Genomic DNA, 57,671 nt, shown 5'->3' on the forward strand with positions numbered 1-57,671 from the left:
GTTTAACGGTTGGCAATCACCAATCGATAAGCTCAAGCCATGAGCGACAAGCGGATAATATTTCGCAATGTCTTGCAGCTGTTCACGTTTTAAGCCGCCAATATTCATCCAGTTTTCCGGCGCTAATTCGAGGAAATCGATATCTGGGTGCTCGGGCAACTGACACAGCAAATCAACGTGTTCGCTGCGCAGCCCAATCCCTTTTGATGTATCGGTTATTGTCCGCATACGCCACCTGTTACTTTGCTTTTGGTGAGTTTGATGGTTTCTTCTGAAGGGTTAATACCTTCGCCAGTCACGCCACATTTGCCGTCACGAGCGCGTACCAAGCGACCTTGTGGATCGTTCTTTAGTTCTTGTTTCTCAAAGCGTTTCTCTGTACCACATTTACCAGCCGCACACTTACCGCCATGTTGAGAGCTGGATTGAGCCTCTACGGGAGCTTCTGTGGGTGCATCGGCAAACGCCATGCCTGAGTTCAAAGTAATGACAGATGTCATCGCGATAGATAGAGCAAGTTTATTGTTCATGAGACATCTCCTTCGCTGCGCTCATTGGGTAGCTAGATAAATCGTGACCAGCAATAACTTGACCGTGGTAGTACTCTTTAACGATCTTGATGGAAGCTGGTTTAAGTTTTAGACCTAAGCCCATCCAGTGGTTAAGCACCAAGAGTTTTGGATTCACTTCTGCGGCGATCTTGCCGACAACTGATGGCTTAGCGTGCATAAATGACGAAACTTCGTCGGCTTCTTCATGAATGGCTAATGGCATCAATAAAATGTCGGCACCTTTAGCAAAGTCGATGAAGTCAGGGTTACTGCCGTTTTGGTCGGCGGAAATCACCATCACGCCTTCGGCACTTTCGATTCGAAAAGCGAGACAAGGAACGTCGCCGTGTGGGATACCCAGTGCGTAAATGGTTAACCCATCTTGCTCGTACACCTTGGTGCCTTGGGAAGTTTTGTATGGCACATCGGTAATGGTGACAGGGAACAAGCCATCGCTGCCATCAAACAAACCGTTCAAATATGCGTACGCGCCTTCATCACCGTCGAAAAGCGCTTCCATGTAACCAGTCAAGCTAGGAAATGCAGAGCCCGCTTCTGGACCCGCGATATCGAGAGGATCTTCACGATCAAAGAAGTACCCCCCTTTTAGCAGGGCTGGAACGTCGGCAACGTGGTCGGTGTGAAAGTGACTTAAACCAAGGAAATCTAAGTCTTCCAGTTTGCCGCCCGCCTGCCCAAAACGCAGATAGACACCACCACCGGCATCGATCATCACGCGTGATTTTCCTTTCCACCAAACCAGTTCACCAGACGAGGCACGAAGGTCATCAGAGATTGGTCCGCCAGAACCAAGAAGTTGCAAAGTAAAATCTTTGTCTAGCGGTTCGAGAGAGAGTGCGTAACTGTTGGCGGCTCCGAGAGATAACCCCAGAGCCAGCACTAACGCTTTTAAAGGCTGTTTCATATCAAATACCTATGAGTTTGATTTTTCTTATTTATTTCCTTTGGGTGAGCATCCAAAGAAGTGTTGAAGAGGCAGGAAAAACGATTTGTTTTTGATGTCCGTCAAAGCACGGGAATAAGATATCCAATATGAATGGTTAATTATATCTAGTAATTTTAAAGTTTCGTTCAGGTAAATTGAACGTTATTAGTTTGAGCTGAACAAGCATCAGAATGTAAAAAGGCACCGTGAAAGGTGCCTTTTATTTGTGTTTTGCAAGAACAATCAGGGCATGCATTGTCGCTTTACCATGAAACCGATAAGCTGTTTGGCACCTTGCCAAAATCGCAATGTTAGGAAGCGCATCATGGATCTCGATATCTACCAAGTGGACTCTTTCACCACTGAACCTTTTAAAGGAAACCCTGCCGGAGTTTGCCTTTCACAAGAACCTTTACCAGAAGCATTGATGTTCTCTATCGCTGAAGAAATGGCGGTATCAGAAACCGCTTTTCTCTGTTTGAAAGACATGCGATTGCGCTGGTTCACACCTAAGGTAGAAGTGGCGCTATGCGGTCATGGCACATTAGCTACAGCGCAAATCTTAAAAGAACAAGGATTAGCAAAGGTTGGCGATACCATTGCCTTTCAAACCCTCTCAGGTGAGTTACATGCAAAAGTAAACCAGTCGACGATTGAGCTCGATTTTCCTGCTACTCAGTTTGAAATGGATGTTGAACAAGACATCGCATTGCTAGCAGGACTTGGATTGAAAGCGGAGCAGGTGGTTTCTTATGCTCAATTTGACAGCAAAGGCTTTATTGAAGTCGACAATGAAAAAACCGTGTTGGAACTCGAGCCTAACTTTGACGCATTAAAGAACATTCAAGGGCGTGGCGTGGTGGTAACTGCTCAATCGAATTCTCCGGATCTCGACTTTATCTCGCGCTACTTCGCCCCCTGGGTGGGTGTGAATGAAGATCCTGTCACAGGCTCAGCCCACTGCGCACTGACTCAGTTTTGGTCGCAAAAACTCGGTCAAAATCAGTTCCGCGCTTATCAAGCCTCAGCCCGCGGTGGACATTTACAAACCGAACTGTTAGAGAACGGACGCATTAAACTGATTGGCTCCGCAAAGACGGTAATCAGCGGAAAACTAAAGGTATAACGCGATGAAACAATCCATTATCCATATTGCTTTGGTCGTAAAAGATTACGATGAAGCGATAGACTTTTATGTGAATAAGCTGAAGTTTGAGCTGGTGGAAGATACGTACCAACCAGAGCAAGATAAGCGCTGGGTTGTGGTTTCTCCACCGGGTTCTAATGGTGTGACATTATTGCTAGCCAAAGCGTCTAAGCCAGAGCAGCATGACTTCATCGGTAATCAAACTGGTGGACGGGTATTCCTATTCTTGAACACCGATGACTTCTGGCGCGACTACAACCGAATGGTAGAGCTGGGCATTCAGTTTGTTCGCCCGCCAACGGAGCAGGACTACGGCACAGTCGCTGTATTTGAAGATCTCTATGGCAACCTGTGGGACTTACTAGAGATGAGTCCAAGCCACCCAATGGCTTCGCGTTCATAGATTCATACTAATTGATATTAACAGCGTCTTTCGGGACGCTTTTTTGTTTTGGGCATTTGCCCCTTCCGTTTCTTCCCAATGTGCTTCACTTTGCTTATCAGCTTAATTCTCAAATTGATAATGGCATTTCAGTCGATATAACTTGTTGTTTTTAAATAAGGTGTTTTCGGCATCATATTTGCGTTAACCCTCTACGACCAACGATTCAGTTGATGAGGGGAATAATATGAAAGCAGGGAAACTTATTGCGCTAACCAGTTGTTGCGTATCGATGTCCGGATACGCACTCACTACCAGTGATTTATCGTTCGAATCAGGCAGCGACAATGCAAACTACACCATCAAAGGAAAACCATTAGAGACCACTTCTATTGCGGAAACCTTACCTCAGGATACGCTGACGAATGTGTACTCGATGCTTCCTGAAGGGACTTACGTTAACAGTGCGTTTATTGCACCGGAACGCTATTCAAATATTGATATCGATGACGAGCTTGATGGCGCTGAGTACGCGACGGCCTCAGTGACGTTTCTTAATGAGGGGGCTGGCTATCGAAATTCGCTAGGCTATTTTGTCTACGACACTAACAATCCACCAACTAGCAAAGACGATATCGAAACGCACATGGTGATCTTCCCAAATGCTTCGAAAGCGCCAGATGGTGACATGCAGGAAGGTGACACTATCGATCTCGATGTGCAGTTAACCGCCGGTCAGACGCTTGCGTTTTTCGTCATCCCGAATGGTTGGTATGTCAGTACCTATAACAACATTCCTTACCTTGGCCCTTGGAACACACCTTTTTACAGCTTATCCAGTTTGAATCCAGAGACGACCGCTAATTACCGCCGCCATAACGTTGCGTTCTTGGATACCGAGAATGAATTTTTGGTACTTGGTTTTGAAGACATTCGCCGTCCGAGTGGCGATAACGATTTCAACGATTTGATTTTTACCGTGGATATTTCACCTTTCTCGGCGGTAGATGGTGTGAACACCGATGGCACTACCGATTCGAAATACGAAGTGTTGGTCCAAGAGAACAACCCAGAGGTGACTGTGACGTCGGTTTACCCAAGTTCTGATACGTATGCGACGATGGCATTCGAAGATCGCTGGCCGTTAATGGGTGACTACGACTTTAACGATGTGGTGTGGCGCTATCGTGTGACCGAACTTTTGAATGGCCAACGTGAATTGAAGACCATTACTGTCGATTACACCCTACAAGCAATGGGGGCGGGTTATTCTAATGGTTTTGCCGTGAAGCTGCCTAATGTGGATTCGTCCAACGTGGCATCGGTAACGGTGACCAAAAATGGTCAAGCAGTGGAACATACGGTGCTTCAATCTGGCAGCGAAACCGTGTTGGTGGTATCGGAGGATTTAAGAGCTGAACTGGATGCGCTTGGTGTTCTGACTTCAGGTTGTACTTATTACCGTACTCAGAGCAATTGTTTGAATCAGCAAGCGACCGATATTCTCAGCTACCAGATGGTCGTCGAACTAACCATGCCAGTCGCACGAGATCAAATCGGTTACCCGCCATATGACTCATTCATCTTTGCGGCAGAAGGTACGTACCACGGGGACTTTGTTGCGACCTTCCCGGGTATGACATGGCAAACGCACTTTAAGACATTCTCAGGCACTGGGGACATGAATAACGCATTGTTCAACCTGCATGATGATGACACAGGCGGCTCGGAATACTTCCTAACCAGCAACAACATGCCTTGGGCAATCAACATTCGTGATGAATGGGATCACCCAACCGAGAACACAGACATCAGCCATGCCTACACAGGATTCCCAACTTGGGTAACCAGCAGTGGCGAAACGGACACCAGTTGGTACAACGCGCCAGCGAGTGGCAAAGTTATCTCAGCAACGGAATAGCAAGGAGCATCACATGAATACTTCGACAAAACTTCTCACCATCATGTTTGCTTCAACCTTAGTCGCTGCTTGTGGAGGCGGGGGCGGTGGCGGTTCTTCTACGCCAGCACCAACACCTGTTGCTGACGAGGTTGATGATACGCAAGACATTGTGGCGCAGCGCGACTTTTCTTTTGATATTGGTGAGACGATTACTCTGTCCATGAACTACCAAGGCTCTGCTGATGGTGCATTACACCTCTATACTAAAGCGGCATTTACGGCGGAAAACGGCGATGTGATTGCAGACCCAATGTCACGCATCACCACTATTTATCCGACCCGAACCAATCAGGTTGAGTTAGAGGTGAATGGCAATTGGACCAAGTTGTACGCGCAATGGGTCCCAATGAATGCTGGTGAATCTGAGAAGAACTGGGTGATTTCGTTGAATCAATCCAACAACAATTACCATCTCGATTTTTAATCCAAGATGTTGTTAATAAGCAAAGCGTGGTTAAAGCCACGCTTTATTTTTGATAAAAATCCTTCGCAACATTAGCGTGATCTATATCACCTATTGAGCGAATCAGATAGAATGGCGGCCACTTTCAATATGCCCTTTTCTAACCGTATCTCGAAAGTGAGTTAACAACTTGTTATTTAAAAGAAATTTCCTTCGAGGACGCCGCTATCATTAGTACAAACAATATCACCATGCAATTTGGTGCCGAGCCACTGTTCGAAAATATCTCTGCTAAGTTTGGCAACGGCAACCGTTATGGTCTGATTGGCGCAAACGGCTGTGGTAAGTCGACATTTATGAAAATCCTGAGCGGAGCACTCGCGCCAAGCTCGGGCAACGTTTCCATTACTCCGGGGCTGAAACTGGGCGTATTGAGCCAAGATCAGTTTGCGTTCGAGCAATACAGCGTGATTGATGCTGTGATCATGGGCGATCGCAAGCTTTGGGAAGTGAAGCAGGAACGTGACCGCATCTATTCATTACCTGAAATGAGCGAAGAAGACGGCATGAAAGTCGCTGAGCTTGAAAGCGAATTCGCAGAAATGGACGGCTACACAGCAGAAAGCCGTGCTGGCGATATTTTGCTTCAAGCGGGTATTGAAGAAGAGCTGCATTTTGGTTTGATGCAGCAAGTTGCTCCGGGCTGGAAACTGCGTGTACTTTTGGCGCAAGCTCTGTTTGCTAATCCAGATATTTTGCTGCTCGACGAACCAACCAACAACTTGGACATTCACACCATCAACTGGTTGGCGGAAGAGTTGAATCAACGTAAGTGTACGATGATCATTATCTCGCACGACCGTCACTTCTTAAACTCTGTGTGTACGCACATGGCAGATATCGATTATGGCGAACTGCGTATTTACCCTGGCAACTATGAATACTTCCTTGAAGCATCTGGTCTTCGTCGTGAGCAGTTATTGGCTTCCAACGCGAAAAAAACCGCTGAAATCAACGAACTTCAAGAATTCGTAAACCGTTTTGGTGCGAATGCATCGAAAGCAAAACAAGCCAGCTCTCGCGCTAAGAAGATGGAAAAAATCCAACTCGACGAAGTGAAAGCAAGTAGCCGTGTTAGCCCATCGATTGATTTCGGTGAGGGCAAAAAACTGCATCGTTTAGCATTGGAACTGCAAGACCTTGGGCACTCGTTTGGTGATGAGTTGTTGTTTGAAAAAGGCAACTTGTTACTTGAAGCGGGCACTCGCCTTGCGATCATCGGTGAAAACGGTGTGGGTAAAACGACCTTGCTGCGTTGCCTAGTGAACGAGTTAGAGCAAACTCAGGGCGTAGTAAAGTGGTCTGAAAACGCTTCGATTGGTTACTGTCCACAGGACAGCAGCGCGGACTTCGATAATGATCTGACCATCTTTGAGTGGATCTCTCAGTGGCGTACCGTGAAGCACAATGACCTAATGGTCCGTGGCATTCTAGGTCGCTTGTTGTTTACCGCTGATGATGCCAACAAAAAAGCGAAAAACTGCTCGGGTGGTGAGAAGAACCGCCTGCTGTTTGGTAAGCTAATGATGCAAGACATCAACGTTTTGGTAATGGATGAGCCAACCAACCACATGGATATGGAAGCGATTGAAGCGTTAAACAGCGCGTTAAAAGACTACACTGGCACTTTGATCTTTGTTAGTCATGACCGTGAGTTCGTATCGTCATTGGCGACTTCAATCATTGATGTAAAAGACAAACAGTTGGTGAGTTTCCAAGGTACATTTGAAGAGTACATGGCACACCAACAAAAGGTGCTTAGCGCTGCGTAACCAAGCGCCGATCATCGTGAATAATTGGACGTAAAGTTCGTCTTTGAGACGACGAATACAACAGATTATTCGCAATAGTGATTTAATCTAAACCTAATAGAGGTAAGGTGGTGAGTACAATGCTCGCCACCCACAATTAAGGAGCCGTTCATGAGCCATGAATTTATGACCGACGAAGAACGTATTGAACTGCAGAAGAACAATCCTCTGCACGGTCTTAAATTAGAAGACATGTTGCAGCAGCTTGTTGACCATTACGGTTGGGAAATCCTCGACACAGCAATGCGTATGAACTGTTTCAACACCAAGCCAAGCATTGCAAGCAGTGTTAAATACCTGAAGAAAACAGAATGGGCTCGTGAGCGTGTAGAGAACTTCTACCTATACCGCTACAAGCGCATGCCAAAGGCATCTGAATACGAGTACAACCTGCCACCACGCGCACGTACCTTCCGTCATGGATTGGAGCCGCGTGAGCCAATGGAGCTGACGGTTGAATCGATTCTGGCTTCACAAGCTAAGGCTGCGTCTGCGCACAAAGAGCGTTCAGCTAAGCAACGCTCAGATCGTGCTCGTTTTAACAACCGCCGTCGATAAACTTTCAGTTTTCTTGTTCTTGTAGGCTCGATGTCTAAGAGCAGGATGATTTTGATGAAAAGCCAAACTACCCAGTTTGGCTTTTTTATTATCTTTTTTTCAGCTAAACCTTGCTATCAAGACCCTAGCTTAATAATCGAAGAGTACATCTGCTGCGGATCTGACTGACGACTGAATCGCGCTTGAAAGCTCTCCACCACATAATCAATAAAGGCACGTAACTTTTGCGATAGCTCTTTGTGGTAGGGGTAAACGATATACAGCGCGTGCTTCTCCATCTGCCATTCAGGGGTAATCTCAACCAATTCACCGGATGCTAATTGAGGCTCAACAAAAAAGTCTGGCAACAACGCAACCCCATGTCCGGCACATGCCGCTTGGGTGAGCGCCAAACCACTGTTGACAGTGTAAACACTCGCAGGCAGATCAACTTCCAGTACCTCGCTGCCATTTTGAAATGTCCAGCGGCGAGACGTTGAAGAGAGGCTATAGCTAAGTAGGCGATGGTGTATAACGTCACGTGGAGATTTAAACGGCTGCGACTCTTCAAGGTATTGAGGGGAAGCGCAAAGTACACGGCGGATATCCAATAGTTTGCGCGAACGTAGGCTAGAGTTACCCAATTCGCCTCCGCCACGAATGGCAATATCGAGCCCTTGCTCAATCAAATCAATATGTTCATCACTCATCACCACTTCGATGGCAAGCTCTGGATGCAGCTTCATAAATTCACAGATGATGGGGTTTAGCTCAATCAACCCTAATGACATCGGCATGCTGATTTTGAGTGTGCCCTTTAATGTGTGGGAAGACTCAATCACTGAGCGGTCTGCGTTGTTGAGTGCATCGAGAACCTGACACACTTGTTGATAATAGAGCTGACCATTATCGGTAATGTGCAAATTGCGGGTAGTACGGTTAATCAAAGGGCTTTTCAAATAGCTCTCTAATTCATTGATGTTCTTACTTATTGCGGCTTTTGAGAGGTTTAAATCTTCTGCAGCCGCGACGAAGCTACCTAGCTCCACCACTCGACGAAATACGGTTAATGCTCTGATCTTATCCACGCATTAGTTTCCTCATGTTTTTATTGTTCACTTTTGGTGAACTATATAGCCACTATTATAGTGTTTATACACTGGTGGGAGTTAATTAATATCACCTCATTCACTGAGTGCCCGACATAAGTAGGGGCAAACGTAATTAGGATTCCAATATGAAAAAGATCGTCGCATTTACTGGTAGCAATAACAGCCAATCAATCCACAGCCTATTGGTTCAAGCGTTGGCAAACAAAGCTACACAAACAGAAGTAAACACCATTGACCTAAACGACTTTGAATTGCCAATGTACGGTTTGGACGTTGAAGGTCAGGGCATCCCAGAAAACGCACACAAACTGCGTGCAACGTTAAACGAGTACGATGCGATCATCATTGCATCACCAGAGCACAACGGCTCAATGCCAGCATTCCTGAAAAATGCGATTGATTGGCTATCACGTGTCGCACCTCAAGGTACGTCTTTCTTTGGTGACACTAAGAAACCAGTTCTGCTAGTGAGCACATCTCCGGGTGCAAACGGCGGCGCAACTAACATCAAAACCATGGCTGAATTGATGCCTTGGTGGGGTGGCGATGTAAAAGGCACATATAGCCTAGGCGGCTTCTACGACAAGTTCCAAGATGGCAAATTTGATGCTGCGACCTCAGCGGAACTGAGTGAGCTAATGATGTCTTTCGAGAAGTCTCTGTAAGTTATCTATACTCGCATGAGTAGTGATTCATCAGGGTAGCTAATCAAGAAAGGTAGGTAAGGTATGGCGGTATTAGAACAAGGCGTTTGGTATCCAAACAAAGACGCAAGTGAGCTGACAGCAGAAGATCAATTCGCGTTACCAAGTCAGATCGAAGCGGATCGCTATCACTTGTATATGTCGTTGGCTTGTCCATTTGCCCATCGCCCTTACCTAGTGATCAAGTACCTTGGTTTGGACGAGGTCATTTCCGTCTCTTCCGTTGCAGCAAAGCGTTACAGCAATGGTTGGGAGTTTGATGGTGCACATCCTGATCCTTTATACAACGCGGATAATCTAGCGGCGTTGTATGTGAAAGCGAAAAGCGACTACACCGGACGCGTAACTGTCCCTCTACTGTGGGATAAGCAAAACCATGCGATTGTGGGCAATGATTCAGCCGCAATGGCAATGGACCTCGCTACGAATTGGCTACCTTTGGCAAAACATCCGGTGGAGTTGGTACCAGCCGCATTGCGTGAAGAGATCGAAAGCCTAAATCGATGGCTTCACAGCAATGTGAATGGCAAGGTGTATCAAGTCGGCTTTGCAACCACGCAGGCGCAATATGACCAAGCGAGTGAAACCTTGTTTGATGCGCTGGAGCAACTGGATCAGCGTTTGGTGCAGTCGCGCTACTTGCATGGCGACGACGTTACCCTGTCTGACTTGTTCTTGCTGCCAACATTAGTGCGTTTCGAGGCGGTGTATGAAGTGCACTTTAAAGCCAACAAAAAGCCCCTAAAGGCGTACCAAAACTTGTATCGCTACATGCTGGATTTGGTTGCCGATGAGCGCATTCGCAGCACCATCGATATTGATTACATGAAGCTGCATTATTTCTTCTCGCACAAGCACATCAACCCAAATGGGATTGTGCCAGCGGGACCTGAGATTGAGTGGATCTAATTCGAAGCCAATAAAGAAAGCCGGAGATTACCTCCGGCTTTGTTTTTATAGCTGCGCCGTAATTTCCTCTATCTCTTGCTGCCACTGCTTTTGCATCGCTGGTTTTTGATGTTTGGGTTTTCGCCCCAAATCGGCTTCCAGCAAGCTTTCCAGCTCCAACAGTCTTTCTAGCATTTGCTCTTCGGATTGCTCATCAGATGCGGTGTTTGTTTCCATCGACATTACTTCATTGCAATGATGCGATATGGCAGATTTGGGAGCAGTATCAGTTACGCGCTGATAAACCTCTTCTGCGCTTAAATACTCCGTCAGTAAGCCATTTTCAATAAACCAGAATCGATTACAGCTTTGCTCTATCAGGCTTCGGTCGTGACTCACCAATAAGGCGGCACCTTCGAAGTTTTGCAGAGTTTCAATCAGCTCTTCTTTGCCTTCCATATCCAAATGGTTGGTCGGTTCGTCTAAAAACAACATGTGATAACGAGCGAGGGTTAAGCTAACAAACAGCAGCCTTGCTCGCTCTCCACCACTTAGACTGACGACTTTCTGTTCGTGTCTTGCGTACTCAAATCCTGCACCAATTAGCGAACGTTTTGCCTGTTCACTGCTGATGCTGGCAAACGACTGCAACGCATCCGTGATGGATTGATGATCGTCGAGTTGCTTTAGGGATTGATCGTAGTAACCCAAGCGACAGCGATCGTGGAAAGTTACACTCTCATGTTGGTTGCTTAGGTCGGTTTGGATGGCATCATACTGACGATAAAGCAGGTTTAATAAAGTCGATTTACCGCAACCATTACTGCCTAGAACGGCAACCCGGTCGCCACTTTTGACGCGCATTTCTGCCATATCAAACAAGTGATAATCACTGTCTGGTGGCGTTACCGAGAAAGGCAAAACCTCTAACAGTCGATTTGCTGGCATTGACTCACCTTGAAGTTGTAGCGCCCACGGTGTGCCTTCTGTCAGTTCGGTTTGTTCTTCCTCTAAACGTTCTTTGCGCGCAAACATCGTCTTGGCTTTTCGAGCAAGATCTTCGTTGTCGTAGACTTTGCCCCAAGTGGCTAAACGCTTGGCGCTTTTTTCGATTCGGTCGATCTCTTTCTGCTCGCTGGCATGGCGAAGTTGATCGGTTTCATCTTTCTCTTTCAATGCTTGTCTTGCTTGAGAACAAGGCAGAGAGAAATGATGCAGAGATCGATCTCGCATGACCCAAGTGGTGTTGGTGACGCGATCGAGTAAGGTTTGATCGTGAGATACCAAAACGAATGAGCCTTTCCAGTTTGATAGGAATTGCTCTAACCAAAGGAGCGATGGCAAGTCCAAGTGGTTGCTTGGTTCATCCAGAAGCAGTAAGTCAGGTTGATGGATAATCGCACGAGCAAGCAGGAGTCGCATTTGCTGACCTCCGCTGCAATTCTCAACCGGCATGTGTCGTTCTGTGTTTGAAAATCCGAGTTCATCCAATAAGAGTTCGGCGCGCCAAATCTCATCATCGGATAAGGATTCCGCTAACGCGTCCAATACGGAATGTGTGCTTAAAGACTCAGGTAAATGCTGCTCAACATAACGCATCAAACATGAACTGGCTTTGGCAACCGTGCCTTGGCTTGGTTCAAATTGACCGCTAAGCAGTTTGAGTAGGGAGCTTTTACCACAGCCGTTATGACCGATAAGACCAATTTTGTCGCCACGATGAATCGTAAACGTTAGATCTTTGAAGATTGGTGTTGCTGTGTGAGAAAGGGTTAATGATTGTGCAGTTAAAAAAGTACTCATAGTGTTCTCAAGAATTTTGGGCGTAAGACGCCGTTGTCATAGCTGACAATAATTCTTCGAGCTTGAGGGAAAGTACTCGGGTGACGTGTTTTCGTCGAAAGGTAATTATTCGCTCAAGTCGAGATTATCGCAGCGCGAAATCTGAAACTCTTGAGCGGTCCTTCATGCCATAAAAACGTGGGTTGATTGAACACCACAAAGACATAAATTCCTCCTTAATTTCGTTGTAAGTGTTGCCACTTTTGGTTGATAGATGCGCTAGATTCTAACCCTAAAAGTGGCAATGTACAGATAGCTTGATGAAAAAATGATGAGAGGATCACTGAGCTATCACGCGCTTTTAGCGATATAAGCTGAACTTCTTGGTCAACTCTCGAAGAGTTTCAGTCTCGCCGAACAAACAAATGCCCAAATACTCTAATTCAGCTTCCGGCGTGTTTTTGGTGGTTTGTTGTTGTACTTCAGAGCCACCTTCTACCATGGTGTGAGTAAAATCGGAGAAGAGGATGCCTTTATCGAGTGCTTCTTGGCGAAGCTTTCTGATTTTGTTGGAGTTGTCCGCTCTCAAGACGATAAACGGATAGTGGGAGATATTGGGATGAACATTGCCGTCGAGATCGTGATAGTCGGTGTAGACTGCGTCTCCATCAGAAAGTTGATTGGCAAGGCTTACACTCAAGTGTCCTAATACGTTAACGGCACGTCCCACCTCGACTTTTTTACTGATTACGGCAACAAATCGTTTTTGGTTTTCGTCGGGAAGTTGATTCATGGAGGACCTCGTTTCTCTAATAATCTGGCTATTGTTTAACTGTCTCCATTGTATTTCCTCGCACGCGCAATTTTGTTTCTAACATTGTTGTCGGAAAGCCAAGTTTGCAATAAACGAATGATTTAATCGTTTTTCATGCAATAAGATTCCCCAGAGTTTGCAAATAGACAAGGCACCAACGGAAGGTCGGTGCCTTAGGTCGAGGCTGAACCAAGTTCTATTGTTTGTTTAGCTCAGCCGCGGCATCCACAAAGATACCTTGGATGTCTTTCGCTTCACGCTCTGTTTGACCACCATGTTTTAGGAATGCGTCGATGATCGCTGCTGTTTTTTGCTCTTTTGCGCGCTCTAGGAAGTAACGCAACTCTAGCTCTGCACCTGCGTCTTCATCTTTGATAGAGGTTGCGATGATCTCTTTGTACATTACGATGTCACGCACTTCTAATTGGCTAATCACGCCCAATGTTGCCGCTAAGAACCCATCCAGTTCTGCTTTAGGAACAAACTGAGTAATGATGTTTAACTGCTCTGCTTGTTGTGCCGTAAAGTCGTTACCAAGTAGCAGTGCTTGAAGCGCTTTGTTTTTGCCCATGCGACGAGCGAACTGCACCGCACCTTGACCACCCGTTGGGATGTTTACGTGAATCTCTGGCTGAGCAAATGCTGCGTTTTCAGTGCCGTATGCCAAGTCACACGCCATCACAAACTCATTACCGCCGCCACGAGCTACACCATCAACCACAGCAACCGATACTTGTTTCATCGCTTTGATGTTGGCAATCATGTGGTTGAATTCAATTGATGCTGCCTGACCACCTTGTGTGCCGTTGATAACGTTCAAATCTAAATGCGCCAAGAAGAAAGACTCATGAAGTGATTTGAATACCACCACTTTCGTATCGCGGTCATCTTTAAGTGATAGGACAAATTCGTTGATTTCGTTAATCAAATCGATAGTCAGTACGTTCACTGGCGGGTTGTTGATTTCAACAGTAGCGATGCCATTTTGTTGTGTGATTGATAGAGTTTTCATAGCTGTTTCCTCAGCGTTAGTAAGATCAGCAGACCTCGGTCACGCGAATTTATTGGTTTGGTATTGAGGAGGTTTGTCTCTCTCCCGTTGTGTGCAGCTACTATAGATTTGTTATAAGATGAGAAAAATAAGCTAAATGGCATATAATTGGTGCCATAAAAGCAACAATAGTTTTTTAGGTATGACGTTATGGATTTCTCTAGTCGTTTATTGCTGCTACTTGAAGTGGTCGAGCTTGGTTCGTTCACTAAGGTATCAGAACAGAAGAATGTGGATCGTTCGGTGATCTCAAAGCAGATCAGCCGTTTGGAAGAGGAGTTGGGTGTTCGATTGCTCAACCGAACCACGCGCTCTTTATCGTTAACGGCTGCTGGGAATGAAATGGTCAACCAAGCCAAATCCCTTCGGTCACTTCTCAGTGATACTCACCGTTTGGCGCAGAATTATCACGAGGAGCCTCGTGGTGTCTTGCGCATTACCAGCTCGACCATGTTCGGGCGTCAATATGTTCAAGATGCGATTTCGGTGTTTCAACAACAATACCCAGATGTGGAGTTTGAATTGCGCTTAGAAGATCGCATGGTGGATATGGTGCAAGAGGGCTTTGATATTGGTTTTCGCATCGGACGACCTAAAAACTCAAGCTTGATTACCCGTAAGATTGCGCGAAGTCGTCTGTTGATTGTTGCTGCCCCAGCGTTTTTAGAAAAACATGGTGAGGTGAACAGTCTTGAGAAATTGGAATCTTTACCCGCCACTATTTACGCCGCCCCAGGTTTATTATTCGATAAATTCGGCTATCAAGATGAGCAAGGTAAACAACAGCACTTTCAGCTTAATGTCGCTTATAAAGTGAATGATGTGGAAATGTTGGCAAGAAGCGCAGCTGGAGGAAATACGCTTGCTGTGGTGACTGCACAAATGGTTCAAGATGAGATCAAGCAAGGCAAGCTAGTGCCGATCATGACGCACTTGAACATTGATGATTTCGGTACCTTTTACGCCGTATATCCGCACCGAGATGCACCGATCAAAACCAAGTTATTTATCGACACACTCAAATCCATTGTGGGAGAAGAGACGCCCATTTGGGAGAAGAACATTCCAAACTTCGACAAGATGTATGGACGAGGGAAGTAGAGCTATTAAGCGACTAGGCTTCACCATATTAATCTAGACAAAAGAGGCTCGACGGAGCCTCTTTTACGTTGATTTTAAATGCGAGTTTGAATCTAAATTAAAATGCGCTCAACTTGCTCAATAATAAACGCTTCTTCTAGTGCTTTACCTAACATCAACTGATGGTTTAGCAGTCCAAGCATTAGGGTATAAAGTGATTCTTTGTGTTGTGCTGAAACGTAGTTTTCTAGCATCGTCATGTACTTTTGATTCGCTAGTAACATGCATGGATCGGTAGCTACGTTTTCTTGCCCAATCACATCAATATAATCAGACACTAACTTCATCTCTTGGAAGAAACGCGGTGCCATCTGTTGGAAAATTAATACAAAGTTCTCTGCTTGTTGTTCAGGGCTAGCGCTTGTTGCGCTCGGTCTTCCTGCCAATATTTCTGCATCGAAGTTAACCATTGCCTCGGTAGCGGCTTTGAACAGCTCATCTTTACTTTTGTAGTAGTGATAGACCGCACTTTTACTCATGCCAAGCTGTTCACAAAGCTGTCTCATCCCAAGATTTTTGTAGCCAAATTCAAGAAATATACCTGTTGCTTTTAGCGCTATTTCTTCTCGTTTTTTATCGTGATCGACGATTTTAGGCATATTTTTCTCTTTTCGATGGTTAGCGTAATCACGGCAGTATATCACAAGATTCTTTTTTTTAGACCAAGTGGGCAAGAAAGATCTTTACCTTGTGTTTGAATCGTACTAACTTAAAAAGACCGTTTGGTCTAAATAAAGACTAAGGGACTCTTTGTCTTGTTCCTCTACCAAGAATAGGAAACATCGATATGAAAACGCAGCCTCGAATTTTAATTGTCGGTTCAACGGGTTATTTAGGATCGAATATTGTTGAATTTCTCATGGCGCAGCACGCCGAGTTTAAAGCGTTGGCGAGAAACAAAACCAAGCTCCTTGCGATGGGCTTACAAGAGTCGCAGGCAGTAGAAGCTCAGGTGACTCACCCCGATGAGCTAAAAGGAGTTTGCGAGGGTGTGGACGTTGTTATCTCATGCTTGGGCATTACTCGTCAGCAAGATGGATTAGGTTATTTGGATGTCGACTACCAAGCAAACTTGAACTTACTCGAAGAAGCAGAGCGAGCAGGTGTTGGTAAATTCATTTACATCTCTGCGTTCAATGCTCAGAAATATCCTCAAGTTCGTCTGCTAGAGGCGAAAGAGCGCTTTGCGAGTCGGCTTCTGCAATCAACAAAATTAACCCCTTGTGTGATTCGTCCGAATGGTTTTTTCTCTGATATTACCGAGGTGTACAACATGGCGAAATCGGGTCGAGTGTTTACTTTTGGCGATGGTGAAAACTTGCTTAACCCCATTCACGGAAAAGATTTGGCGAGATTTTGTGTTGAGGCTATCGATAGCACTGAAACGGAGATTAACGTAGGCGGACCGAATGTGTTTTCAGTGAACCAAATTGCTCAGCTTGCATTCAAATCTCAGAATAAGCAGGAGAAAAATACGCATTTGCCGGATTTGTTGCGCAGAGCTGCTCTCGTAATGGTCAGCCACCTACCAGAGAAGTGGGGCGGTCCTGCTGAGTTCTTCCTGACCATGTTAGGCGGTGACAATATCGCACCGACTTATGGTCATCATCGACTGGAAGACTACTTTCGCAAGCTCTCTGAAGAAGACAACATCTGAATCAATTCATCGATTTAAACGGGACTCCACCCAAGTACTCAACCATGACTTTGGTTAGAAAGGGGGAGGTCATGTGCTTCATTGTCGATAAAGTAAACAATATCTGAATCGTTAGCAGGGAGCACTTCATGAACCAACGCCAATTACAGCAGCAAGCATTTGACTTAAGTGATCAAAACTTAATTGTCGGCAATGTGGATCAATGTCCATTGCCACCAGAAATCTTGGCGTTTACGACAGCGAACTCAGAGTATGTTGTCGAAACGTTTGAAAGTGGTTTGACGGCGCAGGTATTTCATATTCGTGTCGGCGGACGAGACTATACGCTCAAGAAAAAACGCCCACAGCCGAAAGTGCAAAACCCTGATGGTCAGTACTCCTTTCTGAATGAAGTTCAACGCCGTCTTGATTTTCAAACTCAAAAAGACAATCCGAATTTAACTGAGGATTTTAAACATATTGTTGAGACTGTTTATGCTGATTATCGTTTAGGAATCATTGTTTCAGATTGGATTGAAGGTTCGCCAATTCAAGCCCTAACTGAGGACTTATTAGGGCAGCTATTCTCGACTCTATTTGTCTGTGAGCGAAGTGGGTTGTTTGAGTGGGATTTGTGTTCAGGGAACTTGCTGGTGGATAAACAAGGTCAGCTAAAGTTGTTCGATTTTGGTTATATGTATCGGTTTGACCCGTTAAGAGAGTTCAACAGCAATGGTATGCATGACCCTATGTTTGATGCTTGTGAGCGATTTGAAACGCGCTTCTTCTCTGGTTGGTTATTGGAGCAAAATTATTCCCGAAAAGAGGCAATGCAGCTATTCAAAAACGTGAAACAACAAGGCGTTAAGATGCTTGAATACAAGCGGGACTGGTTAGTTCAAAACTATGCCGTGCCAGAAATCGTAGAGCGAGTGCAAACGTCGATGGAAAAGATACAAACAGCGCTAAAATCTGATGCTGAGTTGGAACATCTTTTTACGCTTGAGATGTTTCGTTCGCATGTGCTCGATATTGAAGATGATTTGGATGGTAAGAGTTGCACGCCAACCACAATTAAACGTGTGCAGTTTGTTTTAGATATGCTGCAGCAACATTATGATTTGTTGGTTGAAGGAGGTGCATTGTTTTATCAAAATGCCGCTAAGAGTAAAGCCGAACTGATTCAAACCTACCAAGAGAAACACGAATTGGTGCTGCAGTACCAGCTTTAGCTTTCGGCGTCGAGAAAACAAAAAAAGCACACGAGAGGTGTGCTTTTCCATGCCATTGTCTAGGCAGGTGCTAAGTGGCATTACTTCGCTTGTTGCATCTCAACTAAACCACCTGCGTTATGAAGGTTGGTAAACCCTTGTGATTGCAGGTACTGATACGCTTGCCCTGAGCGATTGCCGCTGCGGCAGTAGAGCACGATCTGCGTGTCTTTATCGACATTAGCAAAGTGTTTATCTAACTCTGAAAGCGGGAAGTTAACCGCATTGTCTAAGTGACCATCCGCGAACTCTTGTGGCGTGCGTACATCGACAACCATTGCGCCTTGCTCAATCCATTGCCAACCCTGCTCTGCACGTTCAGAAGCCAATACCGGTGGAGCGGTGAAAGCTAAGCTTAAACAAGTGAATACAATCGGTAGTAGTTTTTTCATTGAGTTCCTTTCCTCAAGGTCAATTACCCTAAACAGTATTGATGAGAATTATACGTGTGATTATTAAACTTCGATGTGGCGCCAGTCGAAATGTCGTAACTCAGCGTGTTATGACTTCAATCCTAACATGGCACCAAACACCAGTAAGCCAGCGCCACAAGCTTGGTTCAACCTGCGTTTCACGCGCAGTAATAAGCTCTGTAATCGCGGTGAGGTAAACAAGATGGCAACCATAGAAAACCAAATCCCGTGCAGCGCAATCATGTAGACACCGTAACCTAAAGCTAGGTGCTGTGATTCTGCATTCGGGTCGATGACTTGGCTAAAGATACTTAAGAAAAACAACATGGTTTTTGGGTTAAGTACGTTGCACAAAAAGCCTTGGAAAAAGAACTGCCAAATGGAGATGCTTTCTTGTGTTTCCCCCTCTATCTTCTGCTGAGAATCAGCCCCAAAAATCCCTTTCAATCCGAGATAGATCAGATAAGCCGCACCTAAGTAGCGAATCAAGCTGAACAACCATTCGTTCTGTGAAATTAAGTAACTGATGCCAAGCAATGAATAGGTAATGTGCACCGAAATCGCAAGACTGATGCCCACGGCGCTCCAAATTCCGGCTTGTCTGCCCCTGTTGAGGCTGTTTCTAAGAACCAAGACAAAATCGGCTCCGGGACTGATGACAATGAGTATGCCTAATAAGGCAAGGCTGAAAAGCTCCATGGTGTTTCCTGTTTCTTTGTTGTTATGAATGGGGCAATTGTAGGTCGAGAGTTCGGAGACTATAATTGAAACAAATTCCGCTAAGTGTGAGAAAAAGTCACAGATGAGGCATCTTAAATCCTTCCATGTTTTCCATGTCGCAGCATCGTCTGCGAGTTTTAGTGAGGCAGCAAATAAGCTCAGTATTACGCATGGCGCAGTGAGTAAGCAGATCAAAGTGTTGGAAACCTATCTGGCTCAGCCTCTGTTCTACAAACAGGGGCGCAATATGCTGCTCACTAAAGAGGGTGAGATGCTGAAAAGCTATACCGAGCAAGCATTCCAAGCGTTGGAAACTGGCGTGAACAAGCTGGTGCAGGAGAAGCATCAATACCTTGAAGTCTCTTGTGAGCCAACGTTAACCATGCGTTGGTTGATGCCAAGGCTTTCCGCGTTTAATGATGGTTGTGACGCAGACGTTCGACTTTCGACTGCGGGAGGACCTGTAACGCTTGGCTCGACGGGGCTTGTTATGGCAATTCGTCGAGATGACTTTGAGCCTTTGTATCACTATCCAAAAACCAAGTTAGTGGAAGAGTGGGTGGGTCCTGTGTTTTCACCTGACTATTGGCAGCAAGTGAAAAGTGATTTGAACTCTGTGAAGCTATTACACAGCCAAACTAGACCTGAAGCATGGCAAGAATGGATGCAGCGCTCTGGTGAAGCGTCGATGAATGGCAAAGCAGAACAGTCTTTCGCACATTTCTATTTCTGCATTCAAGCTGCAGTCGACGGCTTAGGAGCGGCGATGGGCTCTTATCCTTTGGTGATGGACGATCTCAAACGCGGCAATCTCGTTGCACCATTTGGTTTTGTGCCGTCAGGGCATGACTATGTCTTATTGACTCAAGACAAAGCACGTTCTGAACTGGAACAAAAATTTGTCCATTGGCTGCAAAACCAAATGGCGGAGTGTGTGCCTTGCACCTAAGAAACAGAGAGAGACCCTAGTCAGGGCGCGCTGAGTTACCTAGAGTGGTTGAATACGTGCTACATAATGGAAATTTAGGAAATGGAAAACCTCAATATTGTTGAAATTAAATCTTTTGTTCCGGCGAAAAATTATGAGCTATCAAAGCGTTTTTATCAGGCGTTGGGTTTTGAGATGCCTTCGGATTTTGGTGGTGTGGCGTACTTCTTCAAGGGCAGTTGCTCATTCTTGCTGCAAGATTTTTATGAGCCGAAACATTGCAATAATTTCATGATGCATTTGTTGGTGGAAGATGTTGTCAGCTGGCATGAACATGTTTCAAGTGTAGATTTGGAATCATTCGGAGCCAAGATGACGGAACTGATTGATCAACCTTGGAAGATGCGAGAGTTCTGTTTGCACGATCCTAGTGGCGTGTTGTGGCGTATTGGTCAGAACATCGATTGATTTGTTTATGAAAAAAGGTCAGCGCTTGCGAACTGACCTTTGAAGAGGGAAGAGTGATAGAGGTTTATTGAGGCGCTTTCATCGCTTCTGATTGATCGCCCGTCATCACGAAGTGCAACTCACCACCCGGTTTGAACTCGGAATGGTCGAAGAAGAAACCGTTATCCAAAGCTTTGCCATTGATGGTGACAGACTTGATGTACATGTTGTCATCGGCGTTGTTCTCTGTGGTGATGGTGAACGTGCCGCCTTTCACCGGAATCACCGCTTTGTCGAATAGCGGACGACCCACAGTGTAAATAGGTTCTGCTGCGTTCACTTGGTAGAAGCCTAATGCAGACATCACATACCAAGCGGACATGGCGCCCACGTCTTCGTTACCAACTACGCCTTCTGGGGCAGCGAAATACATGTCATCAAGAATGTGGTCGACGACTTGTTGCGTCTTCCATGGTTCTGCGGTCCAGTTGAATAGGTAAGGAATGTGGTGTGAAGGCTCGTTACCAAACGCAACTTGACCAATCAAACCAGACATATCCGGTGTTTCAGTGCCTTGGCTTTCGGCGGTGAAGGTTGCTTCTAGGTTTTTCTGGAACTCAGCATCGCCACCCATGATGGTTTTTAAGCCCGCGATGTCATGCGGTACAAACCAAGTCCACTGCCACGCGTTACCTTCGGTGTAGTTGCCTGTTTCGTGTTCTGTGCCGTATGGGTCGAATGGCGTCATGAAGGTTTCATCAATCATCACTGGGCGCATAAAGCCCGTCACGCCATGTTCTGCGTATTCTGTTGGGTTGTAATCGAAGTATTTTTTGTAGCCTTTTGAGCGTTCAAGGTATTGCTCTTCCGCTTTAGTATCACCGGCTGCTTTGGCAATTTGTGCGATAGCCCAATCGTAGAACGCGTTTTCCAGACCGTAAGAAACAGACTCAACCGTATAGTCTTCAAAGACTGGTTCACCATCGACACGTTGGATGGCAGGCGTGAAGCCGTTTTTCTCAATGTAATCGATGTGCTTGGTTAAAGTGCGATCCAATACGCCTTGATCCCAATCGGCTTGCAGTGCCGGGTAGTTGTCGTAAGTCGAAGAGTCGATCGCGGCTTTCAGCGCCAGCTCTTTCTCTTGTTGAGTAAACTCTTCTGGGAATTTGGTCATCGCATCCGCAATCACTGCTACCGCTGGGTAGCCAACCATGGTGCCTGTTTCGTCACCTAAGTGCTCCCACTTCGGCAGCAAGCCGCTTTCAGTGTACTTCTGAACTAGGTTCTTCGCGTATTGCACCGCGCGAGTTGGCTCTGTGATGGTTTTTAGTGGGTGTAACGCGCGTTGGGTATCCCATAGAGAGTAAACCGAGAAGTTTGGCTGTTCTTCTGTTGCTTGACCGTAAGCGATGGAGTATTCCCCTTCGCCTTCACGAATTGAGCCTTTGCCCATGCCACGGAATCGACCATCCACGTCTTGATGCACCATAGGCGCAATCTTGGTGTGGTAAAGCGCAGTGTAGAAGATCTCTTTCTGATCTTCCGTGCCCCCTTCAATTGAGAAGTTGAGTGCTTTAGCCCATTTCTCGCGTGCATTGTTACGCGCAGTATCGAAAGAGACATTCGCTTCGGCATCGTAGTTGTTTTCTGCGCCTTGTGGGTCAACCGCAGATAATGCCACTTGCGCATTCAACTCTTGTGAGCCTTCATCTTCAAATTCGATGTAGGCAGTGACGTCCGCTTTGACACGCTTAACTGGATTACCTTGGTCATCATAAATCAATTCAGAAACGTGCTCTGCCGTTAGGCCGTCAACAGGCTTACCATTGGCAAGGATGTAGACGTCTTTGATCTTCTTATCGAAAGTCGCATAGAAGAAGACTTTTTGGTTTTTCGCCCAACCAGAGAAGTGTGCTGCATCGCGCTCGCCCGTGATGGTATGACCGTCTTCGCTCACCGTCAGTTTGTTGCGCAGAGAGGTCGAACCCCAGTCACTGTTAAGGATGGAGTTGAGGTCTATCTTCAAACGTTGTGGTTGACCTTGCGGGTAGGTGTAACGATGGAAGCCGACACGTTCAGACGCCGTAAGCTCAGCTTTGATACCGTTCTCTGCAATCTTCACAGAGTAGTAACCCGCTTCTGCCACTTCTGAGGTTTTGTCCATCTTGACCGAAATCGCTTCGCGGTAGTCGTCGCTGTCTTCGATGTATTTAGCTTTATCTTCGGTAAACGGCAGGAACAGAATGTCACCTAAACCGCCCATCCCCGTGCCAGATAGGTGAGTGTGGGAGAAGCCAAATAGAGTCTTTTTATCGAAGTGGTAACCTGATGAAGAGTGCCAGCCGATCAGCTCGGTATCTGGAGAAAGTTGCACCATGCCTTCTGGCACAACAGGACCCGGGAATGTGTGTCCGTTAAAGCCGGTACCAATGAATGGGTCGACGTATTTTAGGTTGGAAGTATCGACGCTTGGTGAGGTGTTATCGTCGTCATCGTTGCAGCCAGCCAAACCAATAACACTCGCAATCACAGCGGTGGCGATAGCGGTTTTCGTAAAGTTCATAATCTTGATTCCTTAGGCAGGAAGCGAGTCACTTCCTGCCACTGAGTTAATCTATCTGTTTATTCTTTAAACACGAATTACATAAAACGTTACTGAGCTTGAAGCGCTTCTTGCTTGTCACCCGTCATGACGAAGTGAAGCTCGCCGCCCGCTTTGATTTCGCTGTGCTTGAAGGTGAAGTTGGCATCCAGCGGCTTGCCGTTGATGGTTACGGACTTCACGTACTTGTTGTGTGGGCTGTTGTTGTCTGCGATGACTGTGAACTCGCCGCCTTCCACTGGAATGGTGATTTCATCAAACATAGGACGACCGATGGTGTAGACCGGATCCGCAGGCGTCACTTGGTAGAAGCCCATTGCCGACATCAAGTACCAAGAGCTCATCTGACCCACGTCTTCGTTACCAATCAAACCAGTTGGCTCGCTGGTGTACATCTCTGACATGATGCGGTCTAGGTACTCCTGCGCTTTCCATGGCTCATCCGTTAGCGCATATAGGTAAGGAATGTGGTGCGATGGCTCGTTACCGTGCATGTACTGACCGATATAACCCGTTAGGTCGGGCAGCTCTTCACCTGTGTTTGAAGAACGCGCGTTGAATAGTTCGTCCAAGTCTTCACGGAACGCTTTCTCTGGTGTGGTGTCTTTGCCTTGCGCCAAGTCTGCTTGGTAGATTTCTTGTTTCAGACGGTTGAAATCGTGCATTGGTTGGAACTTCCATTGCCACGCGTTCCCTTCGGTGTAGGCAAACTCGTCCACGTAGTAAGGGTCGAATGGTAGCAATGGGCATTTCTCTTTCATCACACCTGAGCCTTCTGGCCACTCAACCATTTCACACTCATCCAAACGCTCTTCATCAATCGGTTGGTTGAACTCCAAAGGCGGTTTGTTTGGTGATGAGCTTAGCGGGTGGTTTTTCGGACGTAAGAAGCCTGTCTCTGCATCCCAATGGTTAAGCCAGTTGTCGGCACGAGTCATAAACTCTTCTTGCAGTTTTACATCGCCAGCCATGCGCGCGATTTCTGCCATTGCCCAGTCGCCATATGCAAACTCAAGCGTGTAAGACGCACTGTTCCAGTAACCGTGATGAACAAAGCCGTTTTCTTCGTACACCTTCACTTGCACAACGTTTGCTGCGCCGATGTTGTTGTCTTCCGTCCAATCTGGGAATTCAGATGCCTCGTGGTAACGCACCGTAAACTCAGCCGCTTCTTTGGCCAGTTGTGGGTCGATGTCTAAGCCTTTCGCCATCGCGTCAGCAATGATAGAAACCGCAGGGAAGCCGATCATAGTGCCCGTGTAATGGCTGTGCAGTTCCCATTTCGGCAAGATGCCACCGTCTTCGTATTTACGAATCAGGTCGTTGGCAAACTCTTCAGCACGTTCTGGGTCGATAATGGTTTTCAGTGGGTGCGCTGCACGGAAGGTATCCCACATGGAGTACACGGAGTAGTTTGGTGTGTCGCCCGCGTCTTTTTGAATGCGAGTACGCATCGCAGGGTATTGGCCGTCGACATCTTGGAAAATCATTGGCGCGATAGAAGCGTGGTAAAGCGCGGTGTAGAAGATCTCTTTCTGATCTTCCGTGCCGCCAGATACCATCATGCGGCTAAGCTCTTGGTGCCATGCATCGTTGGCTTGAGCGCGCGCAGTATCAAATGACACGTCTTTCGCTTCTGCTTCTAGGTTTTTCTCTGCACCTTCTGTGCCTGTTGGTGACAAGCCTACTTGGATTTCTAGCGGTGTTGATGATGGTGCGAATTCTAGGTAAGCGATGGTTTTCACTGCGTCGATGTTGTCGTTGTTTACATCGATTTCCGTTTCTGCGCCGTCAACTAGAGCAATGGCTTTGACGATAGGTTGGTTGAAGGTGGCGTAGAAGTAGACGTGTTGGTTGTTCGCCCAGCCGTTCGAGCTACGTAAACCGCGGATGGTGTACGCGTCGATGAACTCTAAGTCACCCTTCATGGTGCGGTTGTTGAAGTGACCTTTGTTGAGGGTGTGGTCTAAATCGAACTTGATGTGTGGCGTAGTGCCTTCTTTGAAGGTGTAGCGGTGGAAGCCAACACGTTGCGTGGTGGTTAGCTCAGCTTTGATTTCGCCTTTGTTCAGTTCAACCGCGTAGTAGCCCGCTTCTGCGGTTTCGTTGTCTTTATCGAAGGTGTTGAAAACGGCGTTTTCTTTCTTGGTGAAAGGCAGAACTAAGATGTCACCAAGGTCGGTAATGCCTGTGCCAGAAAGGTGAGTGTGGGAAAAACCATACACTGGGATTTCAGTCAGCTTGCCGTGGTCGAAGTAACCGGCAGCAGAGCCCCAGCCTTCCATTTCGGTATCAGGAGAAAGTTGTACCAAACCGTAAGGCACAACCGCCCCAGGGAAGGTGTGACCATCTGCGCCTGTACCAATCAATGGATTGACGTATTGGGTTAGCGTGGTGTCGAGGGATGGTGTTCCAGATTTGCTGTTGTCGTCATCACTGTTACAACCAGCAAGACCAAACATGGCAGCGAGTATAGCGGTAGAGATAAGGGTTCTTTTTAGTTTCATTTTTATGGTTCCACAGAAGTGAAGTTTTTTAGGGGGCTAGATGCCCCCTTTCGTTATTTGGATGGGTATCAGCTACTGCGCTTTCATCGCTTCAGATTTGTCTGAAGTCATGACGAAATGCAGCTCACCACCGTCTTTCAAATCGCTGTGCGCGAAGCTGAAGTTGTCACTCAATTGTTTGCCGTTGATGGTCACCGACTTCACGTAGATGCTCTCTTGGCTGTTATTTTCTGAGGTGATGGTGAATTTACCGTCCGCGACTGGAATCACGGCTTTGTCGAACAGAGGACGACCGATCGTGTAACTTGCTTCGCCCGGCGTGACTTGGTAGAAGCCCAATGCAGACATCACATACCACGCCGACATTTGACCGACGTCTTCGTTACCAATCAGACCTTCATGCGTTGGGTGGTAGAACTCGTTCATCGCTTGATCGACGATTTCTTGTGTCTTCCAAGGTTCTGCCGTCCAGTTGTATAGGTAAGGCACGTGATGATCAGGCTCGTTACCCATCACGAACTGTCCGATGTAGCCAGACATGTCGTGTGATTGGCTCGTATCGGCGTTGGAGTCCGCATTAAACAGCGCATTCAGGTTAGCGAGGAATGCCGCTTTGCCTTGTTCGGTTACGTCTTCAGGAAGAGAGAAGTCAGTGCGGTCGATGTGCTCGCCACCCATCACGTTAGCCAGACCGTTCAAGTTGTGCGGTGCAAACCATGTCCATTGCCATGTGTTGCCTTCGGTAAGGTCTTCACCTCGGTGCTCGGCGCGGTAAGGCCAGAACACGTCACTTTCGTTGAGTGCTTTGCGGTCTTTACACGCGTTGTAGTCCATACCGTCTGGGATAGACAGCGCCATGTTGCCGTCCAAACATTCGGCTTTCAGGTTATTTGCCCAAACCTTACTGCCACTGTTCATGTAAGCCGGACGCATAAAGCCCGTCGCACCCAATGCGTTGCCTTTAGTGTCTTGCAGTTTGCCGTATTGCTCTGGGTTGTAATCGAAGTAGTTCTTGAACGATTCAGAGCGCGCCATGTAGCGGTCGTACTGCTGGTCGTTGCCTGCAAGTTTAGCGATCTGAGCGATACACCAGTCGTAGTAAGCATTCTCAAGACCGTAAGACACCGACTCGTTCACAAGCTCGTCGTACTTGTCGACTTTCAAACCTTCCACGTAACCCGGTTTGTCACCAGAATCCGGCGCCCATTTGGTGTTAGCTGGAATAAAGCCGACGTCTTCTTGGTAGTCGTTGTGACGCGTCATGACCGTGAAGCGTTTGTCACCGTTCCAAGCATCTTGATAAGGCACCCAGCTTTCAGTTTTATCAAGGTTGAAGTTGACGGTTTCGTCAGCGGCTTTCAGTGCCAAATCAAACTCAGCAGTGGTAAAGGCTTCTGGGTGTTTGACCATGATATCGGCAATTACCGAGACCGCAGGGTGACCGACCATTTCACCGGTGTAATCCGAGTGCAGTTCCCATTTTGGCAGCACGCCGCCCGTTTGGTATTTGTTCAATAGATCGCGTGCGTGTTCAATCGCGCGGTCTTTATCGATGATGGTTTTCAATGGGTGTGCAGCGCGGAAGGTATCCCACATTGAGTACACTGAATAGTTCACTAAGCCATCTTCTGCTTGGTGCACTTTGCCATCCATGCCACGGTATTTGCCATCCACATCTTGGTATAGGAATGGAGCAACAAACGTACGGTAGAGCGAGGTGTAGAACATGGTTTTGTCGGCTTTGTTGCCACCTTCCAGTTCAAACTCGCCAAGGATGTTTTCCCAAGCCACGCGGTTTTGTTGTACGACGTTGTCGAAGTCCCAGCCGTTAGTGTCTGCTTCTAGGTTTTTCAGCGCGCCGTCAACGCCAGTGCCAGAAATCGCTACTTTGACCACCAATGGCTCATCGCTCTTGCCAAAGTTCAAATGCGTTAGGACATCGTTTGCGCGTTTTGCCAAACGTTCTGGATCAGGTTCTGGTTCGCCCGGCATTGGTTTGTGCTCAGCGTAGCCACGGTAATCTTCCAAGCCGACTTCAGTAGCGTCAGTTGGAGTCAGTTTGCTTTCAGAAGCCAGCTTGGTGTACAAGTTCTCTTCAATGATTGGATCAGAGAATTCTGCCGCGAAGAACACGGTTTGCCATTGACCCCATTCGTTTGAGGTACGCGCGCCTACGACGGTGGTGTCATTAACGCGTTTGTAGTAGATGCTGCGAGAGTGGTTGCCGTATTGTTCCAACAGTTCGTGTTGCAGGTCGATACGTACTTTGCGATCTTCACCCGGTTTGAAGGTGTAACGCTGGAACGCCACGCGGTCGGTTGCCGACAGTTCAGCTTTTACGCCAGTTTCTACAAGGTCAACCGAGTAGTAACCAACCTCCGCTACTTCCGAGCTTTTATCCATGGTCACGGCGTCGGTATTAAAGCCTGTGTATGGCAAGAAAGCGAAGTCGTTTAGGTCGCCTTTACCAGCGCCGGAGATATGGGTCATTGAGAAGCCAGAAAGCAGGCTGTGCACAGGATCGTATTCAACAGGCGAGCCTTTGCCATTCCAACCGTTTGGATCGAAGTTATCTGGTGAAGGTTGAATCATACCTTCTGGCATAACTGGAGACGGGTTAACGTTGCCAAGACCTTTAGTGCCGATCAAGGTATCAACGAATTCCAAAGTAGGGGTAGAGATAACTGGAGTTTCCGGATCAGAGTCGCTGCCACAACCAGCAAGACCAAGCATGGCGGTTAACACTGCGGTAGAGAGTAGGGTTCTTTTTAGTTTCATTGTTTTTATTCCACGAGAAAAGGGGACACGAGGTCCCCTCAAAATCATTATTCGCCTAGGTTGGCTTGCATTGCTTCAGACTTGTCAGCTGTCATCACGAAGTGCAGTTCGCCGCCTGCTTTGAATTCGCTGTGCTGGAAGGTGTTGTAAACATCCAGAGGCTTACCGTTGATGGTCACTTCTTTGATGTACATGTTGTCTGGACCGTTGTTCTCAGCCGTTACCGTGAAGGTGCCAGAGCCAATATCTACCGTCGCTTTGTCGAAGATTGGGCGACCGATGCTGTAGGTTGGATCGGTTGGCGAGATTTGGTAGAAGCCCAGTGCCGACATCAAGTACCACGCCGACATTTGACCTACGTCTTCGTTACCGATGATGCCGTCTGGTGTCGGTTTGTAGAACTGGTCGTAAACTTGGTCTAGGTATTCCTGCGCCTTGTAAGATTCTTCAGTACGGTTGTACAAGTAGATGACGTGGTGCGAAGGTTCGTTACCGTGAATGTACTGACCGATGTAGCCTGTCATGTCTTGGTGCGCTTCGCCGCCATTTGGATCGGCAGTAAATAGGTTATTCAGCTTGTCGTTCAAACCTTGCGTGCCGCCCATGATTTCAGTCAGCTTGTCTAAGTCTTGCATGAACGCCCATTGCCACTGCCACGCGTTACCTTCTGTGTAGTAGAACGCGTCAGACTTGTAAGGGTCGAAGTCAGTTGAAGCGTATTTCAGCGCACATGGGTCGCCTTCTTTCAGCTCTGTCGGTACAAAGAAGCCCGTGCCGCCTGCGTTACCTGCTTCTGCATCCCAGTGTTTCAAAGAGTTGTAAGAACGAGCTTTGAACTCTTCATATGCGTCCATATCGCCAGCGGCTTTTGCCATTTCTGCGATCGTCCAATCGTAGAATGAGAATTCCAACGAGTACGACACTGAGTTCCAGTTCGGGTAACGAACACACTGTTCTTTCTCGTGGTAGTTCAACTGACCTGCCATGAGTGAGCTTAGGATGTCGTCATGAATCTGTGGGTACTCATGCGGTGTGTAGCGAGCTGATTTCACTGATGCGGTGTAAGCTTGCTCTGCATCAATCAAGCCTTTGGTTACAGCATCGCCTAAAATCGCTGCCGATGGGTAGCCGATCATGGTGCCGGTTTCTGAGCCGTGACCTTCCCATTTCGGCAATAGACCAAACTCGTCGTTGGATTTACGAATCAAGTCTTTCACGTATAGCGTTGCTTGGTCTGGGTCGATGATAGTCCACATTGGGTGAACCGCGCGGAACGTATCCCACGTTGAGTAAATCGAGTAGTTTGGTGTGTCGCCATCTTTCAGCGTGCGCACTGTGCCAAGCATATCCACGTATTGACCATCCACATCGTAGAACTCGATTGGTGCGATCATCATGTGGTACATGCCAGTGTAGAAGTTGGTTTTCTCTGCGTCAGTGCCGCCTTCTACTTTGATTTTCGCTAGCTTCTCAGCCCACGCGTATTCTGCGTCTTCTTTCACTTTTGCTAGGTCGAAACTTGGTGCTTCTGCTTCTAAGTTTTTCTGTGCGCCTTGCCAGTTAACTGGAGAGATACCGACGCGGATTTCAATTGGCTCTTCGCCTGTGCCGAAGTTTAGGTAAGCGGTCAGATCATCGCCTGAGTAAACCGCGCCATTGCGCATTTCGCGCGTTGGTTCAAGGTCTTGTTCGCCTAACAGTGCTTTGGCGATTGGTTGGTTAAATTTCGCGTAGAAGAAGATGTCCTGACCTTGGTGATCTTGCCCTTGGAACCAGCCTGTTGATGTTTTACGACCGCGAATGGTGTATTCGTCCACCACTTCTACTTTGTTCTTCAAAGACTTGCCGTTGTTGTTCATTAGGGTATGACCTAAATCGAACTTCACGTTACGGTCAGCGCCATCAGCAAAGGTGTATTTGTGCAAACCAACGCGTTTGGTTGCGCTCAGTTCTACTTCGATTTGACCTTGGTTTAGCTTGGTTTTGTAGTAGCCTGCGCTTGCTTCTTCATTGGCTTTGTCGAAAGAGTTCAGCTGTGTGTTCGCCATGTCTGCGTATGGCAGAACCAAGATGTCGCCTAAGTCCGTTGCGCCTGTACCTGAAAGGTGAGTATGGGAGAAGCCGTACAGCGGAACGTCAGTGTTAACTACTTCGCCAGTTTCGTAGTTGGATGAATCCCAGTAGCCAGATGCCGAGTGCCAAGGGTTAAGTCCTGACTCGTGATCAGTGTTAGAGCCGATGAAAGTATCTGGAGACAGTTGAACCATACCTGCCGGTACCGTCGCGCCCGGGAACGTATGACCTGAAGCTGCTGTGCCGATCATTGGATCGACGTATTTCAACACCGCGAGATCAACAATTGGATCGCCCGGCAGTGAAGAGGAAGAATCGTTGTCGCTGTTACAGCCAGCCAAGCCACCCGTCAGACCAACCAGGATAGCCAAAGAGATAAGATTACGTTTAAACATGTGCATACCGTTTTGTCGTTATTCGTATATAAAAAAGTGTTTATAAGAGACTGCTTATAAAATTTGCTTGTAGGGGGAGCCGGGAGATGCGCTCCCCCGGCTGAGTTGTCACTATTGGGATTAACGAGAACCTGCAGGCATCTCGTCTTCATGTAAGAACTCACCGATGCCTTGTGCTGGTGGAAGATCTTGCTCTAGAGAGCCCCAACGTTGATTTGGTTTGTCGCCCATCACGAACTCCAATTCACCGCCGTACATGATTTCGTCATGAGTCAGGTAAGTACGGTTGAAGTCTTTGCCGTTGTAGCGAGCCGATTGAATGAAGATGTTTTCGCGGCTGACGTTCTTCGCGGTCACCGTGAATTTCTGGTTGTTGCCGACATCGATAGACGCGCTTTCAAACAGCGGAGTACCGATTTCGTAAATGCCAGAAGAAGCGTTCACTGGGTAGAAGCCAAGTGCACGGAACACGAACCACGCAGAGAGCGTACCGAAGTCGTCGTTACCACAAATGCCGTCAGCGGTGTTCTTGTAGCAAATGTTGGTTGCTGCGGCGATGGCTGCCTGACCTTTCCAAGGTTGACCGACGTAGTTGTACAAATACGGCACGTGGATATCTGGTTCGTTACCTTGCACGTGCTGACCAACGTTACCTGTGTTGAACACTGGGAATTGGTTGTCGCCTGCGTTGCGATCTGGGTAGGTTGACCAGTATTCATCCAAGCGAGCTGCGAACAAGTCTCCGCGTTCTGCTTCAGGGTTTTGTGTCTTGTCGAAGCGTGTCATCAGGTCAATCAAACCATGAATGTCGTGCTGAACACTGAACGAGTATTGCCAGCCGTTCGACTCAGAGAATGCCCAGTTGAACATGTCTGGACGCCAGTCTTTACCAACCGCACGACCGGTGATTGGGTCTACCCAGCCTGCATCGATAAACTCGCCATCGTAGTCACGGGCTTTGAACCAACCTTGGTATTGCTTACCGCCAAAGTCGAATTGTGCTTGCCAGTTTTTAGAACGGTTAGCGAACTCGGTGTAGCGTGGGTCTTCTTCACCAAAGACTTCTTTGATCGATTGTGCGATTGCCCAGTCGTTCATTGAGTATTCAAGCGAATAAGATGCTGTCCAAGAATCTTTAAATGGTGAGTGACCGCCGTAAGAATCTGGTGGAGTGTCGTGCAATTGCGCTGGCACGTAACCTTGTTCTTCGTACTCTTTGATCCATGCTACGCCTTGGCTCGTTGCGGTGCGCGCGTCAGTGATCATCGCTTCAACCAAGCGCTCTTTCACGTCTTTGCGCTCTGCTTCTGTAAAGCCAAGGTCGATCATGCGTTTTTCTAGTGAGCCTTTCGACAACACATCGTGAATCACAGGCGTTGAGTGCATGCCCATCATCATGCCTGTTTCGTTGCCTTTGAATGTCCACTCAGGCAGACGACCTTTGCGCACGTTACCTTTGTCATCCACCCATTCTTCTTCGGCGTAAGACAGCATAGACAGCACCACGTCGGCTAGGCGGTCAGGTTCAAGAATCGAAGACAGCGGTTGAACTGCGCGGTAGGTATCCCACAGAGAGAAAGTGTCGTAGCGCGTGAAGTCTGCTTTGCCATCTTTGTTGGCATCGGCAGTGCGGATCGACTCTTTCAGCGTATCAATCTTATCGCCCCAAGGTGTGTTGCCATCTGGGTAAGCGTTACGACCTTGGTGAACTTGGCGGTAGCGACCATCTAAGTCAGAGTGAATGGTTTGACCTAGGTACGAGTGGTACATCGCGGTGTAGAACGTCTGTTTGTAATCTTCGTCGCCAGAGACTTGGATCTTGCCGAGTTCGTCTTCCCATTTCTTCGTTGCCGCTTCGCGTACTTGGTCGAAGTTCATGCCCGCAACTTCTGTCATGTTAAGAGAAGCACCAGACTTGCCATTCTCGCCAATCTCAACGTTTGATAGCGCCAATTTCGCTTCAACCGTTAAGCCGTCTTTGGATGTGTCGAACTCTACGTAAGCGCGCGCGTATTGGTACTTGCCGCGTGTCTCGTTACCGATTTCCGTAATGCCTTCTGGCACGTCCATGTAACGACCTTGCTCTTTATCGTAGTAAGCAAAGCGAACGTTTTTGATTGGTTGGTCGAATTCCATCACGAAGAATTCTTTTTGGCTTGGTGCCCAACCATCTGAGAAACGGTGACCTTCAAGACGGTTATTGTCTTTGTCCCATTTCAAGTAAGAATCTGAGGTGTAGTCCCAGTTAATTTTGAAGCCAGTGTTCACGATGATTTCTGACTTCTCATCACGAGGGAAGGTGTAACGATGGACACCAACGCGATCAGACGCCGTCAATTCTGCTTTGATGTCGTAATCCAATAGATCGACTTTGTAGTAGCCTGCCGTCGCTTGCTCGTCACGATGTTGGAAGCGAGACGCTTCTAGGTTTAGCGTTGCCGAACCTTCATCAATCATGTAATCCGAACGCGAGTTGATTGGCATGACGAGAATGTCGTTCAAGTCGCCAGCACCTGCTCCGGAAAGGTGGGTATGAGAGAAACCGGAAGTACGCGCGTCGTGGTAGTAGTAGCCTGAAATGTATTCCCAACCGTTAGAACCGTTGTTTGGAGAAAGCTGCACCATGCCGTGTGGTGTGGTTGCACCAGGGTAGGTGTTGCCTAGGTTACCTGTGCCGATGAATGGGTTGACGTAGCGTGTTACGTCCATATCGGCGAAATCTACCGGGATATGAACGCCCATGTCGATTTCAGGTGTTTCTGGGTTTGGCTTGTCATCACAGTCGCCATCGCCAACTGGAGGACATACTGGCTTGCCGCCGTCAGGAATATCCGGCAGTGCAGGGTTGGTGTCACCGCCTTCATAAATGTTAGTTGTGTCGTCGTTACAGCCAGTCAGACCGACTAGACCACTGAGAACTGCGCAAGCGAGTAGGGAAGGTTTGAATTTCATTTTTAAAGCCTTGTAAATTGTAGGGTTATATAATTAAAAAAATCAGGGGTATTACTAAAACTTAAAAACTTGAAATAGAGCCCTTTGGGGGAAAGGGCTCTTAGGGGGAGGAGCTTAAGGTTTAAGCTTTCACAAGAGTCGCTGCGTTACGCATCGCTTCTTTCGTTGAACACTCAACAACGTTTGCTTTTGCAAAGCGGTGAGCGTCTTTTACTTGGATATCGTGAGCTAGAATAACCAGCTTCGCGTTTGCTACATCTAGGTCAGTGATGCGGTTCTGGATACCGTTTTGACCTTGAGTTTCTACTTTGATTTTCAGACCCGCTGCTGCACCTGCTTTCTCTAGTGCTTTCGCTGCCATGAATGTGTGTGCTACGCCAGATGGGCAACATGTTACTGCTACGATGTCGTACTCGCCTTCGCCTGCTGCTGGAGCTGCTTGAGCTTGTGCAGGTGCTGCTTCAACGATTTCGTCTTCTGCTTCTTCTTCAGCAACTGGTTTCCAGAAGCCAACGATAACTGCTGTTGTTAGTGAGCCTAGTGCGATACCCACAACGTACATTGGGATGTTGCTTGATACAGGAGCTGTGATTAGACCGCCCCATGGTGCGTGTAGCAGTACGTCTGTTAGGAAGCCGAACACACAGCCAACGATACCACCAGCAACGATTGAAGGAAGAACGCGTACAGGGTCGTTTGCTGCGAATGGGATAGCACCTTCAGAGATACCGATAGAACCCATGATTGCTGCTGCTTTACCTGCTTCTTGTTCTTGCTTAGTGAACTTCTTCTTGAATAGGAATGTTGCTAGCGCCATACCTAGAGGAGGCGTACAGATTGCGATACCAACACCACCCATTAGCCATGGTTGAGTATCAACTTGAGTTTGAGCAAATAGCGTTGCTACTTTGTTGATTGGACCGCCCATATCGAATGCAGTCATACCACCAAGAATCGTACCTAGAACCACTTTAGAAGCGCCAGCCATAGAAGCTAGGAATTCGTTCATAGAAGCCATGAAGATCTTGATTGGCTCACCGATACCCCATAGAACGATACCTGCAGAGATAAGCGTACCTAGTAGAGGGTAGATGAAGTAAGCGCCCAACGCAGTCATGTTAGCAGAAAGAGGGATCTTCTTAAGTTGGAATACCACACCACCTGCGATGAAGCCCGCTACGATACAACCAAGGAAGCCGCCGCCCATGTCAGCCATGATGCCAGAAGAGATCATCGCTGGAGCTAGTGCTGGTTTGTCTGCAATTGAGTAACCGATAAAGCCACCAAGAATAATTGGGAACAGCACCAGACCTTTAATACCGATATTAGAAATATCAGCCAATAAACCGTCCGCAGGAACCGCACCCTTACCTGATGCCATTACCGCCAGCGCCAGTAGTACACCACCCGCAACGATAAATGGAAGCATGTGAGAAGTACCGAATAAAAGGTGACCTTTCATGGTACTTAGGATTTTTTTGAAATCGCTATTATTACTAGCTTGAGCTGTGATTGTACTCATAATTTCACGCCTTATGAATTAATTAAAATATTTAGTATTTGGTTTTCGTCTTTTGCGTTATGAATATCTTCAATAAACTCTTCGCTAAATTTACCGAATAATTCTTGAAGAACATAAATATGGTGGTCGGCACCGTTATCTGGTGAGGCAATCATGAAGAATACGGTCGGTTTGACTCCCTCTTCGTCGCCATATTCGATGCCTTCGCGCTTTACGCCAACAGCGATTGCAGGCTCTGTAACCGCTTTGCTTTTTGCGTGTGGGTAAGCGATGCCGTCCATTGAAGTCACGCTCAATGCTTCACGTGCTTCGATGTCGGTTAAAAAAGCCTCTTTGCTGCTGATTCGATTATTTTCGAATAGCATCTGTGCTAGCTCTTCAAAGACTTCTTTTTTATTATTTGCTTGAAGGTTGCCTTTAATTAAATTGACGTTTGTTAGTTCTGTAATCATTTTTTGACTCATTGGTACTGAAGTAATGAGGAAAATTTAATTAATGTTACGGTTTTCTGAAATAGTAAAAAAAATCCAATAACTATATTTTTGTATCACTGAGAGCTAAGTGTGATAGAAGTCATTAATATCAATGAGCTAGAAGGGAATTAGTATTGTGACTTATATTCCATTTATTTTGAAATTAATAATGAAGCTTGAAAATAAACGAGAAGGGAATCAAATATTAATTGAAAAAGCCGGAAGAACATGACTGTTGCTTCCGGCTGTTATGTCTATACGTTGCTATACCGTAATTACTTGAACGCCAGCTTCTTCTAGTGCTTTAAGTGTTGTTTCATCGGCACCTTGATCCGTAATTAGGGTATCAAGTTGAGAGGCAGAAGCCAGAAGCTTTCCGCCGTGTTTGCCTATCTTGCTACTATCGACTAATGCTACTAGACGATCACCGTATTCCAATAGTTTCTTCTCAGCCATGTAAACCAAGAGATCAGAAGTGTACACGCCAGCTTTCGAAACACCAGTACCTGTGAAGAAAACGTAACGACTTGAATAGTCGTCAGTATTTTCAGCATCTGGTGAGATGGTAATATGACGCTCTGGTAGATACTGCCCACCTAGAATGATCAAACTAGAATGTTTCTTCTGAATGAGTTGGTAAGCAAGTGGCATAAAGTTGGTCACCACTTGAATGTTGCTGCCAGCTAAATAGTCACCCAACAATAACGTTGTGTTACTGCCACTTACCACCACACTATCACCTTCATCACACATTTCAGCGGCGGCTTGGGCAATCCGAGATTTAGCTGCAAAATTCTCAATGTCTTTTTCTGAAGGAATGAAATGAGAAGCAACATGAGATTGTGTGGCTACTTGTTCTGATTTAATCACTTCCGCACCATTGCGGATCTTAGTGAGTTTCCCGTCTTCTGCGAGTTTTGTTATGTCGCGTCGGGCTGTTGATAGAGAAATATCAAGCATCTCAACGTAGTCGCTCGTGCTGATATACGTGTGATTTTCTAGATACTCCAAAAGCCTTCTATGACGCTGAGCTTCATTCATAGTTAAGTCCTTGATTTTTGTTTTGACCAATTTTGACCGAATTTGACGTTTTGAGCAAATAAAAAATCAAAATGACGTTTTTTGAATTGTTTGTGACCGATTTTTGTGATCTTTAGCCTATTTTGAATCATTTTAAGTCAAAAATGACTTTACGTGACGTTATTTGACCGTTTATAGTCATTTTGCGTCACAAAGAGTCATTGGAGACCAAAATGAAGTATCAAGCAATCATTATCGATTTAGATGGCACACTGTTAAATGACCATAATCAGATCAGTAGTAACAATATCGAAGCGATCAAACTTGCGATTAGTGAAGGTTATAAAGTCACATTAGCAAGTGGTCGTCCACATAACCTGATGCTTCCTTTTGCCAAGCAGCTTGGCATTGAACTGCCGATGATTTGCTGTAATGGCGCCTACCAGTTTGACCCTGTTCAAGGCGGCATTAACGATAGCCAAGTCATTGGTTCAAATTCACTAAATGCGTTACTCGACACTCTCAATATTGGTCAGTTTTACTTCACGCTTTACTGCGAAAACGGCATTTTCGCGACTCAACAATCTGAACACTTCTTAGGTCTTCAGCGACAGATGTTGGCACTGGGCGTTGAGGACAACATGAAAATTGTACCGAGTGTTCGTTCACTACTTAATGAATGTGGTGATGTATATAAAGTCTTGGTCTCTAGCGAAGACAAAGTCGCTCTCTGTGAATTACGTGATGCGCTGATTCATCATCATGTACAAGCCGATCTTTCAACGCCGAACAAGCTTGATATCACAGCGAAGGGAGCGAACAAAGGCACCGCAACTCTTCACCTACTTAATCAACTCAACCTGAATCCGAAATACACCATTGCTTTTGGTGACGGAGACAACGATGCAGAAATGTTACGCGTTGTTGGAGAACCCGTAGCAATGGAAAACGCTAGTCCAGCCATTCGTGGGTTAGCGAACTTAATTGTCACAGATAACAACGGTTGCGGCATTGGGCAGTACCTCAGATTGATCGTGTCTGAAGGTCAGCATTCATGCCAACACTCTTACTTCTATTAAGGAAACACAATGAAAAAAGTAAAAATCGCAGCAGGTCTTGCACACGTAGATTACGGCCACATCGCAGATATCGTAAAAGAAGTGTCTGACGCGGGTGCGGATTACATTCACTGTGATGCTGCTGATATGCATGATTTGAAAAACATGCAGCTTATGGGTGGTCATCAAATCGTTGAAGGTATTCGTCAGTACACGGATAAGCCAATCGAAGTCCACGCTTACTTTAAAGATTGTGATCGTCTATTTGTAGAAAAGATTGCTAAAGCTGGCGCAGACATGCTGATTCTTCCAGCAGAGAACTTCTTGGGTGCGCCATTGGCGTACATGATGAAGTACTGCCGTGACTACAACATGAAGTTTGGTCTAACCGTTGGCTGTTTTACTCCTGTCTCTTTCGTTAAAGAAGCAATTTACTACCTAGACCGACTACACATTGTTATTCATGGCGTGAACAACGATGAATGGTTATGGCGTGAGTCTGCGATTGAAATGATTCGCGAAGCGCGTCAGCTAATTAACGAGCGTAACCCTAACTGTGAATTGTGTGTTGACGGTGGTATCCGTAACCACAACCTAGAGCCGCTGTTGAAAGAAGACATTGATGTGATGGTGGCATCAACCAACATCTTCGGTCACAAAGAAGGCATTACAGCTGGCGTAAAAGATTTCCGTGCTGCACTGAATGCTGCTGAAGAAGCCGTTGCCGCTGAACTAGCTTAATTAGAGTTAATGGTGTCGGGCTGAACTTCCCCCTCGAAATGCTCCGGCTCGACACCAACCAAGGAATTGCCATGACACATTTTAATCACTACCAACCGACTAAGCTGAGCTTTGGCCCGGGCAATGTGAGCCAAATTGGTCATATGATTGCCAAATACGGTCGACGCTGTTTGATTGTCTCTGAACCGATATTTGAAGCAGTTAAACCAGCTTATGACCGTATTTTTGCTTTGCTTGCCGAACAAGATATTCACGTAACGCACTTCGATGGCGTTGTACCTAATCCGCCAACGACGGTTGTTGAGCTTGGACGACAAGTTGGTATCGAAGCTGACTGTGACGTTGTACTTGCCATTGGCGGTGGTTCATCGATTGATACCGCGAAGATCATCGCAGCAACCATGAAGGTTGACACAATTGAGTGGGCACACTGGTTTAAAAATTATGATTCGCCTTTTGGTGATATTAAGGCGCTGCCAGCATCAACTGTGCCTTTGATTGCGATACCAACAACATCTGGAACGGGCTCTCAGGTTACTCATGCAGCGGTTATTACTGATCTTGATAGCCACTCAAAACTGACATTGTTCCATCCTGATTTTTATCCATGTGAAGCCATTATTGATCCTGAATTAATGCTGACCTTACCACCTCGTATGACAGCGATGACTGGTTTTGATGCGTTTTCACATGCGTTTGAGTCGTACACCGGCACAAAGCCTTCACCATTAGTTGATAGTTTGGCGCTAGAAGCCATGAAACTGGTGGTAGAAAACTTGCCTGCTGTTGTGAAGAACGGCTCCGATATCGAAGGTCGTTGTCGATTGGCAAGCGCTGATACGTTGGCTGGGATCTCCTTGGCTAATGGTGGCGCAGGCGCACCGCATCCTCTAGGGGAAATCTTAGGTAGTAGAAAAACGAATTTACCTCATGGTTTAACACTAGCGGTGGTTTATCCCGCTTATGTTCAACTGCAATGGCGTAAACAACCAGAACGTTACGCAAAAGTTGCTGAGCTATTTGGTGCCGTGGGAAGCACTGAAGAAAAAGCGCAATCGCTAGCAACGCACTTAGTCACGTTTTTAGGGCAAATTGGTTTAGAGCACAACCTAACGCAGGTAGGAGTCACAGAGGAAGACGTAAAGGCATTAGAACCAGCGTTTTGCTTCAACCTACCTTTGACAACAGGCGAAGAGATGAAAACGATTCTGCACGCCAGCTTGGTATAGCAGAACAAAAAGGGGTTGAGAACATGGAAAACGAAGTAAAAACAATGAAATTTGCAGCGTTGAATGTGGATAGAGAGGACATCAAACGTCGTGATATTCAAGCGTTAATCTTCGATTTCGATGGTCTACTCGTCGATACAGAAACCTGTTTGTTTAGGGCCTGGGAAGCTCTAATGAAGCCATTCGGGATTGATGTTTCGCCACTCCAGGTTGCTGGTCTAGTTGGGAGCTCAGTACCAGCAACCTCTCTTTGTGACCTTTATCGATATCATTCAAAGCAAGTGTTATCTGATGATGAAATCAGACAACAAGTCTTTAGTCATGCTTATCGACTGATTGCACTTCAAACAGAACGAAAAGGTGTTCGCTGCTATCTAGACACAGCAAAGCAAATGGAGCTTAAGATGGCGTTAGCAACAAGTTCTGAATACGAGCATTACATGCCGATTCTGAAGCGCCTGAATTTAGAACATTACTTTGACTGTTTCACCGGAGCAGAAGAAATCTCGATTGAACGTCGTAAGCCATCTCCTGACGTTTATCTCACTAGCCTAGAAAAACTCGGAGTTTCTGCCAGTCAAGCCATTGCCTTTGAGGACTCTCCTCCAGGAGTTACAGCGGCTCGAGCGGCAGGTATTTCAACAGTTGCGGTAACCAATTACCTGACTCAGCACTTAGATGTCTCGCATGCAGACATTGTTTTATCGTCAATGAGTCAAATTTCGCTAGCGCAATTGATTATCAACTTATCGAGATAGAGTTATGAACAAATTAGAACAATTGAAAAAATACACAACGGTTGTTGCTGATACTGGTGACATTGATGCGATTGCTGCATTCCAGCCTCAAGATGCGACGACAAACCCTTCATTAGTGCTTAAAGCGGCAGAGATGCCTCAATACGATCACTTGATTGTAGATGCGATTGAATGGGCGAAAAAACAAAGCGCAGATAGAGCACAGCAGATCATCGATGCAAGCGATAAATTGGCGGTCAACATCGGCGTGGAAATCTTAAAAACCGTACCAGGGCGTATCTCTACTGAGGTTGATGCTCGCTTATCATTTGATAAAGAATCCAGTTTGGTGAAAGCGCGAAAATTGATCGCCATGTACCAAGAAGCTGGCATTGAGAAAGCGCGCATTTTGATCAAGCTGGCGTCAACATGGGAAGGCATTCGTGCAGCAGAAGTACTCGAAAAAGAAGGTATTAACTGTAACCTAACGCTGCTGTTTAACTTTGCTCAGGCAAAAGCGTGTGCAGAAGCGGGGGCATTCCTTATCTCTCCATTTGTTGGTCGTATCTTAGATTGGTACAAAAACAATACTGATCAAAAAGAATACCTTCCACATGAAGACCCGGGTGTTGTCTCGGTTTCTAAGATTTACAACTACTACAAAGATCATGGCTACAACACTGTGGTTATGGGTGCTAGCTTCCGTAATGCTGACGAAGTGCTCGCTCTAGCTGGCTGTGATCGTCTAACGATTGGTCCTGCAATCTTAGATCAGCTTGCAGCGCAAGAGGGTGAGGTTGAACCAAAGCTTTATGCTCAACGCACGAATGTGAACCCTGTGCCAACGGCAATGACTGAAGCTGAGTTCCGTTGGGAAATGAACCAAGATCCAATGGCGACAGAGAAGTTGTCTGAGGGTATTCGTAACTTTGCCGTAGACCAAGGCAAACTAGAAGCAATGATTGAAGCACGTCTGTAAGGAGCAGTGAAGATGATCTCTCGAAATAAACTTGCAGACACGATTCGTGTATTGAGTATGGATGCGGTGCAAAAAGCTGGCTCTGGTCACCCTGGTGCACCGATGGGCATGGCGGATATTGCGGAAGTTCTGTGGCGTGATTTTCTAAAACATAATCCCACCAACCCTAATTGGCCGGATCGTGACCGTTTCATTCTTTCTAACGGTCATGGCTCTATGCTGATTTACAGCTTATTGCATTTGTCTGGCTATGATTTGACGATGGAAGATATTCAATCTTTCCGTCAGTTGCATGCTAAGACGGCGGGACATCCAGAATATGGTTATGCACCGGGGATTGAAACAACGACTGGTCCGCTAGGTCAAGGCATTACCAATGGTGTTGGTATGGCACTCGCTGAGAAGGTACTAGCTGATCAGTTTAACCGTCCTGGTCATGATATCGTTGACCACCACACTTATGTGTTTATGGGTGATGGCTGCATGATGGAAGGCATTTCCCACGAAGCTTGTTCGTTAGCTGGCACACTAGGTTTAGGCAAGCTGATTGCGTTTTGGGATGACAATGGCATCTCAATTGATGGCGAGGTTGAGGGATGGTTTTCGGATGATACGCCTAAACGTTTTGAAGCATATGGTTGGCACGTCATTGCGGATGTTGATGGTCATAACGCTCAATCAATTCGCCAAGCGATTCTAGAGGCTCAGGCAGAAACCAGTAAGCCAACGTTAATTTGCTGTAAAACCATTATTGGCTTTGGATCGCCAAACAAATCAGCAAGCCACGATTGCCATGGTGCACCGTTAGGTGAAGAAGAGGTAGCGCTAGTACGTCAAAACCTAGGTTGGGAATACGCCCCGTTTGAAATCCCGCATGAAATCTATCAAGCGTGGGATGCCAAAGTTGCAGGTAAAGATGCGGAAGCACAATGGGCGAATCGCTTTGTGGAATATGAATCGGCATACCCAGATCTGGCAGCAGAGTTTAATCGTCGAGTAAAGGGCGACCTACCAGAAAACTGGACTCAAATCAGTGAAGATGTGATTAAAACTTTGCAAGCCAACCCTGCGACTATCGCGACTCGCAAAGCATCGCAAAACGCGATTGAGGCCTTCGGCGCGCACTTACCTGAATTCCTAGGTGGCTCGGCAGATCTAACTCCATCAAACCTAACGAATTGGTCTGGTTCAAAAGCGATTACCGCTCAGGATGCTTCAGGTAACTACCTTAGTTACGGAGTTCGTGAGTTTGCCATGTCAGCCATGATGAATGGCATTGCTCTCCACGGCGGTTTTATTCCTTATGGCGGCACATTCTTAATATTTATGGAATACGCACGTAATGCATTGCGTATGGCCGCATTGATGAAGCAACGCAGCATCTTTGTCTACACGCATGATTCAATTGGTTTGGGTGAAGATGGTCCAACGCATCAACCTGTGGAACAAATCGCATCACTGCGTTTAACGCCAAACATGAGCACATGGCGTCCTTGTGACCAAGTCGAGACCGCAGTCGCTTGGAAAGCCGCTGTCGAGAGAACGGATGGTCCAACTTCACTGATTTTCTCGCGCCAGAATCTTGTTCAATTTGAGCGTGATGAGGAGACATTAGAAAACATCGCGAAAGGTGGTTACATCTTGTCCGACTGTGACGGTGAACCTGAGCTTATTCTCATTGCCACGGGTTCTGAAGTTGCTCTTGCTATGGACGCAAAGGCGCAGTTGAACAATGTTCGCTGTCGTGTGGTTTCGATGCCTGCAACCGACGTGTTTGACGCGCAGAGTGCACAATACCAACAACACGTTCTCCCAACCAATGTGACCAAGCGTATCGCGATTGAAGCTGGTATTCGAGATTACTGGTTTAAGTACGCTGGCTTACAAGGAGAGATCATCGGTATGACGAGCTTTGGTGAGTCTGCACCAGCTGATCAGCTCTTTGAAATGTACGGCTTTACTGTGGCAAACGTTGTGGATACTGCCAAGCGTATGATGGAGAACGCGTAATGGAAACTTTCATCACAAATACGGTGGATGAATGTGTAAGAGTCAAGGCTGCGAAAGCAGCCTTGGACCACATTCTACAAAATGTCACTCCAGATACGGTTATTGGAATTGGTACAGGTGCAACAGCAGAAGTATTTGTCCAATTATTGGCAGCTAGTGGCGTGGCGTTTGCTCACTGTGTATCAAGTTCAGAACGCTCTTCTAAAGCCATCCAGAGTTCAGGTTTGAAAGAAATCCCTCTCGCAGACTGCTTGTACGTGGATTATTACGTTGATGGCATTGATGAAGGGTTAACAAACGGCATCACAATCAAAGGTGGGGGCGCGGCTTTAGGGCGTGAAAAAGTCATTGCCTCTATGACTAAGTGCTTTATCACCATCTCAGATGAAGGACGTTTAGTGGAGACGCTGGGGAAATTCCCTCTGCCAATTGAAGTCCTCCCAGCGGCGAAAATGCCAGTTATTCTCGCCTTAAAATCCCTTGGTGGTCGTCCTTTGCAACGCCCTGATTGCGTTACTGATAATGGCAATATCATTTTGGATGTTTCTGGTCTAGATATGAGTGAGCCAACCGAATTAGAACAGCGACTGAACTCCCTTTCAGGTGTGGTTGAGAATGGCATATTTTCTCAATGCCGTGCGCACTATATGGCGTTTTCAAATACACAAGGCGTTCGTTGGTTATCGGTAAATTGAGAGCCTGATAACAAGTTTATTAATAACCTCTTCTTGGCTAGGGATTTAAGGGATTAAACATGATGGAAAGCAAGTTTTCGACAGAAGCAATCGAGTATCTTGAACAGCATATTGATGAGTTACTTAACGATTTATCTGAGCTAGTTGCTATTCCATCAGTACGTGATTTGACGACACAAACAGAGAATGCTCCGTTTGGTTATCAAATTAGACAAGCGTTTGATTACTTAATCAAATTTGCTGAAAGAGAAGGTTTAGAAGTGCGTGATCACCGAGGTTATGCTTTGGATATAAGCTTTGGGCAAGGTGATCAAGAAATCGCTCTGCTGCACCATGTTGATGTGGTGCCAGCAGGGGATGAGACGCTATGGCGAACGCCGCCATACCGCATGACTAAAATTGATAACATGGTTTTTGGACGAGGCGTAACAGACAACAAAGGTCCACTGATTGCTAGCTTGTACATCCTCAAGTTGTTTAAACAACTTACTGCCCCTCTCAATAAGAAAATAAGAGTCATTATTGGTGGTGCAGAAGAGACAACTTGGGAATGTGTAGAGCATTACTTTCAACACAATCCGCAGCCAGAATATGGCTTTTCTCCAGATGGCGACTTCCCAATCGTCAACGGTGAAAAGGGTATTTTGTATGCGTCATTGGAGAAGCAATTTTCTGCCAGAAGCAGTGATAGCGCATGCCAAATTAGACGAATCGAGAGTGAACGAGATAGAACATCCACTTGTCACTTTTTGGTGCTTGAATTGGCAGGCTCTAGTGCTGAAAAAGTAGCGCATCAGTTTGCTGCTTTTGCTGATGTGATTGACTGTCAGTCACATTATCGCGTTGAGATTTCAACGCCGTGGGAGAAATCCCGCAACCCGCATAAAGTTGATAACTGCATGGACAAGTTCGTCAACATTATGCGTCATGTGGAAGGATTAGATCCAAACTCAGCCAGCTTGGTCCACTTGCTTGATTCCCACTTTGCAAATGACTACGTCGGGCATAAGTTAGGTCTATACCATAACGATGATGAGATGGGATACACAACGTGTTGTGTTTCTGCCATCAACATGGATTCGCATGGCTACAATTTGGATTTTGATTTTCGGTTTCCTAAAGGACTGAGTATCGAGAGAGTTCGTTCCCAATTACTGGCTTTATCCCAACAAGCTGGTGTGAACTTTGTCGAACATCAGTACTTACCTCTATCCTACCTCTCTCCCGAAAGTGCCCTTATCCAAGCGATGGGGAAAGCTTATTCCGATGTTACTGGAACGGATGCAAATTGCTTTAGTAAAGGCGCGGCTTCGTACGCGCGTGCATTGGAGCATGGAGTAGCTTTTGGACCAACTTTCCCTGAAGAAGTGACCTTTGTGCACGAGCCAAATGAACAGCTCAACCTAGAGTCACTAATAAAAGCAATAACGATATACGTGAAAGTTCTCATATCACTTCAGGAGTAAATTATGAGAGATAAGGTTCAAGCACTTGCCGGCGGTATGATGGTTTCCATCATTGTACTGGTCATTGCAGGTATTTTTATAGGGATAGGCGCTGGCGTTGTAAACCAAATGTCAGCTCAAGACTCTGTCATTTTTGCGTTCTTCAAACTGATGCTCGATCTTGGTTTGATGGTAATGCGAAACCTACCACCATTCTTTGCGATTGGTTTAGCCTTTGCCTTGTCAAAATCTGAAAAAGGTTGGGCAGCATTTACAGGCTTTACCATGTTTATGTGTTTCAACGTCGCGATTGGTTCCATTGCCGCTTTTAACGGCTGGACACCGGAAACGACCAGTGTTGATTACCTTGTTAACAACATGGGTTACGACAAAGTTGCCGCACAAAATTTCAATTCACTATGGGGTGAAAACCTAGGCGTATTCTCATATAACATGGGGATCTTTAGCGGGATCATTGTGGGCTGTATCACAGCGGCACTGCACAACCGTTTCTACAAATTTGAAATGCCAGCAATGCTGAGCTTCTTCTCTGGTCCACGTGCTGTCGTAATCTTTGCTTATCTTGCGATTATGCCGATCAGCTTTGTCGCTTATCATGCTTGGCCACCGATCGCTGGTGGGCTGCAATCTATCACGACGCTTATTACTAGCTCGGGTATCTTTGGCTCTTTCCTATTCGGCGTGTTTGATAAGGGGTTACTACCATTTGGTCTCCACCATCTCATCGCCTTCCCAATTGAATACACTCGTGTGGGTGGGGTAATGGAAATTGATGGCGTTGTGTACGAAGGTGTACGTAATATCATGAATGGTCAAATGAGCTCCCCTGAGGCAACTGGTTACATCACACATAACTTTACTAGTGGTCGTATTCCAATTCAGATTGGTGGTCTTACAGGTGCGGCTTATGCGATGTATGTCACCGCGAAACCACAAAACAAAAAGAAAGTCGCTGCGATTATGATCCCTGCCGTATTTACTGCAGCAGTTATCGGGATCACAGAGCCACTTGAATACACTTTCTTGTTTGTTCAACCATTCTTGTTCTTTGCTGTGCACGTGCCATTAAATGGTTTGGCTTATGTCATTACTGAGATGTTTGGCGTCTCTATTCATGGTAACCAACTGTTGTTTATGGTGCCAAATCTACTGCAGCCAGAGAAGGTACATGCTTGGGCGTTGCTATGGATTATCCCACTGTACTTCGTTGTTTACTTCTACACATTTAAGTACGTGATTCTGAAGTTCAACTCTAAAACACCAGGTCGTGAAGAGGACGATGATGCAGATATCGCTCTTTACTCAAAAGCAGACTTCAAGAAGAAAAAAGAGCAGAACTCTGCAGGTCTTCCAGTCGAAATTATTAAAGCGCTGGGTGGTGCTGAGAACATCGATAACGTTTCAAACTGCGCCACACGCTTAAGGGTTTCCCTACATGATGAAACGTTAGCGGCAGCAGATGATGTCTGGAAAAAACAACTGAATGCAATTGGCGTGGTGAGAATGCCAAAAGGAATTCAGGTCATCTACGGTGCGAACGTTATTACCATTGCGTCAGGTATTAAAGAAGCGCTGGGCGTCGACTCTTAATCATTCCCCCCTACAAATAAAAAACCAATAACAAGTGAACCCTCCTGTGGTGCGAGCACCACGGGTAGGGATTTCTGTACCCAAAATATGGAAATATAATTATGAAAAATATAACAAAAGTGTCCCTAACCTTGCTTGCAGTGAGTATTTCTGGTGCGCTACACGCAACCGAAGCCCCTACATGGTCTGAAAGAAACCCAATCGTGTTTTGGGGTGATCGTGCAAATGAAGATTGGAGCTACGTAGACAATCTTGCGGAGAGCGAAAAGAGCTTTTCAGAGAAGTTAAAACGCCTTGATATTACTGATGATGGAGAGTGGAAAGTTTCATTTAGCGGTAACATTAAAGCGGCTTTTGATAATCGTTGGAATCATATGTATGACTCTGATGTACGTAAGAAAAATGAGTTCCGTAGCCGAATGCAGTTTGCTACTGATGTGACATACCAAGATTGGGCTCGAATCTACGGTGAAATCCGCACCAACTACACCAACTTAGATAACCCTGGTCCGGTAGATGATGCTGGTACTGACTTCCACCAACTATTCACAGAGTTCAAGCTGCTCGATGATGGTGAACAGTATTTGAGCACACGTTTAGGACGCCAAGAGATCTACCTCAATGAATGGCAAATGATGAACCGAGAACCAACACCCGTGCAATCGAGTTGGAATGCGGCGAGTGCCAAATACAGAGTGAATGGCATCAACTTTGATGTTTATTACGGTGAAGAAGTCTTCCCATTGCGCAAAGATGGCAGTTGGAGTGGGAACTGGGATGACAAAACCAACGGAAAAACCTCCACAGGTATCTTTGCGAATTGGCGCACGGACTATGGCGCAATGCAGGCTTATTTCATGAGCAATGACGTGACCAACAGTTCATTCGTTAATGCTCCGGATGGGGATGTAGATATTCAAGTGCTGGGCTTGCACGCACATGATTTTGTTCGTGAAGGCTTCGGGTACATGGTTGATGGTGTTTATCAGTTTGGTGACCATGCTGGCAAAGATATTTCAGCGTATATGGCTTATGCAGATCTGAACTACAACTGGAGTGCAGATTGGAATGTACGTGCAGGTTTAAACCTTCATTATGCATCGGGAACAAGCAAGGATAGCGATAAAGTGAACACGTTCAACCCACTATGGACGGGGGATCCTCTAGGTTTTGCTCATGACGGGGCTTACGGTAACGCGATGCAGGTTGGCGGTTATTCAGTTATTGAGTACATGCCAAAACAGAGCATTATCACTGGCTTTATGTCAACGTGGCGCGCCGATACAGACGATGCGATTTATACCTTAAATCAGGATATTTTGTTCGGTGAAAACTCTGATGAAAAATACGCTTACACTCAATTTTATCTGCAGTTCCACAACTACATTACGGGCAACCTAAAAACGGAGTTGAACCTGTACTATGCGTTGGATAGTGACTATACGCGTGATGTTGTCGGTCCTCAAAGCGACAACATTACTCGTGCCGAAATCGCAGTGATCTACAACTTCTAGTATTGCGATAGACGATAAATATCCAAGCATACTGCTTTTATCTGTCCTATTTGCCTTGATTAAGGCACGTCATGTTTTTTAAGCAGCAATTTTGCCCAGTCGACATGCTGGGCTTTTTTATTGGAAAATTGGGAAGTGCTCAGTGGATACCATTAGTTTTGCTTGTACTTATGCAGCAAATCTAACGGGATATGGCAGTAGTCGTTTGGAAAGCGTGTGAGTCTGTCTTGGTGCTCATCATCACTTGGCACGTAGTTTGTGAGTGGTAGTACTTCTACGGCGATTTTATCGGCATCTGGTCTTGCTGCGATAAATGCTTTAGCGATGGCTAGGTGTTGTTCGTTTTGGCTATAGACACCAGTACGGTACTTCTCACCTACGTCCTCACCTTGCTTGTTAACACTGTGCGGGTCGATGATCTCAAACAGATACCCCATTAAAGTTTCAACCGACACTTGTGCAGGGTCGAACTGGGTTTTCACGCATTCCGCGTAGCCATCGTATTCGGTTTGAGTGTTGTCCGTCGTGCCATTTGCTCGTCCTGCCTCGGTGCTGATTACGCCCGGAAGGTGACGCATAAATTCTTGAACGCCCCAAAGGCAGCCGCCTGCGAAGTAAATTTCTTCCATCATTCTGTCCTGAAAAACTTTGCGCCATTATGGGCATCACTTTCATTCAAACACAACTCCAACCATAAAACAGGAACAACTCAGAAGTGATTTGCTCTCTTTTTTGTGCTGCGTTTCCTCGTTAGATTGAGCGCAGTTAAGAGCTAGGGGGAATCCCAATGAAAATAGAACATATCGCGATTTGGACTGAACGTTTGGAAGAGCTTAAAGCCTTCTATGAGAAATACTTTAACGCGGTGTCTAACGATAAATACCACAATCCAACCAAGCAGTTTTCATCTTACTTTCTTTCGTTTGAAAGTGGTGCACGACTGGAGTTAATGTCGATGGAAGGTGTCACCGCTTGTGAAAAGTCTCATGCGATGCAGGTAACAGGGCTGGCACACTTTGCCTTTTCTCTAGGATCAGAGCAGGCAGTGGATCAATTGACCAAAACCTTAGTGGATGATGGCTACCAATGGATCGACGGTCCGAGACAAACAGGTGATGGTTATTATGAAAGCTGCATCTTAGATCCGGATGGCAACCGTCTTGAGCTTACGGTGTAACGCAGCTTAGCTTACTTCCATCGTTCACAGGCTGCTTTCATATGAAAGTGTTCGGGCGTATACTGCAAGCTCATCAAAAAGGAGCGAGCCTGTGAACTCAAGACAAAATGAAATCCTGCAATTGGTTAATGACCGAAAACGCGTTCAAGTGACGGAGCTTTCTGACATCATTGGCGTTTCGGGCGTGACTATCAGGCAGGATTTGAACTTCCTTGAGCAACAAGGCTACTTAAAGCGTGTACACGGCGCTGCGACGGCGCTACAAAGTGACGATATTGATACGCGACTCGAAGTGCGCTTCGACATCAAACAAGCGTTAGCCAACAAAGCGGCAGATTTGGTATCACCAAACGAAACCGTATTAATCGAAGGCGGCAGTGCTAATGCGTTATTAGCCCGCACGCTGGCTGAACGTGGTGACGTGACCATCATTACCCCATCGGCGTACATCGCCCACCTCATCCGTAACACCTCAGCTAACATCATCTTGCTCGGTGGTGTGTATCAGCATCAAGGCGAGAGCTTGGTTGGACCGTTAACCAAGCTATGTATCGAGAACATCCACTTCAGCACGGCTTTTTTGGGTATTGACGGTTTCCATCAAGACACGGGCTTTACTAGCCGAGACATGATGCGTGCAGAAATCGCTGAAACCATCATTGCGAAAAAGCGCCGTAACATCGTACTGACGGACTCAAGCAAGTTTGGGCAAATCTACCCATCTTCGATTGGTAAAACGAGTGAAATCTCGGTGCTGTTAACTGACGAAGCCGCTCCGAAAAGCGACCTCGAACAGTTGAGAAAGCAAGGTGTAGAAGTGGTGTTGGGTTAAGCCGACTCACGAACAATGAGTTTGGGAGGTAGGATCAAGCTGTAAGGCTCGCTGTCTTCTTGCTTGAGTTGATTGATCAATCGCTTTGCCGCTTGTCTTCCCATCTCTCGTGCATTGGAATTTACGAAGGTGAGCGGTGGCTCAATTAGCTCCGCTTCTTCAACGTCATCAAAACCAATCACCGATACTTGCTCGCCGATAAACTGATCTTTACCGATGGATCGTCCCGCTCGATGTATCCCATAAACTGCGCCTAGTGCCGTCGAAGAATGGTGACAAAGAACCGCAGTAATCTGAGGATGTTCCAACAACAACTGCTGCACAGTTTGAGCGGCAGACGCTTGGCTTTTCTCACACTCGACCACCCACTCAGGTTTGAAAGGCAAACCAAACTGCATCAGAGTTGAACAATACCCACCAATGCGCTCAGCACGACACAAAGAACTGCTCGCGCCGCCGACATAAGCAATTCTGCGATGCCCTTGCTTAACCAGATGCTCCGTCGCCAACTTGGCGGCGTACATATTGTCTGGTCCTACATAGTCGATTTGCTTATCCACCGAAGCGCGTGAAATGCACACCATTGGCAGATTGTGTTGCTTAAGGTTTTCGACGTTGAACTGCTGGCTTTCACCAATCGGGCAAAATGCGATACCACCGACACCTTGGCGTGCCATGGTTAATACGCACTTCTCAAACTTTTCTTGACTATCCCCACTTTGAGCCAGAAACAGCATATAACCTTGTTGCTCGATTTCTTCGCTCAATCCTGCCGCGACTTCCGCGTAATAGGGATCGCTGATGTCTTTGAGGATCAGTCCAATGATTTCACTGGAATTGGAGCGTAAGTTGGCAGCGGCACGGTTACGAATATAGCCGAGCTCTTCTACCGCAGCGTTGACCTTTTCTATTGTGTCAGGAGAGATCCGCCCTTTATTCCCCAACACCATAGAGACGGTGGTAACTGACACGCCAGCATGTTTAGCGACTTCTGTAATGGTCACTTTTTTTGACGACATAGATTCACTTATGGATTAGAAAAACGTTTTATCAACAAACTGTAACCCTATTAGATTGAATTTAAAAGCCCTACACAGTTTATGGAAAAAGATGTTTAACTCGATCACAGAACTTTTGGTAAAACGTTTTATCAAGAATTTTAGCGGCGTATATTGAGCACATAAAAACAACACTTCATGCGCACATAATGTGATGTGTATGAGCCCTACAAGTTCTCAAATTCCGGAGACAAACTATGTCTAAAAGCAATAAATCGACCATGTGGGAGTTCTTGCAAAGCCTCGGCAAGACCTTCATGTTGCCAGTCGCGCTGCTGGCATTCTCAGGTATTCTTCTTGGTGTCGGCAGCTCGTTTTCTAGCGCCGCTATCAAAGAAGCTATCCCATTTTTAGACAACACCCCTTTGCAATACCTGTTTATGTGGATGACTAAAATCGGTCTTGTCGCATTCATCTACTTGCCTGTGATGTTCGCCGTTGCTATCCCACTAGGGTTAGCGCGTGAAGAAAAAGGCGTGGCAGGTTTCGCGGGTTTCGTTGGCTATGCTGCGTTCAACCTTGCGATCAACTTCTTCCTAACCGTCGCTGGTGTACTAGACAGTGAAGCGGAACGTGCCGCTTACGGTGTGAAAAGCATCATCGGCATTGAATCGATTGATACTGGTATCCTTGGCGCGGTAATCGTTGGTGTGATTGTTGCGAAACTTCACCAGCGCTTTTACACCTTCAAAATGCCAGATGCGCTAGCGTTCTTTGGTGGCGCTCGTTTTGTGCCAATCATTTCTGCATTGGTACTGGGCGTTGTCGGTGTATTTATCCCATTCGTATGGCCTTACTTTGCTGCAGGCATCAATGGTATCGGTCATGTGATTGAAGGTGCGGGTGATTTCGGTCCTATGCTGTTTGGTACAGGCGAACGTTTATTGCTGCCAATCGGTCTTCACCATATCTTGGTTGCGCTGATTCGATTCACTGAAGCTGGCGGTACTATGGATGTGTGTGGTCAAACCGTGTCTGGCGCACTAAACATCTTCTACTCTGAATTGTCTTGTCCTGACACAACGGCATTTACGCCGGAAGTCACGGCATTCTTGTCTCAAGGTAAAATGCCAACTTTCCTAGGCGGTTTACCGGGTGCAGCTCTTGCGATGTACCACTGTGCTCGCCCTGAGAACCGCTCAAAAATTAAAGCACTGCTTATCTCTGGCGTCGTAGCTTGTGTGGTAGGCGGTATCACCGAGCCGCTTGAATTCTTGTTCCTATTCGTTGCGCCAGTGCTTTACTTTGTCCATGCGATTCTGACTGGTCTGGGCTTTATGGTGATGGGCTTGCTTGATGTCACCATCGGTAACACAGACGGCAACCTGATTGACTTCTTGGTGTTCGGTATCCTGCAAGGCACGGCGACGAAATGGTACTTAGTACCGCTGGTGGCGGGTGTTTGGTTCGTGGTTTATTACTCAGTATTTAAGTTTGCGATCACTAAGTTCAACCTAAAAACACCAGGTCGTGAAGTCGATACGGCGGAAGTGGACAAAGAGCTTGAAGCGGCATTCATCAACGAATCTGGCAAAGGTGCCGCAGTATTGGCAGCCCTTGGTGGCAAAGAGAACATCACGGCTTTGGATAACTGCATCACTCGTCTTCGCTTGTCTGTTAACGATATGAGTTTGGTCGACGACGCAAAGTTGAAAGCCAACGGTGCGCTGGGTGTAGTGAAGCTTGATGAGCACAACCTGCAAGTCGTGATTGGTACGCAAGTTCACCTAGTGAAGAACGAAATGCAAGCCATCATGTCTGCAAGCTAGTCACTGCCTTGATAGATGCTCCCCCTCGGCACAATCTCCATCCTCCCCCCCAATGAGATTGTGACGAGGGACCTTAACATTGGAATATTCGTATGACTCACAATTTCGACTTTGATACACCGATTGATCGCACTGGTACTTACTGCACGCAGTGGGACTACGTTCAGGATAGATTTGGTAAAGCGGGTCTACTCCCGTTTACCATTTCAGATATGGATTTTGCTGCGCCAGAGCCTGTAATGAATGTGCTTAAACAACGTTTAGAGCATCCGGTATTAGGTTATAGCCGCTGGAACCATGAGGATTTCAAGTCCGCGATTCGCTACTGGTATCAGACTCGCTTTGACTGCGAAATCGACACTCAGCAAGTGGTGTACGGACCTTCGGTTATCTACATTGTGTCAAAGTTGATTGAGCAATGGAGTCAGCCGGGGCAGGGCGTGGTGTTCCATACGCCAGCTTATGATGCGTTCGACAAAATGATTGAAGGACAAGACCGTACGTGCGTTCGCAGTCCGCTCATCAAACAGAAGGGTCGATTTGAAATTGACTGGCAAGATCTGGAAACCAAACTCGCTGACAAGAATAACACAGTGCTGTTGTTGTGCAGCCCTCACAACCCAACAGGGCGAGTGTGGCGCCAAAGCGAATTGGAAAAGATGGCGGAGCTTTGTAACCAATACCAAGTCAAAGTTATTTCTGATGAGATCCACATGGATGTGTGCTTTAAGCGTCACGTCCCTTACGTGGGGTTTGGTTGTTCACAAGATTGGGCTGTCGTCACATCGGCGTCTAAATCATTCAATATTCCAGCCTTGAATGGCGCGTATGCGTTGATCGCGGATTCACCAACTCGTGAACGTTATCTGCATAAACTCAAAGAGGTGGATGGTCTTTCATCGCCTTCTATTATGGGCGTGCTTGGTACGATGGCGGCTTATCGTCACGGAGAACCTTGGTTAAAGGCGCTCAACGAGTATGTATTGGCTAACCATCAATACGTGAAAGAAGCACTGGAAAGCGCCTTTCCTGAAGTGAGTTACCTTGTCCCAGACGCGACCTATTTAGCATGGATTGACTTATCTGTTTTGAATCTAGATATGACGCTGCTTAATCAGGCGTTAATTGAGCAATTCAATATTGCCATCATGTCTGGAGATGTTTATGGCGATTCTGGGAAAGGCTATCTCAGACTCAATCTGGGTTGCCCAAGAAGCAAAGTCGAGCAGGGCGTTTCAGCCTTGATTCAAGCGATCAAATTGCAGTGTTAAAACACCGCGGGAGAGAGTGAGATGTCACTGTTCAAGTTAGATAACGTGATTCAAAACTACGCTTGGGGAAGTAAAGAGTCGATTTCTAAACTATTTGGCATCGACAATGCGAAACATCAACCTCAAGCTGAAATTTGGATGGGAGCGCACCCTAATGGTTGCTCGCGCCTCGCAGCAACTGGTGAGTTATTATCTGATGTGATTGCGAGAGACAAAGCAAGCATGTTTGGTGATTACACCATGATGCGTTTCGGTGAACTTCCGTACCTATTCAAAGTGCTTGCGGCGGATTCTCCGCTCTCGATTCAAGTTCATCCTAACAAGCGAAAAGCTGAGCTTGGTTTTGCACGAGAGAATGAACAAGGTATTCCACTTGATGCTCCTAATCGCAACTACAAAGACGCTAATCACAAGCCAGAGTTGGTCTACGCACTGACTTTCTACAAGGCGATGAATGGCTTTCGTCCGATAGAACAGATACTGACGCTGTTCCGCCAATTTGGTATTCGCAGTTTAGACGGCGAGGTAGCCGCGTTAGCCGAGCACCCAAATCAAGACGGGTTGAAAGGCTTCTTCACGGCGATCATGACCTTGAGCGAAGCTCATAAAATTCAAGCCTTGGCAGAACTGGACGCAGCATTAGAGCGTGGTCCAAAGACGGCATTGGAAAGAGAAGTGCTCAGTTATGTGGCTGAGTTTCAAAAGCATTACCCGAAAGACATTGGATTGCTGTCTCCGCTGATGTTGAACACGATAGAACTTGCACCTGGTGAAGCGATGTTTCTCCATGCCGAAACGCCTCATGCGTATGTGCAAGGTACAGCGTTGGAAATCATGGCGAATTCTGACAACGTGCTTAGAGCTGGGTTAACGCCCAAGTACATTGATGTGGATGAGCTTATCGCAAATACGGCATTTCACACCACGCAACCGGAACTGATTAAGCTGCCGCCAATTCATAAAGAGGGCAAATTGAGCTATCCAATTCCGGTAGATGATTTTGGATTTGATATTCTCTCTTCCGATGGCGAATGCAAACAACAGTTTGTGCGTGGTGCAGAGATTGTTTTTTGTGTTGAAGGCGAAGTTGAGGTCATGACATCAGAGGCAAGTCTGACCCTTAAAGCCGGAGAATCTGCATTTATCACTAACGATTGTAAGTTTTACCAATATCAAGGGAGTGGCTTGCTAGCAAGAGCGTATAACTGAGTGCTTTGTCTATCTCATACACTGAGACCGCTAGTCCCGCGGTCTCAAATGGTTTGATGTTACTTGGGCATAAATAAGGTGACTGCATACTACAACGGTCGTTATGCCACTCTTTGTTTTCGCTTTGCCAGCATTGCAGCAGGAGAGAAACCTGTCACCAACATGGTTCCGCCTAGCACCGAAATTGTCCCTATGATGGTGTTAAAACCGACAGGTTCACCCAGAATCAAGTAACCCCATAAAATGCCGAAAACGGGAACAAGGAAAGTGACGGTCAAGGCAGAAGCAGGACCAATATCCGAAACTAAGCGGAAGTAGAGTAAATAAGCGAAACCGGTACACACAACGCCAAGAGCGATGACGGAGCTCCATTCAAAACTGCTTGGTTCAGCGCGCATTGGTAGGAAAGGTAATAACGGTAGAACCCAAATAACCGCTGCCCACATACTGCCGTGTGCATTGTCGAAAGCTGGAACTTGCGGAGCATTTTTAGTGTAGTTGGTTGCAATCCCATAGCTGAAAGAAGCCATTAGGCTTGCCCCGATGGGGAAGATAGCCTCTCTGCCGATGGTTGAAGAATCCAAGCCGACAAGTACAGCCACACCACCAATACCAATCATCATACCTAGAATGGCTTTTGCCGTTAAAGGACTGCGATACCAAACAAAACCAATTAACGCGCCCCATATCGGTGCGGTTGAGTTGAGAATGGCTAAGGTCGACGCATTCAGCGTTTGAGCAGCATAAGCAAAAAGCAGAAAGGGCACGGCGCTATTAAACAAGCCAATAATGAAAAAGTGCTTAATGTGTTTTGTGAAGGCAAGTTTCTTTTTGAGATAGAAAGCTATCAAGAGCAATGCTATTGCCGCAAATGCAACACGAAACTCGATTAAGTAAGCCGGTCCGAACGTATTAGCGGCGACTCGCATAAACAGAAACGAGCCACCCCAAATAGCAGCGAGACAAAGTAAGCGAAAAAAACTGGCTGCAGTCATGATACATCCTTGGTCGAGGTCTAGCGCCCCATTGATTAATTGTTGCGCTAACAGTGGATTAAACCAAGGATGAGATCAACCAGAAATGCAATGTCAGTTCCGAATCTGGCTACCACTGACTTATTTTGATTGTCTTAAATTTCTTCTTTTGGAAACAAGATTGGCAGACTGTCTCTGTAGGTGTGGTACCACATCTTCCCGTGATCTAATTTTTTGTACTCGATGAGCGGTGGCAAATTAAAACCCATGTAGCCCTTCGATTGGATATGTTTATAGAAAGCATCAACCGATGGATGATTTCCGATGTTTG

Annotated in this window: 50 protein-coding genes (2 of these 50 only partly in view); 28 read left to right on the forward strand and 22 right to left on the reverse strand. The window is 46.5% G+C overall.

The window, feature by feature from the left end; translation table 11 throughout:
* The 3 genes in view from AACR11_RS00450 to AACR11_RS00460 are tightly spaced (each overlapping or abutting the next) and all read right to left on the reverse strand, a layout consistent with a single transcriptional unit that may run on beyond the window.
* Positions 1–228, reverse strand: the 5' end (the start) of a protein-coding gene (locus tag AACR11_RS00450) for a DUF692 domain-containing protein (protein WP_029788293.1). 639 nt of this gene lie to the left of the window's left edge; the window shows 228 of its 867 coding nt (coding positions 1–228); the start codon lies at positions 226–228; its stop codon lies off the left edge, out of view.
* Positions 216–530: a hypothetical protein gene (locus AACR11_RS00455; protein ID WP_005453102.1), complete on the reverse strand. Its 315-nt coding sequence runs from the start codon at positions 528–530 to the stop codon at positions 216–218. Before AACR11_RS00455 ends, AACR11_RS00450 begins: the two co-directional genes overlap by 13 nt.
* On the reverse strand, positions 520–1,476 hold the full coding sequence (locus tag AACR11_RS00460) for an MBL fold metallo-hydrolase (RefSeq protein ID WP_029788292.1): 957 nt from the start codon (positions 1,474–1,476) through the stop codon (positions 520–522). The genes AACR11_RS00455 and AACR11_RS00460 overlap by 11 nt, the downstream gene beginning before the upstream one ends.
* 346 nt (positions 1,477–1,822) lie before the next feature.
* Between AACR11_RS00460 and AACR11_RS00465 the strand changes: the two genes are divergently transcribed.
* The 6 genes from AACR11_RS00465 to AACR11_RS00490 all read left to right on the forward strand — a co-directional run bounded on the left by AACR11_RS00465 (position 1,823) and on the right by AACR11_RS00490 (position 7,821).
* Positions 1,823–2,623 carry a PhzF family phenazine biosynthesis protein gene (locus AACR11_RS00465; protein WP_029788291.1) on the forward strand — a complete coding sequence of 267 codons (801 nt, stop codon included), beginning with the start codon at positions 1,823–1,825 and terminating at the stop codon, positions 2,621–2,623.
* Between the two features lie 4 nt (positions 2,624–2,627).
* Complete coding sequence (locus AACR11_RS00470) at positions 2,628–3,047, forward strand: VOC family protein (RefSeq protein WP_005436281.1); 420 nt, start codon at positions 2,628–2,630, stop codon at positions 3,045–3,047.
* A gap of 226 nt (positions 3,048–3,273) precedes the next feature.
* Positions 3,274–4,947, forward strand: a complete 1,674-nt coding sequence (locus AACR11_RS00475; protein WP_029788290.1) for an LruC domain-containing protein — start codon at positions 3,274–3,276, stop codon at positions 4,945–4,947.
* A gap of 13 nt (positions 4,948–4,960) precedes the next feature.
* A complete protein-coding gene (locus AACR11_RS00480) occupies positions 4,961–5,413 on the forward strand; it encodes a hypothetical protein (protein WP_029788289.1) in 453 nt (150 codons plus the stop codon).
* 206 nt (positions 5,414–5,619) lie between these two features.
* Positions 5,620–7,224 (forward strand): ABC-F family ATPase, encoded by a 1,605-nt coding sequence (locus tag AACR11_RS00485; protein WP_078609968.1) that lies wholly within the window; start codon positions 5,620–5,622, stop codon positions 7,222–7,224.
* Positions 7,225–7,389: 165 nt separating this feature from the next.
* Complete coding sequence (locus tag AACR11_RS00490; protein WP_005436283.1) at positions 7,390–7,821, forward strand: VF530 family protein; 432 nt, start codon at positions 7,390–7,392, stop codon at positions 7,819–7,821.
* 116 nt (positions 7,822–7,937) lie between these two features.
* Here AACR11_RS00490 and AACR11_RS00495 read toward each other — a convergent pair whose 3' ends face one another.
* A complete protein-coding gene (locus AACR11_RS00495; protein WP_029788288.1) occupies positions 7,938–8,888 on the reverse strand; it encodes a LysR family transcriptional regulator in 951 nt (316 codons plus the stop codon).
* A gap of 149 nt (positions 8,889–9,037) precedes the next feature.
* Here AACR11_RS00495 and AACR11_RS00500 point away from each other — a divergent pair, with 149 nt between their 5' ends.
* Both AACR11_RS00500 and AACR11_RS00505 read left to right on the forward strand, forming a co-directional pair.
* Positions 9,038–9,577, forward strand: coding sequence for an NADPH-dependent FMN reductase (locus AACR11_RS00500; protein WP_029788287.1), 540 nt, complete (start codon positions 9,038–9,040; stop codon positions 9,575–9,577).
* A gap of 63 nt (positions 9,578–9,640) precedes the next feature.
* Complete coding sequence (locus AACR11_RS00505) at positions 9,641–10,525, forward strand: glutathione S-transferase C-terminal domain-containing protein (RefSeq protein ID WP_029788286.1); 885 nt, start codon at positions 9,641–9,643, stop codon at positions 10,523–10,525.
* Positions 10,526–10,570: 45 nt separating this feature from the next.
* Here AACR11_RS00505 and AACR11_RS00510 read toward each other — a convergent pair whose 3' ends face one another.
* The 3 genes from AACR11_RS00510 to AACR11_RS00520 all read right to left on the reverse strand — a co-directional run bounded on the left by AACR11_RS00510 (position 10,571) and on the right by AACR11_RS00520 (position 14,112).
* Positions 10,571–12,307: an ABC-F family ATP-binding cassette domain-containing protein gene (locus tag AACR11_RS00510; RefSeq protein ID WP_029788285.1), complete on the reverse strand. Its 1,737-nt coding sequence runs from the start codon at positions 12,305–12,307 to the stop codon at positions 10,571–10,573.
* A gap of 340 nt (positions 12,308–12,647) precedes the next feature.
* Positions 12,648–13,079 (reverse strand): DUF2000 domain-containing protein, encoded by a 432-nt coding sequence (locus tag AACR11_RS00515; RefSeq protein WP_029788284.1) that lies wholly within the window; start codon positions 13,077–13,079, stop codon positions 12,648–12,650.
* Positions 13,080–13,296: 217 nt separating this feature from the next.
* Positions 13,297–14,112, reverse strand: coding sequence for an enoyl-CoA hydratase/isomerase family protein (locus tag AACR11_RS00520; RefSeq protein ID WP_029788283.1), 816 nt, complete (start codon positions 14,110–14,112; stop codon positions 13,297–13,299).
* A gap of 189 nt (positions 14,113–14,301) precedes the next feature.
* On the opposite strand from AACR11_RS00520, the gene AACR11_RS00525 reads away from it, so the two are divergent.
* Complete coding sequence (locus tag AACR11_RS00525; RefSeq protein WP_017189639.1) at positions 14,302–15,252, forward strand: LysR family transcriptional regulator; 951 nt, start codon at positions 14,302–14,304, stop codon at positions 15,250–15,252.
* A 92-nt stretch (positions 15,253–15,344) separates the two neighbouring features.
* Here the strand turns inward: AACR11_RS00525 and AACR11_RS00530 are convergent, their stop codons facing one another.
* The gene (locus tag AACR11_RS00530; protein ID WP_029788282.1) at positions 15,345–15,890 is read right to left on the reverse strand and encodes a TetR/AcrR family transcriptional regulator; all 546 of its coding nucleotides are present in this window, start codon (positions 15,888–15,890) and stop codon (positions 15,345–15,347) included.
* Positions 15,891–16,078: 188 nt separating this feature from the next.
* On the opposite strand from AACR11_RS00530, the gene AACR11_RS00535 reads away from it, so the two are divergent.
* Both AACR11_RS00535 and AACR11_RS00540 read left to right on the forward strand, forming a co-directional pair.
* A complete protein-coding gene (locus tag AACR11_RS00535) occupies positions 16,079–16,948 on the forward strand; it encodes an SDR family oxidoreductase (protein ID WP_029788281.1) in 870 nt (289 codons plus the stop codon).
* A gap of 128 nt (positions 16,949–17,076) precedes the next feature.
* Positions 17,077–18,159, forward strand: coding sequence for an AarF/UbiB family protein (locus tag AACR11_RS00540; protein WP_029788280.1), 1,083 nt, complete (start codon positions 17,077–17,079; stop codon positions 18,157–18,159).
* 80 nt (positions 18,160–18,239) lie between these two features.
* Here AACR11_RS00540 and AACR11_RS00545 read toward each other — a convergent pair whose 3' ends face one another.
* A complete protein-coding gene (locus tag AACR11_RS00545) occupies positions 18,240–18,590 on the reverse strand; it encodes a rhodanese-like domain-containing protein (protein ID WP_029788279.1) in 351 nt (116 codons plus the stop codon).
* A gap of 108 nt (positions 18,591–18,698) precedes the next feature.
* Entirely contained in the window at positions 18,699–19,310 is a 612-nt protein-coding gene (locus AACR11_RS00550) for a LysE family translocator (protein ID WP_029788278.1), read from the reverse strand.
* Between the two features lie 103 nt (positions 19,311–19,413).
* On the opposite strand from AACR11_RS00550, the gene AACR11_RS00555 reads away from it, so the two are divergent.
* The gene (locus AACR11_RS00555; RefSeq protein WP_029788276.1) at positions 19,414–20,280 is read left to right on the forward strand and encodes a LysR family transcriptional regulator; all 867 of its coding nucleotides are present in this window, start codon (positions 19,414–19,416) and stop codon (positions 20,278–20,280) included.
* A gap of 81 nt (positions 20,281–20,361) precedes the next feature.
* Positions 20,362–20,727, forward strand: a complete 366-nt coding sequence (locus AACR11_RS00560) for a VOC family protein (RefSeq protein ID WP_029788275.1) — start codon at positions 20,362–20,364, stop codon at positions 20,725–20,727.
* A gap of 64 nt (positions 20,728–20,791) precedes the next feature.
* Here AACR11_RS00560 and AACR11_RS00565 read toward each other — a convergent pair whose 3' ends face one another.
* The 8 genes from AACR11_RS00565 to ulaR all read right to left on the reverse strand — a co-directional run bounded on the left by AACR11_RS00565 (position 20,792) and on the right by ulaR (position 37,052).
* On the reverse strand, positions 20,792–23,272 hold the full coding sequence (locus AACR11_RS00565; RefSeq protein ID WP_029788274.1) for a GH92 family glycosyl hydrolase: 2,481 nt from the start codon (positions 23,270–23,272) through the stop codon (positions 20,792–20,794).
* Positions 23,273–23,361: 89 nt separating this feature from the next.
* Complete coding sequence (locus AACR11_RS00570; RefSeq protein ID WP_025526153.1) at positions 23,362–25,818, reverse strand: GH92 family glycosyl hydrolase; 2,457 nt, start codon at positions 25,816–25,818, stop codon at positions 23,362–23,364.
* 72 nt (positions 25,819–25,890) lie between these two features.
* A complete protein-coding gene (locus AACR11_RS00575) occupies positions 25,891–28,596 on the reverse strand; it encodes a GH92 family glycosyl hydrolase (RefSeq protein WP_029788273.1) in 2,706 nt (901 codons plus the stop codon).
* Positions 28,597–28,643: 47 nt separating this feature from the next.
* The gene (locus AACR11_RS00580; protein ID WP_079325456.1) at positions 28,644–31,064 is read right to left on the reverse strand and encodes a GH92 family glycosyl hydrolase; all 2,421 of its coding nucleotides are present in this window, start codon (positions 31,062–31,064) and stop codon (positions 28,644–28,646) included.
* Positions 31,065–31,184: 120 nt separating this feature from the next.
* Entirely contained in the window at positions 31,185–34,016 is a 2,832-nt protein-coding gene (locus tag AACR11_RS00585; protein ID WP_029788271.1) for a GH92 family glycosyl hydrolase, read from the reverse strand.
* A gap of 121 nt (positions 34,017–34,137) precedes the next feature.
* Positions 34,138–35,538, reverse strand: coding sequence for a fructose-specific PTS transporter subunit EIIC (locus tag AACR11_RS00590; RefSeq protein ID WP_005453038.1), 1,401 nt, complete (start codon positions 35,536–35,538; stop codon positions 34,138–34,140).
* Positions 35,539–35,549: 11 nt separating this feature from the next.
* Entirely contained in the window at positions 35,550–35,990 is a 441-nt protein-coding gene (locus tag AACR11_RS00595) for a PTS sugar transporter subunit IIA (protein ID WP_005436338.1), read from the reverse strand.
* Positions 35,991–36,275: 285 nt separating this feature from the next.
* Positions 36,276–37,052, reverse strand: coding sequence for an HTH-type transcriptional regulator UlaR (gene ulaR, locus AACR11_RS00600; protein ID WP_005453036.1), 777 nt, complete (start codon positions 37,050–37,052; stop codon positions 36,276–36,278).
* Positions 37,053–37,264: 212 nt separating this feature from the next.
* On the opposite strand from ulaR, the gene AACR11_RS00605 reads away from it, so the two are divergent.
* The 10 genes from AACR11_RS00605 (at position 37,265) to AACR11_RS00650 (ending at position 49,050) form a co-directional block, all read left to right on the forward strand.
* Complete coding sequence (locus tag AACR11_RS00605; protein ID WP_005453034.1) at positions 37,265–38,110, forward strand: Cof-type HAD-IIB family hydrolase; 846 nt, start codon at positions 37,265–37,267, stop codon at positions 38,108–38,110.
* 9 nt (positions 38,111–38,119) lie between these two features.
* Positions 38,120–38,830, forward strand: coding sequence for a ribulose-phosphate 3-epimerase (locus tag AACR11_RS00610; RefSeq protein WP_005453033.1), 711 nt, complete (start codon positions 38,120–38,122; stop codon positions 38,828–38,830).
* A 71-nt stretch (positions 38,831–38,901) separates the two neighbouring features.
* Complete coding sequence (locus AACR11_RS00615; RefSeq protein WP_029788269.1) at positions 38,902–40,059, forward strand: iron-containing alcohol dehydrogenase; 1,158 nt, start codon at positions 38,902–38,904, stop codon at positions 40,057–40,059.
* A gap of 23 nt (positions 40,060–40,082) precedes the next feature.
* Positions 40,083–40,817 carry an HAD family hydrolase gene (locus AACR11_RS00620; protein ID WP_017189624.1) on the forward strand — a complete coding sequence of 245 codons (735 nt, stop codon included), beginning with the start codon at positions 40,083–40,085 and terminating at the stop codon, positions 40,815–40,817.
* Between the two features lie 4 nt (positions 40,818–40,821).
* The gene (gene tal, locus AACR11_RS00625; protein WP_029788268.1) at positions 40,822–41,775 is read left to right on the forward strand and encodes a transaldolase; all 954 of its coding nucleotides are present in this window, start codon (positions 40,822–40,824) and stop codon (positions 41,773–41,775) included.
* A 12-nt stretch (positions 41,776–41,787) separates the two neighbouring features.
* The gene (gene tkt, locus AACR11_RS00630) at positions 41,788–43,785 is read left to right on the forward strand and encodes a transketolase (protein ID WP_029788267.1); all 1,998 of its coding nucleotides are present in this window, start codon (positions 41,788–41,790) and stop codon (positions 43,783–43,785) included.
* Positions 43,785–44,480 (forward strand): ribose-5-phosphate isomerase RpiA, encoded by a 696-nt coding sequence (gene rpiA / locus AACR11_RS00635; protein ID WP_017818469.1) that lies wholly within the window; start codon positions 43,785–43,787, stop codon positions 44,478–44,480. Before tkt ends, rpiA begins: the two co-directional genes overlap by 1 nt.
* A gap of 59 nt (positions 44,481–44,539) precedes the next feature.
* Complete coding sequence (locus AACR11_RS00640) at positions 44,540–45,946, forward strand: Sapep family Mn(2+)-dependent dipeptidase (protein WP_029788266.1); 1,407 nt, start codon at positions 44,540–44,542, stop codon at positions 45,944–45,946.
* A gap of 3 nt (positions 45,947–45,949) precedes the next feature.
* The gene (locus AACR11_RS00645) at positions 45,950–47,536 is read left to right on the forward strand and encodes a PTS transporter subunit EIIC (RefSeq protein ID WP_005453012.1); all 1,587 of its coding nucleotides are present in this window, start codon (positions 45,950–45,952) and stop codon (positions 47,534–47,536) included.
* 101 nt (positions 47,537–47,637) lie between these two features.
* The gene (locus AACR11_RS00650) at positions 47,638–49,050 is read left to right on the forward strand and encodes an alginate export family protein (protein WP_005453010.1); all 1,413 of its coding nucleotides are present in this window, start codon (positions 47,638–47,640) and stop codon (positions 49,048–49,050) included.
* Between the two features lie 152 nt (positions 49,051–49,202).
* Here AACR11_RS00650 and AACR11_RS00655 read toward each other — a convergent pair whose 3' ends face one another.
* Positions 49,203–49,679, reverse strand: coding sequence for a peptide-methionine (S)-S-oxide reductase (locus tag AACR11_RS00655; protein ID WP_005453009.1), 477 nt, complete (start codon positions 49,677–49,679; stop codon positions 49,203–49,205).
* A gap of 158 nt (positions 49,680–49,837) precedes the next feature.
* On the opposite strand from AACR11_RS00655, the gene AACR11_RS00660 reads away from it, so the two are divergent.
* Both AACR11_RS00660 and AACR11_RS00665 read left to right on the forward strand, forming a co-directional pair.
* Positions 49,838–50,227, forward strand: coding sequence for a VOC family protein (locus tag AACR11_RS00660; protein ID WP_029788265.1), 390 nt, complete (start codon positions 49,838–49,840; stop codon positions 50,225–50,227).
* A 91-nt stretch (positions 50,228–50,318) separates the two neighbouring features.
* Entirely contained in the window at positions 50,319–51,059 is a 741-nt protein-coding gene (locus AACR11_RS00665) for a DeoR/GlpR family DNA-binding transcription regulator (protein WP_005436345.1), read from the forward strand.
* On the opposite strand, the gene malI is transcribed toward AACR11_RS00665, so the two are convergent.
* On the reverse strand, positions 51,056–52,078 hold the full coding sequence (gene malI / locus AACR11_RS00670) for a Mal regulon transcriptional regulator MalI (RefSeq protein WP_005453001.1): 1,023 nt from the start codon (positions 52,076–52,078) through the stop codon (positions 51,056–51,058). The genes AACR11_RS00665 and malI overlap by 4 nt on opposite strands.
* A gap of 236 nt (positions 52,079–52,314) precedes the next feature.
* Between malI and malX the strand changes: the two genes are divergently transcribed.
* From malX to manA, 3 genes are all read left to right on the forward strand, one after another.
* Positions 52,315–53,886, forward strand: a complete 1,572-nt coding sequence (gene malX, locus AACR11_RS00675; protein WP_005436347.1) for a maltose/glucose-specific PTS transporter subunit IIBC — start codon at positions 52,315–52,317, stop codon at positions 53,884–53,886.
* 92 nt (positions 53,887–53,978) lie between these two features.
* Positions 53,979–55,157, forward strand: coding sequence for a MalY/PatB family protein (locus tag AACR11_RS00680; RefSeq protein ID WP_029788263.1), 1,179 nt, complete (start codon positions 53,979–53,981; stop codon positions 55,155–55,157).
* A gap of 21 nt (positions 55,158–55,178) precedes the next feature.
* The gene (gene manA / locus AACR11_RS00685; protein WP_029788261.1) at positions 55,179–56,366 is read left to right on the forward strand and encodes a mannose-6-phosphate isomerase, class I; all 1,188 of its coding nucleotides are present in this window, start codon (positions 55,179–55,181) and stop codon (positions 56,364–56,366) included.
* A gap of 101 nt (positions 56,367–56,467) precedes the next feature.
* On the opposite strand, the gene AACR11_RS00690 is transcribed toward manA, so the two are convergent.
* On the reverse strand, positions 56,468–57,361 hold the full coding sequence (locus tag AACR11_RS00690) for a DMT family transporter (RefSeq protein WP_029788260.1): 894 nt from the start codon (positions 57,359–57,361) through the stop codon (positions 56,468–56,470).
* A 134-nt stretch (positions 57,362–57,495) separates the two neighbouring features.
* A protein-coding gene (locus AACR11_RS00695; RefSeq protein ID WP_009701274.1) for an alpha/beta hydrolase crosses the window boundary here: on the reverse strand, positions 57,496–57,671 show its 3' end. It continues 454 nt past the right edge of the window; only the last 176 of its 630 coding nucleotides appear in the window; its start codon lies beyond the right edge, outside the window; it ends in the stop codon at positions 57,496–57,498.

Source organism: Vibrio sp. L85 (assembly GCF_963871815.1).
Taxonomy (GTDB): domain Bacteria; phylum Pseudomonadota; class Gammaproteobacteria; order Enterobacterales; family Vibrionaceae; genus Vibrio; species Vibrio harveyi.

Excerpts from the sequence above, each read along its gene's own strand:
- AACR11_RS00455 (WP_005453102.1), bottom strand. The coding sequence starts at position 530 with ATGAACAATAAACTTGCTCTATCTATCGCGATGACATCTGTCATTACT.
- AACR11_RS00460 (WP_029788292.1), bottom strand. The coding sequence starts at position 1,476 with ATGAAACAGCCTTTAAAAGCGTTAGTGCTGGCTCTGGGGTTATCTCTC.
- AACR11_RS00465 (WP_029788291.1), top strand. The coding sequence starts at position 1,823 with ATGGATCTCGATATCTACCAAGTGGACTCTTTCACCACTGAACCTTTT.
- AACR11_RS00470 (WP_005436281.1), top strand. The coding sequence starts at position 2,628 with ATGAAACAATCCATTATCCATATTGCTTTGGTCGTAAAAGATTACGAT.
- AACR11_RS00475 (WP_029788290.1), top strand. The coding sequence starts at position 3,274 with ATGAAAGCAGGGAAACTTATTGCGCTAACCAGTTGTTGCGTATCGATG.
- AACR11_RS00480 (WP_029788289.1), top strand. The coding sequence starts at position 4,961 with ATGAATACTTCGACAAAACTTCTCACCATCATGTTTGCTTCAACCTTA.
- AACR11_RS00490 (WP_005436283.1), top strand. The coding sequence starts at position 7,390 with ATGACCGACGAAGAACGTATTGAACTGCAGAAGAACAATCCTCTGCAC.
- AACR11_RS00500 (WP_029788287.1), top strand. The coding sequence starts at position 9,038 with ATGAAAAAGATCGTCGCATTTACTGGTAGCAATAACAGCCAATCAATC.
- AACR11_RS00505 (WP_029788286.1), top strand. The coding sequence starts at position 9,641 with ATGGCGGTATTAGAACAAGGCGTTTGGTATCCAAACAAAGACGCAAGT.
- AACR11_RS00510 (WP_029788285.1), bottom strand. The coding sequence starts at position 12,307 with ATGAGTACTTTTTTAACTGCACAATCATTAACCCTTTCTCACACAGCA.
- AACR11_RS00515 (WP_029788284.1), bottom strand. The coding sequence starts at position 13,079 with ATGAATCAACTTCCCGACGAAAACCAAAAACGATTTGTTGCCGTAATC.
- AACR11_RS00520 (WP_029788283.1), bottom strand. The coding sequence starts at position 14,112 with ATGAAAACTCTATCAATCACACAACAAAATGGCATCGCTACTGTTGAA.
- AACR11_RS00525 (WP_017189639.1), top strand. The coding sequence starts at position 14,302 with ATGGATTTCTCTAGTCGTTTATTGCTGCTACTTGAAGTGGTCGAGCTT.
- AACR11_RS00530 (WP_029788282.1), bottom strand. The coding sequence starts at position 15,890 with ATGCCTAAAATCGTCGATCACGATAAAAAACGAGAAGAAATAGCGCTA.
- AACR11_RS00535 (WP_029788281.1), top strand. The coding sequence starts at position 16,079 with ATGAAAACGCAGCCTCGAATTTTAATTGTCGGTTCAACGGGTTATTTA.
- AACR11_RS00540 (WP_029788280.1), top strand. The coding sequence starts at position 17,077 with ATGAACCAACGCCAATTACAGCAGCAAGCATTTGACTTAAGTGATCAA.
- AACR11_RS00545 (WP_029788279.1), bottom strand. The coding sequence starts at position 18,590 with ATGAAAAAACTACTACCGATTGTATTCACTTGTTTAAGCTTAGCTTTC.
- AACR11_RS00550 (WP_029788278.1), bottom strand. The coding sequence starts at position 19,310 with ATGGAGCTTTTCAGCCTTGCCTTATTAGGCATACTCATTGTCATCAGT.
- AACR11_RS00555 (WP_029788276.1), top strand. The coding sequence starts at position 19,414 with ATGAGGCATCTTAAATCCTTCCATGTTTTCCATGTCGCAGCATCGTCT.
- AACR11_RS00560 (WP_029788275.1), top strand. The coding sequence starts at position 20,362 with ATGGAAAACCTCAATATTGTTGAAATTAAATCTTTTGTTCCGGCGAAA.
- AACR11_RS00565 (WP_029788274.1), bottom strand. The coding sequence starts at position 23,272 with ATGAACTTTACGAAAACCGCTATCGCCACCGCTGTGATTGCGAGTGTT.
- AACR11_RS00570 (WP_025526153.1), bottom strand. The coding sequence starts at position 25,818 with ATGAAACTAAAAAGAACCCTTATCTCTACCGCTATACTCGCTGCCATG.
- AACR11_RS00575 (WP_029788273.1), bottom strand. The coding sequence starts at position 28,596 with ATGAAACTAAAAAGAACCCTACTCTCTACCGCAGTGTTAACCGCCATG.
- AACR11_RS00580 (WP_079325456.1), bottom strand. The coding sequence starts at position 31,064 with ATGTTTAAACGTAATCTTATCTCTTTGGCTATCCTGGTTGGTCTGACG.
- AACR11_RS00585 (WP_029788271.1), bottom strand. The coding sequence starts at position 34,016 with ATGAAATTCAAACCTTCCCTACTCGCTTGCGCAGTTCTCAGTGGTCTA.
- AACR11_RS00590 (WP_005453038.1), bottom strand. The coding sequence starts at position 35,538 with ATGAGTACAATCACAGCTCAAGCTAGTAATAATAGCGATTTCAAAAAA.
- AACR11_RS00595 (WP_005436338.1), bottom strand. The coding sequence starts at position 35,990 with ATGATTACAGAACTAACAAACGTCAATTTAATTAAAGGCAACCTTCAA.
- ulaR (WP_005453036.1), bottom strand. The coding sequence starts at position 37,052 with ATGAATGAAGCTCAGCGTCATAGAAGGCTTTTGGAGTATCTAGAAAAT.
- AACR11_RS00605 (WP_005453034.1), top strand. The coding sequence starts at position 37,265 with ATGAAGTATCAAGCAATCATTATCGATTTAGATGGCACACTGTTAAAT.
- AACR11_RS00610 (WP_005453033.1), top strand. The coding sequence starts at position 38,120 with ATGAAAAAAGTAAAAATCGCAGCAGGTCTTGCACACGTAGATTACGGC.
- AACR11_RS00615 (WP_029788269.1), top strand. The coding sequence starts at position 38,902 with ATGACACATTTTAATCACTACCAACCGACTAAGCTGAGCTTTGGCCCG.
- AACR11_RS00620 (WP_017189624.1), top strand. The coding sequence starts at position 40,083 with ATGGAAAACGAAGTAAAAACAATGAAATTTGCAGCGTTGAATGTGGAT.
- tal (WP_029788268.1), top strand. The coding sequence starts at position 40,822 with ATGAACAAATTAGAACAATTGAAAAAATACACAACGGTTGTTGCTGAT.
- tkt (WP_029788267.1), top strand. The coding sequence starts at position 41,788 with ATGATCTCTCGAAATAAACTTGCAGACACGATTCGTGTATTGAGTATG.
- rpiA (WP_017818469.1), top strand. The coding sequence starts at position 43,785 with ATGGAAACTTTCATCACAAATACGGTGGATGAATGTGTAAGAGTCAAG.
- AACR11_RS00640 (WP_029788266.1), top strand. The coding sequence starts at position 44,540 with ATGATGGAAAGCAAGTTTTCGACAGAAGCAATCGAGTATCTTGAACAG.
- AACR11_RS00645 (WP_005453012.1), top strand. The coding sequence starts at position 45,950 with ATGAGAGATAAGGTTCAAGCACTTGCCGGCGGTATGATGGTTTCCATC.
- AACR11_RS00650 (WP_005453010.1), top strand. The coding sequence starts at position 47,638 with ATGAAAAATATAACAAAAGTGTCCCTAACCTTGCTTGCAGTGAGTATT.
- AACR11_RS00655 (WP_005453009.1), bottom strand. The coding sequence starts at position 49,679 with ATGGAAGAAATTTACTTCGCAGGCGGCTGCCTTTGGGGCGTTCAAGAA.
- AACR11_RS00660 (WP_029788265.1), top strand. The coding sequence starts at position 49,838 with ATGAAAATAGAACATATCGCGATTTGGACTGAACGTTTGGAAGAGCTT.
- malI (WP_005453001.1), bottom strand. The coding sequence starts at position 52,078 with ATGTCGTCAAAAAAAGTGACCATTACAGAAGTCGCTAAACATGCTGGC.
- malX (WP_005436347.1), top strand. The coding sequence starts at position 52,315 with ATGTCTAAAAGCAATAAATCGACCATGTGGGAGTTCTTGCAAAGCCTC.
- AACR11_RS00680 (WP_029788263.1), top strand. The coding sequence starts at position 53,979 with ATGACTCACAATTTCGACTTTGATACACCGATTGATCGCACTGGTACT.
- manA (WP_029788261.1), top strand. The coding sequence starts at position 55,179 with ATGTCACTGTTCAAGTTAGATAACGTGATTCAAAACTACGCTTGGGGA.
- AACR11_RS00690 (WP_029788260.1), bottom strand. The coding sequence starts at position 57,361 with ATGACTGCAGCCAGTTTTTTTCGCTTACTTTGTCTCGCTGCTATTTGG.